This is a genomic window from Curvibacter sp. EU05-FHT14A10 (genome assembly GCF_058791075.1).
Genome location: NZ_JBYTDE010000027.1, coordinates 1 through 48,618 on the forward strand (window position 1 = coordinate 1; position 48,618 = coordinate 48,618).

Annotated in this window: 48 protein-coding genes, 3 tRNA genes and 1 pseudogene; 29 read left to right on the forward strand and 23 right to left on the reverse strand. The window is 64.3% G+C overall.

Going from position 1 to position 48,618, the window contains the following annotated elements:
- Positions 1-225 precede the first annotated feature (225 nt).
- The 6 genes from AC3WUT_RS28255 to AC3WUT_RS28280 form a co-directional block, all read right to left on the reverse strand.
- Positions 226-990 (reverse strand): class II glutamine amidotransferase, encoded by a 765-nt coding sequence (locus AC3WUT_RS28255; RefSeq protein ID WP_492350395.1) that lies wholly within the window; start codon positions 988-990, stop codon positions 226-228.
- A 3-nt stretch (positions 991-993) separates the two neighbouring features.
- Positions 994-2,493, reverse strand: a complete 1,500-nt coding sequence (locus AC3WUT_RS28260; RefSeq protein ID WP_492350396.1) for an MFS transporter — start codon at positions 2,491-2,493, stop codon at positions 994-996.
- 16 nt (positions 2,494-2,509) lie between these two features.
- Positions 2,510-2,701 carry a 4-oxalocrotonate tautomerase gene (locus AC3WUT_RS28265; RefSeq protein WP_492350397.1) on the reverse strand — a complete coding sequence of 64 codons (192 nt, stop codon included), beginning with the start codon at positions 2,699-2,701 and terminating at the stop codon, positions 2,510-2,512.
- A gap of 66 nt (positions 2,702-2,767) precedes the next feature.
- The gene (locus AC3WUT_RS28270; RefSeq protein WP_492350398.1) at positions 2,768-3,025 is read right to left on the reverse strand and encodes a cysteine-rich CWC family protein; all 258 of its coding nucleotides are present in this window, start codon (positions 3,023-3,025) and stop codon (positions 2,768-2,770) included.
- 111 nt (positions 3,026-3,136) lie between these two features.
- Positions 3,137-5,320: a malate synthase G gene (locus AC3WUT_RS28275; RefSeq protein WP_492350399.1), complete on the reverse strand. Its 2,184-nt coding sequence runs from the start codon at positions 5,318-5,320 to the stop codon at positions 3,137-3,139.
- 96 nt (positions 5,321-5,416) lie between these two features.
- Positions 5,417-6,133 (reverse strand): haloacid dehalogenase type II, encoded by a 717-nt coding sequence (locus tag AC3WUT_RS28280; RefSeq protein WP_492350400.1) that lies wholly within the window; start codon positions 6,131-6,133, stop codon positions 5,417-5,419.
- Positions 6,134-6,360: 227 nt separating this feature from the next.
- Between AC3WUT_RS28280 and AC3WUT_RS28285 the strand changes: the two genes are divergently transcribed.
- From AC3WUT_RS28285 to AC3WUT_RS28300, 4 genes are all read left to right on the forward strand, one after another.
- Complete coding sequence (locus AC3WUT_RS28285) at positions 6,361-7,281, forward strand: LysR family transcriptional regulator (protein ID WP_492350401.1); 921 nt, start codon at positions 6,361-6,363, stop codon at positions 7,279-7,281.
- A gap of 63 nt (positions 7,282-7,344) precedes the next feature.
- Complete coding sequence (locus AC3WUT_RS28290) at positions 7,345-7,791, forward strand: DUF2214 family protein (RefSeq protein WP_492350402.1); 447 nt, start codon at positions 7,345-7,347, stop codon at positions 7,789-7,791.
- 7 nt (positions 7,792-7,798) lie between these two features.
- Complete coding sequence (locus AC3WUT_RS28295; protein ID WP_492350403.1) at positions 7,799-8,614, forward strand: ChbG/HpnK family deacetylase; 816 nt, start codon at positions 7,799-7,801, stop codon at positions 8,612-8,614.
- A 30-nt stretch (positions 8,615-8,644) separates the two neighbouring features.
- Positions 8,645-10,189, forward strand: a complete 1,545-nt coding sequence (locus tag AC3WUT_RS28300; protein WP_492350404.1) for an ArnT family glycosyltransferase — start codon at positions 8,645-8,647, stop codon at positions 10,187-10,189.
- 16 nt (positions 10,190-10,205) lie between these two features.
- Here AC3WUT_RS28300 and AC3WUT_RS28305 read toward each other — a convergent pair whose 3' ends face one another.
- Complete coding sequence (locus AC3WUT_RS28305; RefSeq protein ID WP_492350405.1) at positions 10,206-11,174, reverse strand: glycosyltransferase family 2 protein; 969 nt, start codon at positions 11,172-11,174, stop codon at positions 10,206-10,208.
- 59 nt (positions 11,175-11,233) lie between these two features.
- Complete coding sequence (locus tag AC3WUT_RS28310) at positions 11,234-11,545, reverse strand: PsiF family protein (RefSeq protein ID WP_492350406.1); 312 nt, start codon at positions 11,543-11,545, stop codon at positions 11,234-11,236.
- 132 nt (positions 11,546-11,677) lie between these two features.
- Here AC3WUT_RS28310 and argS point away from each other — a divergent pair, with 132 nt between their 5' ends.
- From argS to AC3WUT_RS28355, 9 genes are all read left to right on the forward strand, one after another.
- Positions 11,678-13,351, forward strand: a complete 1,674-nt coding sequence (argS, locus tag AC3WUT_RS28315) for an arginine--tRNA ligase (RefSeq protein ID WP_492350407.1) — start codon at positions 11,678-11,680, stop codon at positions 13,349-13,351.
- Positions 13,352-13,359: 8 nt separating this feature from the next.
- A complete protein-coding gene (locus AC3WUT_RS28320; protein ID WP_492350408.1) occupies positions 13,360-14,094 on the forward strand; it encodes an SPOR domain-containing protein in 735 nt (244 codons plus the stop codon).
- 95 nt (positions 14,095-14,189) lie between these two features.
- Entirely contained in the window at positions 14,190-14,843 is a 654-nt protein-coding gene (locus AC3WUT_RS28325) for a thiol:disulfide interchange protein DsbA/DsbL (RefSeq protein ID WP_492350409.1), read from the forward strand.
- A 107-nt stretch (positions 14,844-14,950) separates the two neighbouring features.
- Entirely contained in the window at positions 14,951-15,595 is a 645-nt protein-coding gene (gene lptA / locus AC3WUT_RS28330) for a lipopolysaccharide transport periplasmic protein LptA (protein WP_492350410.1), read from the forward strand.
- Between the two features lie 23 nt (positions 15,596-15,618).
- Positions 15,619-16,362, forward strand: coding sequence for an LPS export ABC transporter ATP-binding protein (gene lptB, locus AC3WUT_RS28335; RefSeq protein WP_492350411.1), 744 nt, complete (start codon positions 15,619-15,621; stop codon positions 16,360-16,362).
- A 2-nt stretch (positions 16,363-16,364) separates the two neighbouring features.
- Entirely contained in the window at positions 16,365-17,948 is a 1,584-nt protein-coding gene (locus tag AC3WUT_RS28340; RefSeq protein ID WP_492350412.1) for an RNA polymerase factor sigma-54, read from the forward strand.
- Between the two features lie 64 nt (positions 17,949-18,012).
- Positions 18,013-19,296, forward strand: a complete 1,284-nt coding sequence (locus AC3WUT_RS28345) for a THUMP domain-containing class I SAM-dependent RNA methyltransferase (RefSeq protein ID WP_492350413.1) — start codon at positions 18,013-18,015, stop codon at positions 19,294-19,296.
- 1 nt (position 19,297) lies between these two features.
- The gene (locus AC3WUT_RS28350; protein WP_492350414.1) at positions 19,298-19,753 is read left to right on the forward strand and encodes a putative toxin-antitoxin system toxin component, PIN family; all 456 of its coding nucleotides are present in this window, start codon (positions 19,298-19,300) and stop codon (positions 19,751-19,753) included.
- A 328-nt stretch (positions 19,754-20,081) separates the two neighbouring features.
- Positions 20,082-20,900 (forward strand): Crp/Fnr family transcriptional regulator, encoded by an 819-nt coding sequence (locus tag AC3WUT_RS28355; RefSeq protein ID WP_492350415.1) that lies wholly within the window; start codon positions 20,082-20,084, stop codon positions 20,898-20,900.
- A gap of 67 nt (positions 20,901-20,967) precedes the next feature.
- On the opposite strand, the gene AC3WUT_RS28360 is transcribed toward AC3WUT_RS28355, so the two are convergent.
- On the reverse strand, positions 20,968-22,596 hold the full coding sequence (locus tag AC3WUT_RS28360) for an FMN-binding glutamate synthase family protein (RefSeq protein WP_492350416.1): 1,629 nt from the start codon (positions 22,594-22,596) through the stop codon (positions 20,968-20,970).
- A 169-nt stretch (positions 22,597-22,765) separates the two neighbouring features.
- On the opposite strand from AC3WUT_RS28360, the gene AC3WUT_RS28365 reads away from it, so the two are divergent.
- Entirely contained in the window at positions 22,766-23,629 is an 864-nt protein-coding gene (locus tag AC3WUT_RS28365) for a UPF0149 family protein (RefSeq protein WP_492350417.1), read from the forward strand.
- A 68-nt stretch (positions 23,630-23,697) separates the two neighbouring features.
- Here AC3WUT_RS28365 and AC3WUT_RS28370 read toward each other — a convergent pair whose 3' ends face one another.
- Both AC3WUT_RS28370 and AC3WUT_RS28375 read right to left on the reverse strand, forming a co-directional pair.
- Positions 23,698-24,180, reverse strand: a complete 483-nt coding sequence (locus tag AC3WUT_RS28370) for a nuclear transport factor 2 family protein (RefSeq protein WP_492350418.1) — start codon at positions 24,178-24,180, stop codon at positions 23,698-23,700.
- Between the two features lie 39 nt (positions 24,181-24,219).
- Positions 24,220-25,104: a LysR family transcriptional regulator gene (locus AC3WUT_RS28375; protein WP_492350419.1), complete on the reverse strand. Its 885-nt coding sequence runs from the start codon at positions 25,102-25,104 to the stop codon at positions 24,220-24,222.
- A 94-nt stretch (positions 25,105-25,198) separates the two neighbouring features.
- Between AC3WUT_RS28375 and AC3WUT_RS28380 the strand changes: the two genes are divergently transcribed.
- Entirely contained in the window at positions 25,199-26,203 is a 1,005-nt protein-coding gene (locus tag AC3WUT_RS28380; protein WP_492350420.1) for an NAD-dependent epimerase/dehydratase family protein, read from the forward strand.
- A 21-nt stretch (positions 26,204-26,224) separates the two neighbouring features.
- Here the strand turns inward: AC3WUT_RS28380 and AC3WUT_RS28385 are convergent, their stop codons facing one another.
- The 3 genes from AC3WUT_RS28385 to AC3WUT_RS28395 form a co-directional block, all read right to left on the reverse strand.
- Positions 26,225-26,743 carry a CinA family protein gene (locus AC3WUT_RS28385; protein WP_492350421.1) on the reverse strand — a complete coding sequence of 173 codons (519 nt, stop codon included), beginning with the start codon at positions 26,741-26,743 and terminating at the stop codon, positions 26,225-26,227.
- Positions 26,740-27,213, reverse strand: coding sequence for a phosphatidylglycerophosphatase A family protein (locus tag AC3WUT_RS28390; protein WP_492350441.1), 474 nt, complete (start codon positions 27,211-27,213; stop codon positions 26,740-26,742). Before AC3WUT_RS28390 ends, AC3WUT_RS28385 begins: the two co-directional genes overlap by 4 nt.
- 139 nt (positions 27,214-27,352) lie before the next feature.
- Positions 27,353-28,240 (reverse strand): LysR family transcriptional regulator, encoded by an 888-nt coding sequence (locus tag AC3WUT_RS28395; protein WP_492350422.1) that lies wholly within the window; start codon positions 28,238-28,240, stop codon positions 27,353-27,355.
- Positions 28,241-28,449: 209 nt separating this feature from the next.
- On the opposite strand from AC3WUT_RS28395, the gene AC3WUT_RS28400 reads away from it, so the two are divergent.
- Positions 28,450-28,842 (forward strand): tautomerase family protein, encoded by a 393-nt coding sequence (locus tag AC3WUT_RS28400; protein WP_492350423.1) that lies wholly within the window; start codon positions 28,450-28,452, stop codon positions 28,840-28,842.
- Positions 28,843-28,860: 18 nt separating this feature from the next.
- Here the strand turns inward: AC3WUT_RS28400 and thiL are convergent, their stop codons facing one another.
- From thiL to apaG, 4 genes are all read right to left on the reverse strand, one after another.
- Positions 28,861-29,850, reverse strand: a complete 990-nt coding sequence (thiL, locus tag AC3WUT_RS28405) for a thiamine-phosphate kinase (RefSeq protein WP_492350424.1) — start codon at positions 29,848-29,850, stop codon at positions 28,861-28,863.
- Between the two features lie 372 nt (positions 29,851-30,222).
- A complete protein-coding gene (locus AC3WUT_RS28410) occupies positions 30,223-31,287 on the reverse strand; it encodes a PAS domain-containing protein (RefSeq protein ID WP_492350425.1) in 1,065 nt (354 codons plus the stop codon).
- Positions 31,288-31,345: 58 nt separating this feature from the next.
- Positions 31,346-33,334, reverse strand: coding sequence for a site-specific recombinase (locus AC3WUT_RS28415; RefSeq protein WP_492350426.1), 1,989 nt, complete (start codon positions 33,332-33,334; stop codon positions 31,346-31,348).
- A gap of 38 nt (positions 33,335-33,372) precedes the next feature.
- On the reverse strand, positions 33,373-33,768 hold the full coding sequence (apaG, locus tag AC3WUT_RS28420) for a Co2+/Mg2+ efflux protein ApaG (protein WP_492350427.1): 396 nt from the start codon (positions 33,766-33,768) through the stop codon (positions 33,373-33,375).
- 145 nt (positions 33,769-33,913) lie between these two features.
- On the opposite strand from apaG, the gene rpe reads away from it, so the two are divergent.
- On the forward strand, positions 33,914-34,609 hold the full coding sequence (gene rpe, locus AC3WUT_RS28425) for a ribulose-phosphate 3-epimerase (protein WP_492350428.1): 696 nt from the start codon (positions 33,914-33,916) through the stop codon (positions 34,607-34,609).
- Between the two features lie 49 nt (positions 34,610-34,658).
- On the opposite strand, the gene AC3WUT_RS28430 is transcribed toward rpe, so the two are convergent.
- Together AC3WUT_RS28430 and AC3WUT_RS28435 are read right to left on the reverse strand one after the other, a co-directional pair.
- A complete protein-coding gene (locus tag AC3WUT_RS28430) occupies positions 34,659-35,456 on the reverse strand; it encodes a tetratricopeptide repeat protein (protein ID WP_492350429.1) in 798 nt (265 codons plus the stop codon).
- Complete coding sequence (locus AC3WUT_RS28435) at positions 35,453-37,468, reverse strand: bifunctional 2',3'-cyclic-nucleotide 2'-phosphodiesterase/3'-nucleotidase (RefSeq protein WP_492350442.1); 2,016 nt, start codon at positions 37,466-37,468, stop codon at positions 35,453-35,455. The genes AC3WUT_RS28430 and AC3WUT_RS28435 overlap by 4 nt, the downstream gene beginning before the upstream one ends.
- 191 nt (positions 37,469-37,659) lie before the next feature.
- On the opposite strand from AC3WUT_RS28435, the gene gph reads away from it, so the two are divergent.
- A complete protein-coding gene (gene gph, locus AC3WUT_RS28440) occupies positions 37,660-38,364 on the forward strand; it encodes a phosphoglycolate phosphatase (RefSeq protein WP_492350430.1) in 705 nt (234 codons plus the stop codon).
- A gap of 28 nt (positions 38,365-38,392) precedes the next feature.
- Here the strand turns inward: gph and AC3WUT_RS28445 are convergent, their stop codons facing one another.
- Together AC3WUT_RS28445 and AC3WUT_RS28450 are read right to left on the reverse strand one after the other, a co-directional pair.
- A complete protein-coding gene (locus tag AC3WUT_RS28445) occupies positions 38,393-40,189 on the reverse strand; it encodes a methyl-accepting chemotaxis protein (RefSeq protein WP_492350431.1) in 1,797 nt (598 codons plus the stop codon).
- Positions 40,190-40,273: 84 nt separating this feature from the next.
- Positions 40,274-40,861, reverse strand: a complete 588-nt coding sequence (locus AC3WUT_RS28450) for a chalcone isomerase family protein (protein WP_492350432.1) — start codon at positions 40,859-40,861, stop codon at positions 40,274-40,276.
- A gap of 376 nt (positions 40,862-41,237) precedes the next feature.
- On the opposite strand from AC3WUT_RS28450, the gene trpE reads away from it, so the two are divergent.
- The 7 genes from trpE to AC3WUT_RS28485 all read left to right on the forward strand — a co-directional run bounded on the left by trpE (position 41,238) and on the right by AC3WUT_RS28485 (position 46,855).
- Entirely contained in the window at positions 41,238-42,749 is a 1,512-nt protein-coding gene (trpE, locus tag AC3WUT_RS28455; protein WP_492350433.1) for an anthranilate synthase component I, read from the forward strand.
- Between the two features lie 5 nt (positions 42,750-42,754).
- Positions 42,755-43,336: an anthranilate synthase component II gene (locus AC3WUT_RS28460; RefSeq protein ID WP_492350434.1), complete on the forward strand. Its 582-nt coding sequence runs from the start codon at positions 42,755-42,757 to the stop codon at positions 43,334-43,336.
- 93 nt (positions 43,337-43,429) lie between these two features.
- A complete protein-coding gene (locus AC3WUT_RS28465) occupies positions 43,430-44,089 on the forward strand; it encodes a LysE family translocator (protein ID WP_492350435.1) in 660 nt (219 codons plus the stop codon).
- 33 nt (positions 44,090-44,122) lie between these two features.
- Positions 44,123-45,172 carry an anthranilate phosphoribosyltransferase gene (trpD, locus tag AC3WUT_RS28470; protein WP_492350436.1) on the forward strand — a complete coding sequence of 350 codons (1,050 nt, stop codon included), beginning with the start codon at positions 44,123-44,125 and terminating at the stop codon, positions 45,170-45,172.
- A gap of 10 nt (positions 45,173-45,182) precedes the next feature.
- Positions 45,183-45,320, forward strand: coding sequence for a hypothetical protein (locus AC3WUT_RS28475; RefSeq protein WP_492350437.1), 138 nt, complete (start codon positions 45,183-45,185; stop codon positions 45,318-45,320).
- Positions 45,313-46,101, forward strand: coding sequence for an indole-3-glycerol phosphate synthase TrpC (trpC, locus tag AC3WUT_RS28480; protein WP_492350438.1), 789 nt, complete (start codon positions 45,313-45,315; stop codon positions 46,099-46,101). Before AC3WUT_RS28475 ends, trpC begins: the two co-directional genes overlap by 8 nt.
- 19 nt (positions 46,102-46,120) lie before the next feature.
- The gene (locus AC3WUT_RS28485; RefSeq protein WP_492350439.1) at positions 46,121-46,855 is read left to right on the forward strand and encodes a uracil-DNA glycosylase; all 735 of its coding nucleotides are present in this window, start codon (positions 46,121-46,123) and stop codon (positions 46,853-46,855) included.
- A gap of 18 nt (positions 46,856-46,873) precedes the next feature.
- Here AC3WUT_RS28485 and AC3WUT_RS28490 read toward each other — a convergent pair whose 3' ends face one another.
- Entirely contained in the window at positions 46,874-47,923 is a 1,050-nt protein-coding gene (locus AC3WUT_RS28490; RefSeq protein ID WP_492350440.1) for a patatin-like phospholipase family protein, read from the reverse strand.
- A gap of 189 nt (positions 47,924-48,112) precedes the next feature.
- Here AC3WUT_RS28490 and AC3WUT_RS28495 point away from each other — a divergent pair.
- The 4 genes and pseudogenes from AC3WUT_RS28495 to AC3WUT_RS28510 all read left to right on the forward strand — a co-directional run.
- Positions 48,113-48,198: transfer RNA gene (locus tag AC3WUT_RS28495), tRNA-Tyr, on the forward strand.
- A 68-nt stretch (positions 48,199-48,266) separates the two neighbouring features.
- Positions 48,267-48,340, forward strand: a tRNA-Gly gene (locus AC3WUT_RS28500).
- A 50-nt stretch (positions 48,341-48,390) separates the two neighbouring features.
- A tRNA-Thr gene (locus AC3WUT_RS28505) sits at positions 48,391-48,465 on the forward strand.
- Positions 48,466-48,544: 79 nt separating this feature from the next.
- Positions 48,545-48,618 (forward strand): annotated as a pseudogene (locus AC3WUT_RS28510) (GTP-binding protein); the annotation flags it as partial.

The following is a 48,618-nucleotide window of genomic DNA, read 5'->3' on the forward strand; positions in this document are numbered from 1 at the left end:
TGCCCCTGTTGTAGTGGAAATATTCAAGCGGTTTCTAATGAAATCAAGCACTTGCCGCACTTCGTGTCGAACTCGGGGGCACCGTTTGCAATTCGGGCGCCCCTTCGAATGCAACGACAACTTCTGGAGCATTGCAGGCCCTTCGTCATCGTCTACTGATGCCTATCAGCCTCTTGATAATGCGCTTGGCAGTCATTCCTGACCCCGCGGAGCCTCAACAGCCCCTTAAGCTACGGCCAAACCCTCGACAAACACCTTCAGTTCTCCCTGATGGAACTCGACCCATGATTCGTCTCGGGTCAAGGGTTCTGTCACGATGATCGCCGCGCGGTCGTCGGGTGATGTGCAGGTCGTCCAATCAATGCTGATGTCGTCATCTGCCAGCGTGGATTGTCCGAAGGGCGCCGCACGCTCGAGGTAGTGCAGGCGAGTCGAGGCGTGAGCCCAGAGCGCCTCCCCGTTCGACAACAGGAAATTGAATGTGCCGTGTTTGGCAATTCGAGGCGCCAACTCACGCAAAGTGATGGTCAGTTCTTCCACAGAGGGGACGTTGGCGTGTGATTTGGCAAGTTCTTGCATGATCCAGCAGAAGGCCAACTCACTGTCCGTGCTCCCAACCGGACGAAAATGGCTGTGCAACCTGGGTGAGAAGTTCTTCAAGTCGCCGTTGTGGGCAAAAACCCAATACCTCCCCCATAGCTCTCGCACGAAAGGATGACAGTTCTGAAGATTCACCGCACCTTGCGTGGCTTTGCGTATATGAGCAATGACATTGCGACTTTTGATGGGGTAGCGTCGAATCAGTTGCGCGATGGCGGACTCTGCTGCGGGCTCGTGATCCACAAAGTGACGCAGCCCACGCCCTTCAAAAAATGCGATGCCCCATCCGTCAGAGTGATGATCAGTGCGTCCGCCTCGTTGAGAAAAACCTGAAAAGGAGAATGTCACGTCGGTCGGGACGTTGCAGTTCATGCCCAGCAATTGACACATGGATCATTGGTCCTTTGGAATCTTGTTGTTCATGGCATCGCGGCCTTCACGCAGTTGCCATGCGGCCGCCATGGCCAACATGCACAAAGCAGCCAGAAGCATAAAAACCTCATCGAAGGCCGCCACGCGGGCGGGGCTGGTGACAGGATTGCTCAACGAATCTCCGTGAGCTGCCAATCGCCATTCGAGCACGATGCCGCACAGACTGACACCGGCAGCACCACCCAGCATTCGCAAGAAATTGATGCTGCTCGCCCCTTGCGGAATCAGCGCCTTGGACAAGGGCCGCATGGCTCCCAGGTTCAATGAGGGGAGGATGAAGCCCAGTCCGATCCGCCCGAGGACGGCCAGCAGAGCAAGTTGCCACAGGGCGGATTCAAGGGTCAGCCCCATCATCAACGCAAAGGATGCGGCCAGTAGTGCCAACCCAACACTGACGAGCAAATAGGTTGGTTGCTTGTCTGCCATGCGTCCCACCACGGCAATGGTCGCCGCGAGCACAAAGCCGGCGGGCAGCAAGATCGTTCCAACGTGTGAGGCCGAAATATGAAGTGCCAATTGCATGTAGACAGGCAGCAGGTAGGTGGATCCGAATAAAGCGGTACCGTAGATCACCGCCACGATACTGCCCATGGCAAATTGCCTGTAACTGAACAGATGGAGGTTCATCAACGCCTCGCCCCCCTGTTTGGCGATGCGACGTTCCCACCAAATGAAAAGGAACAAGGACGCAAGGGCCGCCACCAACAGCATCGCTGCCTGCAAGCCTGACCCACCTCGTAAATCGACCAAGCCGTTGAGCAGGCACAAGGTGCCCACGCTGCCCAGCAGCAAGCCACGCCAGTCCAATCCCGCGCCATCGCGGTTGGCTGCCACGCCACCTGGTGCGGTGGTCGGTACGAAACGATGTGCCATCCACAAAGACGCCAGGCAGAAAGGCACGACCATGAAGAAAATGGAGCGCCACCCGAACAGGTCGACCAGAATCCCACCGATGCTGGGGCCGATCGCTGGTGCCAGCACCACCCCCATGCCGAAAATGCCGCTGGCACGCCCTTGCTCATGGGGCGCGAAGGCACGCAGGATGATGATGGCTGGGATCGGTTGAACAATGCCCGCTGCCAGGCCTTCCGCCACGCGGGCGCCCAACACCAATGGGTAGACCTGGGCAAAGCCACCGACAACGCCGCCCAGCAGAAGCAGTGCCACAGCACCTGAGTAAGTCCTTCGATAGCCATACCGGGCCAGCAACCAGGGGGTGGTCAGCATGGACACGGTCATCGCCACCATGAAGCCCGAACTCACCCATTGGGCCCGTTCTTGCCCCAATGAAAAATGGTGGCTCATCGCAGGAATCGCCACATTGACGATGGTGGACGACATGATGGACGCCATCGTGCCGATCATCACGGACAACAGCAGCAGCCAGCGGTAACGTTCCCCATAGCGTTCGCGCAAGGCCTGGGTATGCAGTTCGCCCGCATTCGCGAGAGGAGAAGACATCCGTGCTCCTGGTCGCTCAAGTACGGGCTTCAGACCACAGCTTGCCGCCGGTGGCCCAGTTGTCGCGCCGGACCTCTGTGATGATCACATCGACCGATTCCGTTGCCCCACCCAGAACCTCCCCACTCACGCGGGTGAGCTCTGCCACAAGCTTCTTTTTGTGTTCGATGGAACGGCCTTCCATCATTTCCACGTGATAAGTGGGCATCTTGCGACTCGCTAGGATTTCGAAAGAGTCAAATCATAGAAGGAATGCGCCACCCGGGTGATTCGGCTAAATCTGCTCTCCGTCATGTGCCACCGATGTGATGCGCTCGCCACCCATTGCTTGCGTGCCTTGTGCACATCGCGAGCAGATGCAGCGCAACCCTTGCTCATCGGCCGGCAGGCGCGCCAGCGCATCAGCCCCAATGGGGGTGCTCATGCACCAACAGGCAGAGGCATTGCCTTGGCAGGCACCGCATTCGTTCGGCTGACCGCACAAAGGGCACAGATCTGCGCGGAAGGGCTTGGGTGGCTGGCTCTCAGTCATATCACCGCATTGTGCGCTTCTGTGTGCCAGGCCTGGCAGGCGTGAGCGCCAAAAAAAGGGGGCACCCCAAGGTGCCCCGATCAAGATGCATGCCCCGTCAAGGGCAAGGGCTCAAGCTTTTGCTTTCACCTTGAGGCGCCAGGCATGCAGCAGCGGCTCGGTGTAGCCGCTGGGTTGCACCAGGCCCTTGAACACCAAGTCCAGAGCGGCCTGGAAAGCAGCGCCTTGCGGGTTGGCCACCAGGCTGATGTAAAGCGGATCGCCTGCGTTCTGGGCATCCACCACGGCGGCCATGCGTGCAAAGGTCTCGCGCACCTGGGCTTCCGTGACCACGCCATGCAGCAACCAATTGGCAATGTGCTGGCTGCTGATACGCAGGGTGGCACGGTCTTCCATCAGGCCCACGTTGTGGATGTCGGGTACCTTGGAGCAGCCGACGCCCTGGTCCACCCAGCGAACCACGTAGCCCAGAATGCCTTGCACGTTGTTGTCCAGCTCTTGCTGCTTGTCGGCTTCGCTCCAGTTGGCCTGGGCCGCCACCGGGATGGTCAGCAGGTCGTTCATCAGCGATTCGGGGTCTTGTCCCGATTGCTCGATGTCCGATTGCACCTGCGCCACGTTGATCTGCTGATAGTGCAGGGCATGCAGGGTGGCCGCAGTGGGCGAGGGCACCCAGGCCGTGTTGGCGCCCGCCTTGGGGTGGCCGACTTTTTGCTCCAGCATGGCAGCCATCAGATCCGGCATGGCCCACATGCCCTTGCCGATCTGGGCGCGACCACGCAGGCCACATTGCAGGCCGATCAGCACATTGCGGCGTTCGTAGGCGGCGATCCAGGCGCTGCCTTTGATGTCGCCCTTGCGCAGCATCGGGCCTGCGCGCATGGCCGTGTGCATCTCGTCACCTGTGCGGTCCAGGAAGCCGGTGTTGATGAACGCGACACGGCTGGCGGCGGCCGCAATGCAGGCTTTCAGATTGACGCTGGTGCGGCGCTCCTCGTCCATGATGCCCAGCTTCACGGTGCTGTCAGGCAGGCCCAGCAACTTCTCGACGCGGCTGAACAATTCGCTGGCGAAACCCACTTCTGTCGGGCCGTGCATCTTCGGCTTCACGATGTAGACGCTGCCGGTGCGGCTGTTTCGGATGCCATTGGCGCCATGGCCTTGCAGGTCGTGCAGCGCGATCGCCGTGGTCACCACGGCGTCCATGATGCCTTCCGGGATCTCCTGACCGTTGCCATACAGGATGGCCGGGTTGGTCATCAGGTGGCCCACATTGCGAAGGAACATCAGCGAACGGCCATGCAGGCGCACTTCACCGCCCTTCGCGCCGGTGTAGACGCGGTCCGGGTTCAGGCCGCGGGTGAAGCTCTTGCCGCCCTTGCTCACTTCCTCGGTCAGCGTGCCTTTCAGGATGCCCAGCCAGTTGCTATAGGCCAGCACCTTGTCGTCGGCGTCCACTGCGGCCACCGAGTCCTCCAGGTCAAGGATGGTAGACAGCGCCGCTTCCAGCACCACATCGCTGACGCCGGCCGCGTCGCTCTTGCCAATGGCCGTGTTGCGATTGATCTGGATGTCCAGATGGTTGCCGTTGCGTTTGAGCAGGATGGAACTGGGGTTGGCTGCGTCGCCTTGGTAGCCCACGAATTGCGCGGTGTCCTGCAACGGGCTGTCGCTGCCGGTGCTCAACTTGACCAGCAGTTGCCCATTCACCACCTGATAGGCCACGGCGTCCTTGTGGGAGCCGTTGGCCAGGGGGGCCGAGGTGTCCAGCACCTGGCGTGCAAAGGCAATCACCTTGGCGCCGCGCACCGGGTTGTAGCCCGAGCCCTTTTCGGCACCATCGGCTTCGGGAATGGCGTCGGTGCCATACAGCGCGTCATACAGGCTGCCCCAGCGTGCGTTGGCGGCGTTGAGTGCATAGCGTGCGTTGAGGATGGGCACCACCAGCTGAGGCCCTGCCTGCAGGGCCAGCTCAGCGTCCACGTTGGTGGTGGTGGCCTGCGCCTGCACGGGTTGTGCGGCCAGATAGCCGATCTTTTCCAGGAAGGCGCGGTAGGCCGGCATGTCGGTGATGGGGCCTGGGTGAGCCTGATGCCAGGAGTCCAGCTCGGTCTGCAGGCGGTCTCGTTCAGCCAACAGGGCCACATTCTTGGGGGCCAGATCGGCAACGATGGCGTCAAAGCCTTGCCAGAACGTTTCGCTGCTGACGCCGGTACCCGGCAGAACTTGTTCGTTGACGAAGTCGTAAAGCGTGGTGGCGACTTGCAGGCCGTGAACGTGGGTGCGTGCGGTCATGATGAGGTCCTTGAGTTGAAAGTGAAGTCAGGCAAATGAACAAAAAACAAAAATGAAGGTGCCATCGACCCCGGTGCATTCCGGGCAGGCGGGGCATCACCCCGACGGAAAAAAGGACAGCACGGCCTGAAGGTTGGTACCGGTCCGGCTGGGGGGCGGGCCAATCTGCTCCGGGGGCCGGTCATGCCGGTTCACCCACAGCGTGTTGTAGCCGAACCAGGTGGCCCCCAGAGCGTCCCAGCTGTTGCCACTGACAAACAGCGTGTCGCGCACGGCCACGCCGGTGGCCTTGGGGCCCAGGGCATAGGTGTCGGGGTGGGGCTTGTAGCGGCGTACCGCGTCCACACTGATGATGTGATCCAGCCAGTTTGCCAGCCCGGCGCTGCGCACGGCCACGGCCAGCATCTCGGGGTCGCCGTTGGAGAGGATGCCCGTGGTGATCCCCTGCGCCTTCAGTGCCTGCAGGACCTCCCGGTTCTCAGGAAAGGCGCTCAAGGCGCGATACTGGTTCATCAGTTGCAGTTCTTGTGCGTCGCTCAGCAGCAGGCCCAGTTGGGCTGCGGCATAGCGCAGCGACGCCTGGGTCAAGGCCCAGAAAGGCTGGTAGTGGCCACCACCATCGCTGGTCAGCAACTGGGTATATTCAATTTGCTTGTCGCGCCACAGCCGGCTCAGGGCATCCCCTTGGCCAGCAAACAGTTGTTCGGCCAGCAGGCTCACGCTGTAGACGTCAAACAAAGTGCCGAATGCGTCAAACAGCACCGCCTTGGGCGTGCCAAAGGCGGAGGCAGGTTGGGCGCGGCGTTTGTCCATGCCCAGACTTTATTCCACACTTGAGTAAACATTAATAACTTGAAAATAGATTTATTTGTGACAAATTAAGATGTAATCTGTGGGGCTGATGCGTTCCACGTCAGAGGCCTGCACATCCCCATCGAGCGAGCTTGTCTGGCATGCCGTGTCAAATTCGAATTAAATTTGAGGGTAATGAGGGTTTTTTCGCCTGAGATTTTGACTTTTTGTAACGTAATCTGAGGCCCATGGACAAACTCAAGCAGATGGAATCCTTTGTGTCGGTGGCCACCCGGGGCAGTCTGACCGCCGCGGCCAATGCCGAGGGAGTGGCGCCTGCCATCATGGGGCGCCGGTTGGACGCCCTGGAAGAGCGCCTGGGCGTGAAACTGCTCATGCGGACCACTCGCCGCATCACCCTCACCCACGAAGGCAGCGCCTTTCTGGAGGACTGCCAGCGTGTGCTGGCTGACGTGGCCAATGCCGAGGCCAGCGTCAGTGCCGGGGGCGTCAAGGCCAGCGGGCATTTGCGCATCACGGCGCCAGCGGGCTTCGGCCGCCGGCACGTCGCTCCCCTGGTGCCGCGCTTTCGCGCTCAGCATGCCGAGGTCACGATCTCCCTCAATCTCAGCGATCGAGTGGTCGATCTGGCGGGCGAGGGCTACGACTGTGCGGTTCGGGTGGGCGATCTGCCCGACTCCTCTCTTGTCAGCGTGCGAATGGCCGACAACCGGCGCTTGTGCGTGGCCACGCCTGAGTACTTGCAGCGCAACGGCACCCCGCAGCACCCCTCTGAACTCTCCCGCTTTGACTGCCTGACCTTGTCGAGTGATGCCTCACAGACCCGCGGCTGGGCCTTCCGATTGCCGAAGGACAGCGGCTTCGAGTTGGTGCACCTCAAGCCGGGCGGTCCCCTGGACTGTTCGGACGGGCAGGTTTTGCACGATTGGTGTCTGGCCGGCTACGGCGTGGCCTGGCGAAGCACCTGGGAGGTCGAAACCGAAATTGCCCAAGGCCGCCTGGTGACCTTGCTGGACGAGTTTGCTGCGCCGCCCAACGGTATTTACGCCGTCTTTCCACAACGCAAGCACCTGCCGCTGCGCGTCCGCCTTTGGATCGATTTCCTCAAGCACAATTACGGCCAGCCCGATTACTGGAAGGTGTCCTGACCTTTCCGCTGCCTGCCGCCCCCTGAGGCGTGGGCCGGCCCTGGGCTGGAGAAAGACCTTTCCATGACCCTCGAAGCCCTGCTGGCCAGCCTTCATCTGCTGGCCATCCTGACCCTGGTGGTGTTCCTGTCCAGCGAAGCCGCCCTGTGCCGCCCCGAATGGCTGAATGCCGCAGTGGTCGAACGCCTGCCCCGGCTGGATCTGATTTACGGGCTGGCCGCCGCGTTGGTGTTGATCACTGGCCTGGCCAGGGTGTTCCTGGGCATCAAGGGCGCGGCCTGGTATGCGCCGCAGCCCCTGCTGCATCTGAAGCTCGGGCTGTTTGCCCTGATGGGCCTGCTGTCCATTTCGCCCAGCCTCGCGTTCCGCCGGTGGCGCCGTGAATACCGCGCCACTGGGGCGCTGCCCGACGCGGCCGAAGTGCGCCGGGTGCGGCGTCTGGTGATGTGGCAGGCGCATCTGTTTCCCATCATCCCGGTGATTGCGGTGTTCTGGGCTCGGGGCTGGTGAGGCCACGATGAAGTCTGTCATCCTCTGTGCCGATGATTACGCCCTCAACGAGAGCGTGTCGCGCGGCATCGTGGCCCTGGTCGAGGCCGGTCGCCTCAGCGCCACCAGCGTCATGACGCTGTCTCCGCGCTGGGCCGCGGATGCCGCTGGGCTGGCCGCCTGGCGTGGCCGCATCGACGTTGGTCTGCACCTGGACTGGACCAGCGAATTCGCCCTGGCCGCCGGCCACGGTGCCCCGCTGGGGGCTTTGATGCGCCGCAGTTGCTGGCCCGGGCTGCCTGCTGCGCAGGTCCGCGCGGAGGTGCTGCGCCAACTGGACCGCTTTGAGCAACACTGGGGCGCCCCCCCCGACCATGTGGATGGCCATCAACATGTGCAGCAATTCCCTGGCCTTCGCCAGGCGGTGGTCGATGTCCTGGCTCAGCGTTATGCCACCGGCCCGCGTCCCTATTTGCGCATCTCGCGTCCGGTCGCCTGGCAAGGCGGGCTCAAGGGCCGTGTGATCGCCGGCATGGGCGCTGCCGCCCTGCAGCGCCTGGCCCGTGCCCGTGGCTTGGCCGTGGCGCCTTTTCTGTCGGGCATCGACGATTTCCAGTCCGATGTGGCCGGCTATGCCCAAAGCATGTCGCGCTGGCTGGCCGACGCCCCCGAAGCGTGTCTCATCATGTGCCACCCCGCGCGGGCGGCCGAGCCCGGGGACGAGATCGGGCCCGCTCGACTGCGCGAATGGACCTACCTGTCCGGTCCTGATTTCGCGGCTGCACTGCAGCAGGCCCAGGTGCAACTCGCGCGGGGTCAAACTCTTTTGGCGTCCGTGCCCTGAGCTCGGTGCCCCATCCTGCCGGAACCTACCGTGACTGAACGACAAAAATCCTGGGCCGGGCTGGCCTTTCTGTGGGGCTTGCTGCTGGTGCTGGCGGCCCTGCGCCCCCTGGCCGTGCCTGATGAGGGCCGCTATGGCGACATCGGGCGCTGGATGCTGCAAAGCGGTGACTGGATCATTCCGCGGCTCAACGGCATTCCCTTTTTCCACAAGCCGCCGCTGCTGCATTGGCTCAACGCCAGCCTGATGGCCGTGCTGGGCGTGCACGCCTGGGTGGCCCGCCTGGGGCCGGCCCTGCATGCCGGGCTGATGCTGCTGGTGATGTACCTGACGCTACGCCGCATCCCGGCGCTGCCTGGGCACAGCAGCGAGCGTTTGGCCCAGCGCGCCACCTGGGTGCTGGGCAGCAGCCTGGCTTTTCTGATCGGCGGGCAGTACATCAACCACGACATGCTGGTCGCCTGCTGGATCGGCGTCGCGATCTGGGCTTTTGCGATGGCCTTTGTGCAATCCAGTGAGCGTGTTCCAGATGCCTGGTTGGCCCGTGCAGGCTTTGTCGCCTGCGGCCTGGGGGTGCTGAGCAAGGGCTTGATCGGCCTGGTGTTGCCCGGACTGGTGTTGTTCATCTGGTTGTTCCAGACCCGGCAGTGGCACAAGGTGCTCCGATTGCCCTGGGTCAGCGGGCTGGCCTTGTTCGGGCTGATCGCCGTGCCCTGGTTTGTGCTGGCCGAGCGCCAGGCGCCGGGGCTGTTGGCCTACCTGTTCGGCGATCAGCAGTTCAACCGTTACACCGCCACCACATTCAACAACGGGCGCCCCTGGTGGTTCTACTTGGCAGGCCTGTTCCTGCTCATGTTTCCCTGGACCTTCCTGGTGCTCCCCCAGGTGCTGGCCTGGTTGCGGCGCCGGGCCTGGCCCTTGCCCGCAGGCCTGGGCCCCTGGGTGTCACTGGCCTGGATCTGGCTGGTGGCCATCATCGGATTTTTCTCGGTGCCACATTCCAAATTGATCGGCTATGCCCTGCCCGTGATGCCTCCTCTGGCGTTCCTGGCCGCCCTGGGCTTTGAGCAGACGCTGGCCCGGCGACCCCATGCCGGGCGGTACTTTGGGGGCTTGCTGGCTTTGGCGCTGTTGGTGGCGTGTGGGGTCGAAGTGGCCGCCGCCCGTTACACCGAGCGCCGGGGCAGCGCCGATGTGGCTGCCGTGCTGGCCTGCCAAATGGCGCCCGGTGACACCGTGCTGGCTGCGGGTGATTTTCCCTACGACCTGCCTTTCGTGGCGCGCCTGCCACGGGCCATGGTCGTGATCCAGGATTGGGCGCTGCAGCGCCGCGAGGCGGGTGACAACTGGCGCCGTGAGTTGTTTGAGGGGGCTGATTTCGATCAACAGGCCGCAGGCGTGCTCATGGGGCCGGAGGCCCTGGCACAAGCCACTCAGAAACCGGGTCAGTGGGTGGTGGCACCCCGAGGGTTCGAGATCACCGGCTTCACGACGGTCTTCGAAGGACAAGCCTGGGTTCTGTACCGCAGCCCGAGCACGGCGGCCGGTGAGGGCCTGGCTTCTTGCCGGCGCTGATCAGGCCAAGAAGTCCTCAGGCCTGAGGAGGCGGCAGCCCCTGGCCGTGGCGGGCCTTCATCAGGTAGGTGGGGCGGCGCTTCACCTCTTCGTAGATGCGCCCGATGTATTCGGCCAGAACGCCGATCGACAGGATCTGGATACCGCTGAGCAGCATCATGCCGGCGGCCAGGGTGGCGTAGCCCGGCACGTCGATGCCGTACACAAAATAGGACACCACCACCCACAGGCCGTAGCTGAGCGAGGCCAGCGAGATCAGCAGCCCGACCACCGCCAGAGTCCGCAAAGGCAAGGACGAGAACGCCACCAGGCCCGTCAGGGCCAGCGAGGCGGCGCTGCGCAGGCCGAAACTGCTTTGGCCATCAGTGCGCGGCAGGGGCTCGTACTCAAGGGCGGTGCTGTTGAAGCCCACCCAGGCATACAGGCCCTTCATGAAGCGGTTGCGCTCGGGGAGCGTCTTGATGGCTTCGACCACGGCCCGGTCCATGAGTCGAAAATCCCCGGCATTGGGCGGAATTTTCACCCGGTTGTTGTGGTTCACCAGGGTGTAGAACAAACCGGCCAGGTTGGCGTGCAGCCGGGTCTGGTCGTCGCGGGTCTTGCGCACGGCGTACACCACGTCCATGCCCTCGCGCCAGCGAAGCAGCATCTGGGCCATCAGCGACACCGGGTGCTGGCCATCCGAATCCATCAGGATCACCACTTCACCGCGGGCGGCTTCCATGCCGGCCGTCAGAGCGGCTTCCTTGCCAAAATTGCGCGACAGATCGATCAGCACCACTTCCGGGTGCTGGCGTGTCAATTCGATCGCGGCGGCGGCCGTCTGGTCACGGCTGCCGTCGTTCACGATCACCACCTCCACCTGGGGGGACAGGGCGCGCAAGGCCTCCAAGACCTGGGGCACAAAGCGGCCCAGGTTGCCGGCCTCGTTGTAGGCCGGCATCACGCAGGAAATGGACGGGGTGGTGGTGGCTCGATCAAGCATGGCCGCGATTATCGATCAGCGGCGTGGCGGTCGGCAGCCCCACGGGGGCGGCTCCGGGGTCAGGAGGCCTTTTTGGGCTTGCGCAGGCATTCGCTCATGTAGGCTTTGCGCTCGCTGCCCGGGCGGCCGGTGGCCTTGAAATCGGCACTGCAGCGCGACATCCGGTTTTGCGGCTTGGCCTGTGCACCATCGCCTGCTTCGGCGGCCTTGCCCTGGGCCAGCGCCACCTGGCCTGCCAGGCTCAGCGCCAGCCCGACGCCAAGGGCGCTGGCGCGCACCCAGGTGGCCCATCGGGTTCGAGTGGGTGACGGCGCAGCCGCTTGGAGGGCGGGGCGCAGAGCCGCACCTGTCATCGAGAACACTTTGAACATGTTGCAATCTCCCTTGGGCTGGTGGGATGCCGGCGGCTCCCAGACCCGAATTCGACGCTTAAACCACGCTCTTCTGGTCTCCATGCACCCAGGTGCCCGTGCCGTTCGGGCACCGCCCCGTAAAATCACGCCATGCTTTCTGTCAAACACGATTTGCTCGCTGCGCTGGCGGCCGAGCTCGAGAAACTTTCCCCCGGTGCTGGTCCCAAGGCGGTCTTCGAGTCGCCCAAGGTGGCGGCCCATGGCGATTTCGCCTGCACGGCGGCCATGCAGTTGGCCAAGCCCCTCAAGCTCAACCCGCGTCAGGTGGCTGAGTCCCTCAAGTCCGCCTTGATGGCCACCCCCGCCTGGGCGCAGTGGGTCGATGCCATCGAGATCGCGGGCCCGGGCTTTCTGAACGTCCGCCTCAAGCCTGCTGCCAAGCAGCAGGTGGTGCGCGAGGTGCTTGAGGCAGGAGATCAGTTTGGCTGGCAGGCGGCACGCAACGAGCGCGTGCTGGTCGAGTTTGTCTCGGCCAACCCGACCGGCCCCCTGCATGTGGGCCATGGACGCCAGGCGGCGCTGGGCGACGCCATCTGCAACCTGTTCCAGACCCAGGGCTGGGACGTCTGGCGCGAGTTCTATTACAACGATGCCGGCGTGCAGATCCAGACCCTGGCCAACAGCACCCAGTGCCGTGCCAAGGGCCTCAAGCCCGGTGATGCCGGCTGGCCCGAGTCGGCCTACAACGGCGACTACATTGGCGACATCGCCACCGACTTCCTGGCCGGCAAGACCGTCAAGTCGGACGACCGTGAGTTCACCGGCAGCGGTGATGCCGACGATCTGGACGGCATCCGCCAGTTCGCCGTGGCCTACCTGCGTCATGAGCAGGACCTGGATCTCAAGGCCTTCCAGGTGAAGTTTGACAACTATTACCTCGAGTCCAGCCTGTACACCAGCGGCCGGGTGGAGGCCGCGGTCAACAAACTGATCGCCGCGGGCAAAACCTACGAGCAAGACGGCGCGCTGTGGCTCAAGTCGACCGATTACGGGGACGACAAAGACCGCGTGATGCGCAAGTCCGACGGCACCTACACCTACTTCGTGCCCGATGTGGCCTACCACATCACCAAGTTTGAACGGGGCTTCGGCAAGGTGGTCAACATCCAGGGCACCGACCACCATGGCACGATTGCCCGGGTTCGCGCCGGTTTGCAGGCGGCTGACGTGGGCATTCCCCAGGGCTACCCCGACTACGTGCTGCACACCATGGTGCGGGTGATGCGTGGGGGTGAAGAAGTCAAGATCTCCAAGCGCGCTGGCAGCTACGTCACACTGCGCGACCTGATCGAATGGACCAGCAAGGATGCCGTCCGCTTTTTCCTGCTGTCACGCAAGCCGGACACCGAGTACATCTTCGACATCGACCTGGCCCTGGCGCAGAACAACGACAACCCGGTCTACTACGTGCAGTACGCTCACGCCCGCATCTGTTCGGTGCTGACCGCCTGGGGCGGCGATGCGGCCTCGCTGGCTGGCGTCGACCTGTCGCCGCTCCAAGGCCCCCAGGCCCAGGCGCTGATGCTGCAATTGGCCAAGTACCCCGACATGCTCACGGCGGCCGCGCAAGATTTTGCACCCCATGACGTGACTTTTTACCTGCGCGACCTGGCCGCCAGCTATCACAGCTACTACGATGCCGAGCGCATCCTGGTGGATGACGAGCCGGTCAAGCTGGCGCGTCTGGCGCTGGTCGCGGCCACGGCCCGGGTGCTGCACAATGGCCTGGCTGTGCTGGGCGTATCGGCACCTTCGAAAATGTGAGCGACAACATGAAAAGACAAGGCGGCGGGACCTTTCTGGGTCTGGTGCTCGGGTTGGTTCTGGGCTTGGGGGTGGCGTTGGCCGTGGCGGTCTATGTGACCAAGGTGCCGGTGCCCTTCCTGAACAAAGGCCAGACCCGTTCGGCCGACCAGGACGCCGCCGAGGCGCGCAAGAACAAGGACTGGGATCCCAACTCGCCGCTGTACGGCAAGAACCCGGCTCGCCAGTCTTCTGGCGGCGCCGTCGGGGCCGATGCATCCTCTGACGCCGCCAAGGCTGACGACAAGGCCACTCGGTCTGACAACCGGGCGGACGCCAAGCCCGACAGCAAGGCCGACGCAAAAGCAGATGCCAAGCCCGACAAGGCTGATGCACGCGCTGACAAGGCCGATCGCACGGATGTCAAACCCGTGACCAAGGGCAGCGACACCAAGGCCGCCACCTCATCGGACCCGCTCGGTGATCTGGCCAAGGCCAAGTCGGCCAGTGCCAGTTCGGGCGTCGATCCCTTTGATTACTACGTTCAGGCGGGGGCCTACCGCACCAACGAAGATGCCGAAACCCAGAAGGCCAAGCTGGCCATGATGGGTTGGGAGGCCCGTGTCACCGAACGCGAGCAGGCGGGCCGCACCGTGTTCCGGGTGCGGGTGGGGCCCTTCTCCAAGCGTGATGACGCCGAGCGAATCAAGGACAAACTCGACAATGCCGGACTCGACACCACCATGGTGCGGGTGCAGCGCTGAGCCCTGACGTCGCCGTCGTCCCGAATGAAATCGTGAACTTTTTGGTGTCCGTGCCTTCTGAGTGACGTGAACCCCCTTTTGAAAGAGGCTTTCTGATGAAACGTCGTGATTTTTCGCTGGCCCTGGCGGCCACTTCCACCGCCACCCTGGGCCTGCTGGGCAGTTCCCCGGCCCAGGCTCAGGCAGCCTTCAAGGCCGGCAAGGACTTTGTGGCCTTGAGCACGGCCGCCCCGGTGGACGCCCCGGCCGATCGCATCGAGGTGCTGGAGTTCTTCTCCTACAACTGTCCGCATTGCGCCCATTTCGAGCCCGAACTGGAAGCCTGGCTCAAGAAGCTCCCCAAAGATGTGGTCTTCCGCCGCCTGCCGGTGCCCTTCCTTGCTGACTTCGAACCCAAGCAGCGCATGTATTACGCGCTGGAAGCCATGGGCAAAGTCGATGAGTTGCAACTCAAGGCCTTCAACGCCATCCACACCGAGCACCTCAAGGTGGTAGGGGACGCCGCCATCATCGATTGGGTGGCCAAGCAAGGCGTGGACAAGGCCAAGTTCACTGAGTTCTTCAAGTCTTTCTCGGTCACGGGCAAGGCCACCCGCGCCAAGCAACTCGTGGACGCCTACAAGCTCGATGGCGTGCCTGCCATGGGGGTGGCGGGTCGCTTTGTCACCGACGGCACCATGGCCGGTGGCATGACCCGGGCTCTGCAGGTCACGGACTTCTTGATCGCAGAGGCACGCAAGTCGCGCTGATCGCTCAACGTTTGCCGAAGCAGCCCGCCTTGTGCGGGCTTTTTCTTGCCCCCGCCAGCGAACCGGCCACCTGCATCGGTACAATCGATTGCAAGAACCATGCCTTTATGAAACCTGCTTTTGTATCCTCATTGCTGATCGCCTTGGCCCTTGGGCTGGCCCCGTTGGCCTGGGCCGAGCGTGCTGACCGCAGCAAGCCCATGAACATCGAGTCGGACATCCTGCGCCACGATGATCTCAAGCAGGTGAGCGTGTTCACGGGCCGGGTGGTCATGACCAAAGGCACCATCATCATCCGCGGTGCCCGCCTGGATGTGCGCCAGGACGCCGAGGGCTACCAGTACGGGGTGGTGACGGCCGAGCCCGGCCTGCGCGCCTTTTTCCGGCAGAAGCGGGATGGCGGCGAGGAGTACATCGAAGGCGAGGGTGAGACCATCGAGTACGACGGTCGAGCCGACAACGTCAAGTTCATCAAGCGTGCCGAGTTGCGACGCTACCAGGGCACCACCCTCAATGATCAGGTCACGGGTGACGTGATCGTCTACGACAACATCACCGACGTCTTCAATGTGGATGGTGCCCGTCAGACGCGAAACGTGAGCCCCGCCACCCCATCGGGCAACCGCGTGCGGGCCATGCTGTCGCCACGCAATGCTGCAGCCCAGGAGGGGGCCCGCCCCGAACCTGCCAGCCCGGCCAACCCGACGCCGGCCCTGCGGCCCTCTGGCGCCCTGTCGGGGGACAAGCCTTGAGCGCTGTGGACCGGACAGAAGGTATGACCAGCCGACTGGAGGCACGCCACCTGCGCAAGGCCTATGGCAGTCGCAAGGTGGTCAAGGACGTCTCTCTCTCGGTGGACAAAGGTGAGGTGGTGGGCCTGCTGGGCCCCAACGGCGCCGGCAAGACCACCTCCTTCTACATGATCGTCGGGCTGGTGCGCTCCGATGCCGGCGAAATCCTCATGGATGGCCAGCAAGTGGGCCACATGCCCATCCATCGGCGCTCGCGCCTGGGCCTGAGCTACCTGCCCCAAGAGGCCTCGATCTTCCGCAAACTGTCGGTGGCCGAGAACGTGCAGGCAGTGCTGGAGCTGCAGCAGGACGAGGAAGGCCGCCCGCTGGGCAAGGCCATCATCGCTGAACGGCTGGACGCCTTGCTGCAAGACCTGCGGGTCGACCACCTGCGCGACTCCCCCGCGCTGGCTTTGTCGGGGGGTGAGCGGCGGCGGGTGGAAATCGCCCGGGCCCTGGCCACTCAGCCACGCTTCATCCTGCTGGATGAGCCCTTTGCCGGGATCGACCCGATCGCCGTGATCGAGATCCAGCGCATTGTCGGGTTTCTCAAGTCGCGCGGCATTGGTGTGTTGATCACCGATCACAACGTGCGCGAAACCCTGGGCATCTGCGACCACGCCTTCATCATCAGTGACGGTCATGTGCTGGCCAAGGGTACCCCGTCCGAGATCGTCGAGAACGCCGATGTCCGGCGCGTCTACCTCGGCGAGCACTTTCGAATGTGAGCATGAAACAGGGTTTATCGCTTCGCGTTTCGCAGCATCTGGCGCTCACGCCGCAATTGCAGCAATCGATCCGGCTGCTCCAGCTTTCCACGCTGGAGCTGAGCCAGGAAGTCGATCAGATGCTCGACGAAAACCCTTTTCTCGAGCTTTCCACCGAAGAAGCTCCGCGCGAGGAGTTCGGTTTGGCGCAGGCCGATGTACCGGCTCGCGACGAGGAGGCCTCGTCCTTCGATGAACTGCCGGCCACGGCGCCCAAGGAGCTGGCGTCGACCCCCGAAACCAGCACGGCAGAGGTCGAACCTGCGTCCAGTGCCCTCGAAGACGAGCCCACCTGGGACGGCGACGGCCAGGTCGAGATGGCGCCCGATGACAGCGAATGGGGCGGCGATGCGCCTCCCAGCCGCAACAACCTGGGCGAAGACGGCGAAGTGGATGCCACCGAGCTGGCGCGCAGCCAGGAGTCGCTGCAGCAGTTCCTGCATCGCCAGGCCCTGGCGCTGCGCCTGTCGCCCGAAGATTCGGCGGCGCTGCGCTTTCTGATCGAATCGCTCAACGACGACGGCTACCTTGAAGACCCGCTGGAAGACCTGGCCCGTGGCCTGGCGGGCGACGATCTGGAGCAGGTGGAAGAGCTGGTGCACCACTTCACCGTGGCGCTGCGTCTGCTGCAAAGCCTGGAGCCGGTGGGGGTCGGTGCCCGCGACCTGCGCGAATGCCTGAGCTTGCAACTGCGTCAGCTCCAGTCCGATGAAGGGGGTGTCGATGACATCCTGCCTGACACCCTCGACGTGGCCATCAAGCTGTGCGGACAGCCCCTGGAGCTGCTGGCCCGGCGCGACATCAAGCGCCTGCAGCAACTGTGCGGTGAAAGCGATGAGCGCATCCGTGCCGCGCTCAGCCTGCTGACCCGGCTGGAGCCCAAGCCGGGCCGCCGCTTTGTCGACGTCGAACGCAACATCATCGTGCCCGATGTCATCGTCACCAAGATCGGGCGCGGGGCCCAGGTGCGCTTTCGGGTGCAGCTCAATGCCGATGTCATGCCCCGCCTCAAGGTGCACGACATCTATGCCAGTGCCCTGCGCTCGCACAAGGGCGAAGGTCATGCGGCGCTGCAGCAGCGACTGCAGGAGGCACGCTGGTTCATCAAGAACATCCAGCAGCGCTTCGACACCATCTTGCGGGTGTCCAACGCCATCGTGGAGCGACAGAAGAACTTCTTCGTGCATGGCGAACTGGCCATGCGCCCCTTGGTCCTGCGAGAGATCGCGGATGAACTGGGCCTGCATGAGTCCACCATCAGCCGCGTCACCACCGCCAAGTACATGGGCACGCCGTTCGGCACCTTCGAGCTGAAGTACTTCTTCGGCTCGGCACTGGGCACCGAGACCGGCGGCAACGCCTCCAGCACGGCGGTGCGGGCGCTGATCAAGCAATTCGTGGCCTCCGAGAGCACGAAAAAGCCTTTGTCCGATAACCAGATTTCTGAAATGCTCAAGGAGCAGGGCATTGAATGTGCGCGCCGCACCGTGGCCAAATACCGCGAGGCGCTGCGCATCGCCCCTGCCAACCTGAGAAAAGCCCTCTGACCCTGTCTTGCGCACGGCGCGGCGCCTGGGTCAGCGTTCGTCGGTCGTGCCGGAGTGAATCACCGTGAACCAATTGCAACTTTTCATGCCCTGCGCCGCTGGCGTCGAGGGCTTTCTGGCCGACGAGGTCCATCGCATCACAGGGCTCACCGGGGAGGATCTGCTGACCGGCCGGGGTGGGGTGCTGGCGCGTGCCTCCTGGCGAGACGCCATGAAGCTCAACCTGCACAGCCGTCTGACCCAGCGTGTGCTCGTGCAGTTGTCCCACACCGGCTACCGCAGCGAGCGGGATCTGTACGAGGCCGCCAGCAACGTGGCCTGGGAAATCTGGTTCACCACCCGGCAAACCTTCAAGATTGAAATCACGGCCCAGCACAGCCCGCTGACCAGCCTCAACTTTGCGGCGCTCAAGGTCAAGGACGCGATCGCCGATCGTTTTCGCCACAAAACCGGGGTGCGCCCCGATGTGAACACCCAGTGGCCCGATGTGCGCATCTACGTCCACCTGACCACCGACACCGCCACCCTGTACATCGACACCTCGGGCGAGCCTTTGTTCAAGCGCGGCTGGCGCGAAGACAAGGGCGATGCGCCGCTGAAAGAAACCCTGGCCGCGGCCATGATCGCCGCCAGCGGCTGGGACCCGCTGGGCGACGCCCCGCTGCCCTTGTACGACCCCTGCTGCGGCAGCGGCACCATCGCCATCGAGGCGGCCCAGATGGCCTGCAACATGGCCGCGGGTGCCCAGCGTCGCTTCGGTTTTGAGAAACTGCTGCCTTTCCAGTCGCATGTCTGGAACGCCTTGCTGGGAGAGGCCCGGGCCGCCGAGCGGGCACCCACCGTGCCTGTGTTTGGCAGTGACGTGGCCTTCCGCATGGTCGACTTCGCCCAGCGCAATGCCGAACGCGCTGGTGTCGCCCATGCTGTGCAGTTGCGCGGGGGCGATGCCTTGCAGCGCATGCCGCCTTGCGAACAACCCGGTGTGATGCTGCTCAACCCCCCCTACGGCGAGCGCATCGAGGCCGCTGGTGTGGCTGGGCAACGCGCCAGCCAGCGGGCGCCGCGCGGCGGTCGCGAAACCGCCCAGACCGAAGATGGTGGCGAGTTCTTCGTGCAATTGGCGAGCCATTGGAAGAAAAACTACGCCGGCTGGCAGGCCTGGATGCTCACCCCCGACCTCAAGCTGCCTGGCCGCATGCGCCTCAAGGAGTCGCGCCGGGTGCCCATGTGGAACGGACCCATCGAATGCCGGCTGTTCCGCTTCGACCTGGTTCGCGGCAGTGTCCGCGACAAGCCGACCCGCCCCGAGGCCGACGGCCCCGCGGGCGATGCGCCACAAGGGGCCTGAGGTGGATGACCCTTGCACGCCGGCGGCAGGCCGGGTAGTGCTGGACACCAACATCGTGCTGGACCTGTTTGTGTTTGCCGATCCGGCCACCACCTCGGTGCGTGCCGGCCTGGAAGCCGGCACCTTGCACTGGCATGCCACAGCCGCCATGCGCGACGAACTGGCCCGCGTGTTGGCCTACCCCCAGATCGTGCGCCGCCTGGATTTCTACACCCGCACGGCCGAGCAGGTGCTGGCTGCGTTTGATCGCCATGCGCAGGTGAGCGCGGTACCCGCCAAGGCGCCCTGGACCTGCAAGGACGCCGATGATCAAAAGTTCATCGACCTGGCGGTGGCCCTGAGCCACTGCACCTTGTTGAGCAAAGACCAGGCCGTGCTCTGCATGCGGCGTCGGCTGGCGACTGCCGATGTGATCGTCAGCACCGCCTGGGCTGAGGCCGGCGTCGCCGGAGCCTGAACAGACGCGCCGTGAGCGGCGTTTTGCAGCACGCCATCACAGTTCTTACGTGTTCACTGTGCAAGGTTGAACATTCATTCAAGGTCGTTGCCCAGGCCTTTCTCATGATCAGGTTTCTGGTGTGTTGTGGGCCTCCCCTGCACGGTAGCGAACCGCCCGCTGACGCACCGACTCCGTCCCGATGCGCAGTGCATCGCGCGGTCACCGAGTTGCTGAAGGCTGCGAATGAATCACAACACCTCACCCTGTCTTGCGGCAGGCAGTGCCCAGCCCTCCGGGGTCTCTTCGTCTGAGTTGCCGACGGGCGGTTTGCCGCCCCATCAACGCCATGTTTGACGTGACCCAACGCATGCGTGATTTCACGCTTCAGGTCTATTCGAGCATGGGGGTGAGCGCCTCTGCCGCATTCGAGGCAGGCAAGCAAAGCCGTGTCATTTCCCGCAAGGCGGGCGACCTGATCTGGCGCACCGGGGCGCCCATCACCCATTGGCACCACATCATTGAAGGCATGGTGGCCGAGCAGGTCACCATGGACCAGGGCTTGAGCTACCCGCTGACCCTGCACAGCCGCAACAGCTGTTTCGCCAAGCACGATCTGCTGGGTGACGGCAAGGCGCAGGTCGACTACCTGGCCGTCACCGATGTGGAGCTTCTGACCCTGCCGGCCTCGGCCTATCTGGCCCTGGTGCGCAGCGATGCCGGCTTTGCGCAGCATCTGCTGGGCGAGTTGTCCTCCCAGATCCGTCAGCAGAACAACCAGCTGATCGTCAACAAATGCAGCAATTCGGCGCTGCGGGTGATCGGTGGCCTGGCCCTGTGCGCCGAGGGCCTGTGCTTGGCGGCCGAGACCTCGGTATCCCCCTCTCCACCCCAGGAGGACAGCCTCATGCTGCCCTTGTCACAGCAGATGATTGCGCGCTTGTGCGGGGTGTCCCGAACCTTGTTCTCCGAGTACATCGGGCAACTGGAGCAGGGCAACTGGGTGCGGCTGCAGTACCGCGGCGTTGAGTTGCAACACCTGAGTGCCTGGCGCGGCGTCTTTGTTCGCCTGCACAGCCACCAGGTCTGGCGGCGCAACCCGCCGGTGGAGGCCTTGCTGAGCCTGCTGGCCGAGTGCGCCGCCGATCGGACCCCGCGTTACGCCTGACACCCCGTGCACCGGCCAGCGTGAGCGTCTGGCCGGTGCCCTCGGGGGCGGTGCAGGGCGCTGGCGCTCAGGCCTTCTGTGAGGGCGGTGAAAAACTGTTGGCCGTCGCCAGGGGCCAGTACTCGCGGAACAGGTTCGGCAGGCCATCGAGTGGGCCCAGCAAGGCCCCGGTGGGCACCTGCATCACCAACTGGCTCAGCAGGCGCACCTCGGTGTCCGACACGCGGCGAACGATGTGGTGTGCGGTGATGTCGTTCGGATGGTGCAGGCCTGCGGCCTGGATCAACTCTTTCAGGGCGTGCAAGGTGCTGTGGTGCAGGTTCTTCACCCGGGTGGCCTTGTCGGGCACCACCAAGGCCTGCTGGCGCAGCGGGTCCTGGGTGGCCACACCGGTGGGGCATTGGCCCGAATGGCAGGTTTGGGCCTGGATGCAGCCCAGCGCCATCATGAAGCCCCGTGCCGAGTTGCACCAGTCGGCCCCCAGCGCCATCATGCGGGCCACGTCGAACGCCGTGACCACCTTGCCCGCGCAGCCCAGGCGGATGCGATCGCGCAGCTTCACGCCCTTGAGCGTGTTGTGCACCAGCAGAAGGCCTTCCTGCAAGGGGGTACCGACGTGGTCGCTGAATTCCACCGGGGCTGCGCCCGTGCCACCTTCGGCCCCGTCCACCACGATGAAGTCGGGGGTGATGCCGGTCTCCAGCATGGCCTTCACCATGGCAAACCATTCCCAGGGATGCCCGATGCACAGCTTGAACCCCGTGGGCTTGCCGCCGCTGAGCTCACGCAGGCGGGCAATGAAATGCATCATCTCGACAGGCGTCGAGAACGCCGTGTGGGCCGACGGTGAGATGCAGGCCTCGCCCTGTGGCACGCCCCGAGCCTCGGCGATCTCTGCCGTGACCTTCGGGCCGGGCAACACGCCGCCATGGCCCGGCTTGGCGCCTTGGCTCATCTTCAGTTCAATCATGCGCACCTGAGGGCTGCGCGCGTTCTCGGCAAAGCGTTCGGCATCGAAGCTGCCATCAGGATGGCGGCACCCGAAGTAGCCCGAGCCGATCTCCCAGATCAGGTCCCCGCCATGGACGCGGTGGTGTTGTGAAATGGAGCCTTCGCCCGTGTCGTGGGCAAAACCACCCTGCTGGGCCCCGAGGTTGAGCGCCCGGATCGCGTGGGCGGACAGGGCCCCAAAACTCATGGCCGAGATGTTGAAGACACTGGCGCTGTAGGGCTGGGCCGTGTCGGCCCCGATGGTGACGCGAAAGTCGTGGCTGGGCAGCTGGGTGGGAGCCACCGAGTGGTTGATCCACTCGTAGCCGCGCTGGCCCACGTCGAGCAGGGTGCCGAACGGCCGGTTGTCGGGATCGCCCTTGGCGCGCTGGTACACCAGGGTGCGTTGGGCGCGGGAGAAGGGGCTGGCCTCGTTGTCACTCTCGATGAAATATTGGCGAATCTCGGGCCGGATGTACTCCAGCACAAAGCGCAGGTGGCCGATCACGGGGTAATTGCGCAGCACCGAGTGGCGCTTCTGCAGCAGGTCATACACCCCCAGAGCGACCAAGGCGCCTGACAGCACCGCCCACTCCGGTGCCAGGGCCTGCTGTTGCCCCGCCCACAGGCTCAGGGCCAGGGCACCTGCACAGAGGGCGAAGGCGGTGTAGCGCACGGGATAGATGGCGTTGAGCTGCTTCAGCATGGGGGCTCCAGGAAGGGGTTGACGCGTGTCCGAAGGGCGAGGCCGGTAAACTGCTGTACCACCGCAGCGCTTCGCCCATGACCTGTGGCCGACCGATCATACGATCCACGGCCGGTGGTCAGGGTCTTGCCTGCTCCGTTCATCCTGACGCGTTTTGACGCCCCCCGACATGTCTTCTGATCCCCAAGCCGATACCGCCATCGAAGTCGCCGCCTCGCCCGTGCCTGTCTACCCCGTCGCCGGCGAGCGCCTGCCCCCCGAGGCCTTTGATGAACTCGACGCCATCCTGGACGACCTGCGCAGCCGCGAGGACGAGATTCCCCAGTGGGAGTTCTGCGAAGGCTTCATGGCCGCGGTGATCTGCAATCGCCGCCCCCTGCCACCGGCCGAGTACCTGCCCATGCTGCTGGGCGATGGCATCACCGCCGAAGACACCGATGCCGACGGTATTCCGGCCCTGTCGGCTTTCGCCGATGCGGCTCAACAGGCCCGTTTCATCAGTTTGTGGCAGGCGCGCTGGCACGAAGTGCAGACGGCTCTGGACACCAAGGTGGACAGCCTGGGCGACGAGCGTTGCTATGAGCCCGAGGTGATGGACATGCGCGGCGCCATGGCCACCTTGTCGGAAGAAGAACTGGCCGAACTGGGTGACCAGGAAGTGCCTTCCTTCGGCCAGATCTGGGCACTGGGCTTCATGTTCGCCGTGGAAAACTGGCCTGAGGAATGGGCCGCTCCCCGCGACAAGGAGGCCGCCGATTGGCTGGACGATGCCCTCAACCGCATCGTTGCCCTGACCGAAGACGACACCGGCAAGCCCGAGCTGTCGATGTTTGCCGAAGATGGCCCGCCCAGCCTGAGCCAGGCCCGTCTCGATGCCTTCGGGGATGCCATCTGGGCGGTGTATGACCTGCGCCAACTCTGGAAGAGCTTCGGTCCGCGGGTGGAAACCATCCGCAAGGAAGCCGGCCCGGGCCGCAACGACCCCTGCCCCTGTGGCAGCGGCAAGAAGTTCAAGAAGTGCCACGGGGCCTGAGGGCGCCCTGAAGCGCCCCCGCTGTCGGGGCCGCTTCAGAGTGCTGGCTTGCCGCACCCGGCCCAGTTTCAGCCCAGGAACTTCTTCAGGTTGGCTGCGGCCGTGCTGCGCACCTTGCGTTTCAACGAGGGCGACCATCCCAGCAGCAGGCCGGGCAGTCCCAGGGCCTGGCGCGCCCAGCGCCAGAACCCGAAGCGATCGCGGTGGCCGGCGATCAAGCCCTCCGGCGTGAAGGTGAAGCGCGCGTCGATGATGTTGTGCACCGAGCGGCCGGTGGCGCTGAACACGTAGTGCGCCTCCCAATGGGCCTGGCCGCCTCGGTCATCCGCCTGGATGTTGCTGAATTCGACTCGCCATGCCCCGGGTGGGCTTTTTTGGGCGGCGCTGCACAGCATGCGCCACATGCCTGCAATCTGGGCCTGGCCCTGCAAGGAAAACGCCTCGTCGTCAAAGCGCGCATCGGGTGCGTAGCACTGCGCCATGGTGGCGTGATCAAGCTGGCTGAAAGCCGTGTAGAAGCGCTGCAGCGTCTCGGCGTTGCGGTGGGTCATGGTGCGTTTTCCTGTGGGTGGTCCCCGGCGCAGGCGGCTTCAGAGCTGCCCAGGCATTTCGGCGGCCAGGAAATCGTACACCGTCCGGATGCGGCGGCTGGTACGGATCTCTTGGTGAACGGCCAGCCACATGGGCAGTGCCGGAATCGGTAATTGCGGTAGCACCCGCCGAACCCGCTCATCCTGGCGCAGCAGGTACTGCGCCGTGAAGCCGATGCCCAGCCCCGCGCGCACGGCCTCCCAGGTGGCAATCAGGTCGTCGGTGCGGAACGCAAAATGGGCGGGCGTCACCGGGTGGCCCATGGCCGCAAAGCCCTTGAGCAGCAGGTCGTGCCGGTCGCTGCCGATCAATTCGTGGCCGAGCAAGTCGATGGGGTCGACCGGCGTGCCACGCCGTTGCAGGTAGCTGTTGCTGGCGCAGGCACACAGCGGTACCTCGCCAATCAACTGGGCCACCAGGCTGCCCTGGTCGGGGCGCACCATGCGCAGTGCGATGTCGGCTTCGCGCCGCAACAGGTTGGACACCTCGTTGCTGGACACCAGTTCCACCTGGATCCCGGGGTGTTGCAAGCGCAGGCGGGCCAACACCGGCGGCAACAGGTAGCAGGCCACCGGCTGGCTGGCAGTGATCCGAACGGTCCCCGAGATCAACTCGTCAGTGCGTGAGGCGGCCCGTGCCAGTTGGTGGGCCCCGGTCTCCATCAACCTCGCGGACTCTGCCAGCTCCAAGGCCGCTTCGGTCGGGCGCAGGCCGCGCCCGGTGCGCTCGAACAACAGCACCCCCAACTGCGCCTCCAGCTCGGCAATGTGCCGCCCCAGTGTCGGCTGGCTGGCCTGCAAGGCCCGTGCGGCACCCAGCAGACTGCCGTGCTCCAGGGCCGCGAGAAAGGATCGCACCAGGCTCCAGTCGAATGAGGTATTCAAAATTGAATTGCTGTTATGAAACGATAGGCAATTGTGTGATCTTCCATGGTTTTCAACAATCGCTCCATTCCCTCATCGATTCTGGAGCACTCACATGACCTGCACATCCACCGTTCTCATCCTGGGCGCCCGTGGGCGTCTGGGTCTGGCCGCGGCCCGCGCCTTTGCCCAGGCCGGTTGGCGTGTCCGCGCTCAGATCCGGCCCGGCGCCACGGCGCCTGCCGTGCCGGGGGTTGAATGGCTGGCCCACGATCTGCAAGACACCGCAGGCCTGGTCGCTGCAGCCCGTGGTGCCCGGGTGGTGGTCCATGCCCTGAACCCGGCCTACACCGTGGCCGCCTGGCGCGAGCAGGCGCCGGGCCTGATGGCTGCGGCGCTGGCGTTGGCGACGGCCTTGGGCGCCACGCTCATGCTGCCTGGCAATGTCTACAACTATGGCGAAGACATGCCTGGGGTGCTGCAAGAGAGCACGCCGCAGCATGCCCGGCATGAACTGGGGCGAATCCGCGTGGCCCTGGAGCAGCAGATGGCCCAGGCGGTCGAGGACTCAGGTGGCGCCATGCGGGCCGTGGTGCTGCGGGCCGGCAATTTCTTCGGTGCCAGCGAAGGCACCTTTCTGGACAAAATGGTGGCCCCGCAACTGCCGCGGGGCAAGGCGTCCTGGATGGGTGACCTCGATGTGAGCACGCCTTGGGCCTACCTGCCCGATCTGGCGCGGACACTGGTGATGTTGGCCGAACGAAGCGATCTGGCGGCCTTCGAGACCTTTCACTTTGCCGGGCACCAGGTCACGGCTCGCCAGTGGCTGGCGGTGCTTGGCCAGGTGGCGCTGGAGCAGGGCTGGCTGCAGCCTGGGCAGGCGCTGACAGTGCGCCGCGTGCCGGTGTGGTTCTTCCGCCTGTTCGGCCTGGTCTCGCCCACCCTGGCCACGATCGCCCAGACCGGCTACCTGTTCAGCACCCCGCACCGACTGGACAACACCCGCCTGGTGCAAAGGCTGGGGGCGGAGCCCCGCACGCCCTTTGAGCTGGCCGTGCGCCAATCGCTGCAGGCGATGCGCCTGCCCCTGGCCTCGGGGCCCGAAGTCCTGGCGGCCTGAGGCCGGAGGGCTGCCGGCGCCTCAGCCCTTGTTGCTGCCCAGCAGGTCCAGCAGTCGTTGCAGGGCGTGGGCGACGGTCGACAGGCGCACCGCCGCTCGATCGCCGTCAAAGCGCTGTACTTCGCTGTGGGTCTGGCCGCCCACTGAAAAGCCGAACCACACCGTGCCCACCGGCTTGGCCGCGCTGCCGCCACTGGGGCCTGCCACGCCGGTCACGGCCACCGACACCTGGGCTCGGGCCTGGGTCTGGGCATGACGCAGGGCCCCTTCGGCCATGGCTCGGGCCACGGGCTCGCTGACGGCCCCGTGCTGGGCGATCAGCTCGGCCGGGACGCCCAGCAGCTCGGTCTTGGCCTCGTTCGAGTAGCTCACCAGCCCACGCTCGAACCAGTCGCTGGATCCCGCCAGCTCGGTGCAGGCCGCCGCGATCAGGCCACCGGTACAGCTTTCTGCGGTGGCCAGCTTCAGGCCTTGCTGGCGCAAGGCTTGGGCCAGTGCGGTGGTCGCAACCCTGTGGTCGAAAGTGATCGGCTGTGTCATGCGAAAAACCTCCAGAGGGCGATGACCAGCAAGGTGCAGAACGCTGCCACCAGGTCATCAAACAGGATGCCAAAGCCCCCTTTGGGGCCAAAGCCGTGCCACAAGTTGTCTGCCCAGCCGACAGGGCCGGGCTTGGCCGCATCAAAGAAGCGAAACAGGGCAAAGGCCACCAACTGCCCACCCAGGCTCGCCGGCATGACCAACCAAAGGATCAGCCAGAAGGCCACCACCTCGTCCCACACGATGTTGCCCGGGTCCAGGGTGTTGAGGTGGCGCGCCGTGACGGTGCAGGCCCACCAGCCCACGGCGATGGACACGGCGATCAGGGCGCCGATCTGCCCCGGCGTGAGCCAGAGCTGCAGCAGCAGGTAGGCCGCCCAGGCCCACAGCGTGCCCACCGTGCCGGGGGCCACCGGGCTCAGGCCAGAGCCCAGGCCCAGCGCGATGATGTGGGCCGGGTGCGACCACATGAAGCGCGCCGTGGGGCGCACTGCGGGGCGGGTGGTGGGGGAGGGGCCGGGCTCTGGCCAGGTCGGTTCGTTGGGGTGAGATGGGTTCATGGGGCAATGCAGCGAAGGGGCATGGGGGCCAGTGACGTTGGTGCCATTCTCAGGGCTTGGGCGGCAGCAGGGCCTGGAACCACTGGCTCCAGTAGTCCAGGCAGGCCTGGATCTTGGGCAGGTGGTGGCGCTGGGGCATCAGCAGCGCATAGATGGGGAAATCCTGCACATCCACCCAGTCTTCCAGCACGGGCCGCAGCCTGCCCTGCGCCACCAGCGGGGCCGCAATCAGGGTGTTGCAGCGGCAGATGCCCAGGTCATTGAGCACCATGGTCATCATGATGCCGGTGGAGTTGGCTCGGTAGTGGCCCTGCACCGGTCGCTCGATCGCCATGCCATCGAGGATGAAGGGCCAGCGGTTCAGGTGCTGGGCCGCGCTGTTGGTGATCAGGCGATGGCTCAGGAGTTCATCGGGGTGGCTGGGGGCGCCAAAGCGGGCCAGGTAGGCCGGGCTGGCGTACAGCGCCCGCCCGTGGTGGCCGATCTGGCGCGCCATCATCGATTCGGTGTGTGGCGCGCCGCTGCGTAGCGTCAGGTCCACGCCCTCCAGCGCCATGTCGATCAGGCGGTCGTCCGAATGCAGCTCGATCTGCAGCCTCGGGTGGCGCTCATACAGGCCGGCCAGGCTGGGCACGATGATGAAATGGCCCAGCGCCGGGCTCACCGCCACCTGCACGGTGCCGCTGACCTCGCGGGTCTGGTGGGCAAATTCGGCCTCCAGTTCTTCGAGCGTGCCGGTGATGCGCTGACAGTAACCCAGGAAGGTCTGCCCCTCGGCGGTGAGCGACAGCCCTTGGGTGGAGCGCTGCACCAGTCGCACACCGCACTGCTTTTCGATGCGGCTGAGCGAGCGCGAGACCTGGCTGACCGGCACGTTGCGTTCGCGCGCCACGGCCGACAGCGTGCCGCGGGTTGCCACGCGCACGAACAGGGCCATGTCATCAAAGTCCAAGTCTTTCACAGCGCCGATGTTAGCCGGGGCTTGGGCATGCCCGTGCCGTGCCGGCAGACGCCGTGCGTGTTGCAGGGTTTGCAAAACCGGTTTGCCCGGGCTGCTGTTTCGCTGGCACCTCGGGTTCTCTAAAGTCAGACCTCAAATTCACCCGCATCCGCGCATCCGCGCGCCAGCGCCGAAAGAGACAAGCCATGACTTCCCTGCACCTTCAGGTCGCGCCCTTGCAAAACCCCGAGCGTTACCCCTTGTTGGCCCAGGCCTTGACCGATCTGGCCGAGCGTTGGCTGGGTGCGACGCGGGAGACGGTCGTGGTGCTGATCGACGACCTGCCCGCTGCGCGTTGGTATGTCGCCGGGCAGCCGGTGGACCGGCCTGCCGCCCAGTTGCACCTCTGCCTGCCTGCCGGCCAGGCGAGTGAAGGGCAGCAGGCCGAATTCATCGCTCACGCATTGAGGTCGCTGCAGCGCCAACTGGGCCGCGGCGAGGCGCTGGCGGTGGGCAGCGGCGTGATCGTGCGCGAGGTGCCGCCTCAGCACTGGGGGCGCTGCGAGGCCACGGCGCCCCAGGCCCAAGGCGTGGCCTGATGTCCAGGGCAGGGCGCTTCACTTGAAGTGGTCGAAGCTCTCGTCGCGGCGTTCCATCAACTGGCCACGGGCATCCAGCAGGCGCAGCCCGGGCTGTTTCTCGATGCGCCCGATGCGGGTCACCGGCGTCTGGCTTTGGCGGCTGGCCGCCTGCACCGCTTCGCGGGCTGCGGCGGGGGCGGTGAAGACCAGTTCGTAGTCATCGCCGCCCGCCAGCACCAGCCCCAGAACGGTGTCGTCGTCCAGATTGAGGTGCTGCGGGCCTGAACGGGCCGCCAGCAGGCTCAGCACACGCTCGGCGTCCATGCTGGCGCCGACGCCGGAGCGGCGCAGGATGTGGCCCAGGTCACCGACCAGCCCATCGCTGATGTCGGCTGCGGCCGAGGCAATCCCGCGCAGGGACTGGCCCAGAGCCACCCGGGGGGTGGGGCTTTCCATGCGGGCGCGGGCCGCCTCGAACGCTGGTCCGGGCAGGCTTTGCGTGCCTCGGAACACCTCGAGTGCCAATCGAGCGTCGCCCAGCGTGCCGCTGACATACAGATCGTCGCCAGGGCGTGCGCCGCTGCGCAGCAGGGCCTGGCTGCGACCGTCGACCACTGGCACCTCACCCATCACCGTGATGCAGATGTTCAACGGACCCTGGGTGGTGTCACCACCGATCAACTCGCAGCCGTGCGCATCGGCCAGGGCCAGCAGGCCCTGGGCAAAAGGCGCCAGCCAGCGGGCGTCGGCGCGCGGCAGGGCCAGGGCCAGGGTGAAGGCCACCGGGGTGGCGCCACAGGCCGCCAGGTCGCTCAGGTTGACGGCCAGCGCCTTGTGGCCCAGGCGCGCGGGGTCGACTGTGGACAGAAAGTGCCGGCCTTCGACCAGCATGTCGCTGGAGATGGCCAAGTGCGTGCCCGGCGAAGCCTGCAGCAGTGCGCAGTCATCGCCCACGCCTAGCCGTACGGGGCCGCCCGCGCGGGGCGCGCGGGTGAAAAAACGGGCAATCAGATCAAATTCACCCATGCGGATTCCTCAAGAAGCCGCAAGCATAAGGGCTGGCCAGACCCCTGGACGCGTGTCCGGTGCGCTTCATACCCTATTTGCGGGATGGTCAACTGTGTGGATTTTTTTTAGCATTCCGTCCATGGTTGAACAATCGTTCAGCCGTCTGTCAGCTGTCACACCGCAAGGTCGCTGCCAGGGAGGAAAGAAGAGTTTCAGGGTCAGGAAGACGCGCTTCCCGCAGGAATGGGATGAGCAAGGGATGGGAGCCTCGAGAGGCGCGTCTTTCCTGGCATCGGAAACCACAGGCTCGGCCCCGGGGCTTGGCGCAAGCCAGGTCCCGGCGGCCCGTGTCCTCATCTTGACGGTGCGCTGCCTGCGCCCGTTTTCAAATTACCGGATCGACATCACGCGCCGCACCAGATCGACCTGGCGGTGCAGGGCCTGCTTGTTGAGGGCACTCTTCACCTGGCTGCGCACGGTGTGGATGGACAGATGCGTCATCTGCGCAATGCGCTTGAGGGGGTGGCCTTCGGTGAGCAGCATGGCCACCCGGGCTTCGGCCGGGGTGAGCTTGAGCGATGAGCAGATCTTGGACATCTGGTCGCTGCGATCGAGCAGGCTGGCGATCGAGGCCTGGGGGGCTTCGGGCCACAGTTGTTCGGCGGCCATCACCCGCTCTGTCACGTTCTCGACCTGCGACATCACCGACTCCACGCGACCCTGCGGGTCGAGCAGGGCCGAGTTGAACCACACCGTGTGCAGGGCAGATCCGTCGGCCCGCTGGAACGTCAATTCAGAGCGGTTCTGCAGTTCCTGGCCGCTTTGCAGCCGGCCCAGGGCCTCGCTCAAAGGGGTGTTGTCCCAGCGGGTGGGTAGCACCTTGGGGAGTTGGCGTCCGCGCACCTCGTCCGGGGTCCAGGCAAACCACTGGCTGGCGCGGCTGGAGCAATGCAGCAGGCGCAGGCTGGCATCCATCTCCAGCACGGCCAGGGGGCTGTTTTCCATGTGGGACGCCACGCGTTGATTGGCGGCCCGCAGGGCGTCGGCCGTGATCTTGAGCTCGTGCACGCGCAACGCGATGCTGACGAAACCCAGCACCTGCCCCTCATCGTCCAGCCAGGGACTCAGGCTGACGTTGTGCCATTCGGCCTCGCCCGCCGGGTTGGATATCTGGCGCTGGTAATGCACGGTTTCGCCGCTCAGCACCCGGTCAATGTGACCTTGAATCTGGTCGAGCGCCTCGGCCCCGTACAGGTCGGCCAGCATGAGGCCGGTGGCTTCGGCGGGCGTGCGCTGGAACCAGCGCGCAAAGCTGGCGTTCACATAGACGACACGCAGCGTGTTGTCCACCACAGACATGGGTGCATTCAGCGCGTGGGTGACCAGCGTATCGACCTGATCGGCACGCAGTCGCAAGGCGTTGGAGCGGGTGGGCGTATGGGGTTGAGCGGACATGAGGCTGGGCACAGCGTGACAGTTTCTGTGCCAACGCTATTGTGCCTTTGACGTTTGGTTACACCGGCCAGAAAAAGCTGCCCGGCGCGCTGCGCAAACGGGCGCGTATGGCCTGGTTGATGCGCTGGCGCTCCACCTGGCCCACGTTGTGGGCACGCAGTGCCAGCCGGAAGGCGAGGTAGAAGCTGACCGCCAGGTTCAGGGGCCCGATGGCGCACAGACCCGCAATCGCCCACCAGAACTCGGCGTGGCGCAGGGCCTCCAGCCCCAGGGTGGCCGCTGCAGCGCTGACTTGGCCGGTGGACAGGGTGACGTGGCGCACCTCCAGGCCCAGCCCGAAAAAAGCGGCGAAAGCTGGGATCAAGCCCAGCATCATGCCCAGCGAGATGTTGGCGGCCAGACCAGAGATGTTGCGACGCAACCACTGGCCCCAGCGACGCGCGCGCAACGGCCCCAGCCAGCGGGTGAATCGGGGGTTGTAGGTCAGGGCCGAGTCCAGCCGGTGCAGCACGAACCAGTTTTCGACCCAGCCCGCGATGATGCTGGAGGCAAACAGCAGCACCCCCGTGAAGGCGGCGAACAGGGCGGTGGGCCCGAACAGGCTCAGGTCGTGCAAGGTGTGGTGGGCATGTTCGGCGTCCACCATGGGGCCCAGGCCGGCGGCATGCAGACCGACACAGATCAGCAGCACACCCGGAACCACCAGGCCCAGGTTGCCCACGATGGCGGCAAACTGTGAGCGCAGCAGGTGGGCCACTTCATCGACGAAGCGCTCGATGGCATCGGGTGCGCTCATGTCCTTGAGCTTGGCGGCCATGGCCGGTGCGGTGACGGCGGGTTGTTTGGTGGCCACGGTCCAGTGCATCAGCATCACCAGCACGAACGAGGCGGCGTAGTTCAGGCCTGCCGCAAAACCGCTCCAGAAGGCCGACAGGCCCAGCCCGTAGATGGCAAATTTGGCCCAGGTGGTGAGGGCCAGCACCGAGCCGCCACCGGCGGCGGCGCGCAGCATCTCCCGGTATTCGGTGGCGTTGCGGGTGATGTAGTGCTCACCGCTTTCGGCGCTTCGTTCGGCCACCTTGGCCGCCGTGAGCTGCGAACTGGCGGCAATCAGGGCTCGGATGCTGCGACCGTCTTCGTTCACTTGCACCAGGCGGGCCAGCAGCTGGGCCAGATCGGCCGAGGGGGTTTGGCTTTGCAGGCAACTCAGCAGATCGCGGATGCGCAGCACGCGCTCGCGCAACTGGCGCAGGCGGAACACGATGCCCACTGAGATGCCATGCTCTTCCAGGTGGGTGTAAACGGTCTGGGCCGCGCGCCGGCAGGCCTCCAACTGCTGGCGCAGCACATCGGCGGCCTGCAGTGCCGCTTCGCTGCGTGGCCCTTGCTGCAGCACGGCTTGGCGCAGGCGTTCGAAATGGGCGGGCAGCTCATGGAAGGGGCGCTCGTTCTGTGCCTGGTCCGACATGCGCTGGCGGATCTCGGAGGCAAAGCCCGTGGCGCTGACCTGGCCCACGCTGTAGGTCAGGGCATCCAGCAGCAGCAAGGTGCCATTGGCCAGTGGCGCCCCCTTTGGGTCATCGGCGGCCGGGGGGGCGGGAAACAGCAGGCGCTGCACGCGCACCAGGGTCTCGGGGTCGATGGCGCGCAGCCACTCGGCATCAAAGGTGGTGGGGGCCAGCAACTCGAACAGTTCGCCCAGATCGGTGGTCTCGGGGGTCTGTGGCAGCAGCTTCTTGCGCAAGCGGTTGCCCAGCTCGCTCATGAAGGCCGGTCTCGGGGCAAAACCATGATCGGCCAGCAAGGAGGTGGCATCCACCGCGCCCAGGAAGTTGACCCACCACAGTTGCCACTCGGTCTGCCACGTGGGGCGCAGCTGGATCGCATCGAGCATCAGCCGAAGGCGTGCCACCGCGGCTGGCGCATCGTCTGCCCGACCCCGTATCCATTGCAGCAGGCTCATCAGCCACAGGTGGCGTTGCACCAACGATGCGTGCGGGTTGAGGGCGTCGAGGATCTGGGGCAGGTCGGGGGGTGTTTGATTCATGTGAACGTGGTGAAGCCGAGGCGTGGCACCGAATGAACTCAGTGCAACACGCGAGCCGGCGCGTGGGCGCTGGAGTGGGCCTCCAGCAGAAACAGCGGGATCGGTACGTCAAAGCGTTCGCCGTCCTCCGCCACGAAAAAATAACTGCCGTTCATGGTTCCGCTGGGGGTGCGCAGGCGGCAGCCACTGGTGTACTGGAAGGCCTCACCCGGTTTGAGCAGTGGTTGCTTGCCCACCACCCCCAGGCCTTTGACTTCTTCGCAGTGGCCCGTGGCGTCATGAATCTGCCAGTGGCGCGAGATCAACTGGGCCGGCACGTCGCCGGTGTTGGTGACCGTCACGGTGTAGGCAAAGGCGTGCACGGACTGCTCCGCATTGGACTGGTCCGGCAGGTGTTGAGGCTCGACGTGAACGTTAATTCGATAACTGGGCATGGTGGATGGACAAACAGTAAGAAGGCTGTCGGACTGTGAAGTTCCCGCATTCTGTCATTCGTGACGCGCTTGTGCAGTCTTTGGCATTTTTTCCAGCATTGCCCTCGTTGGCGCCAGGGCCGGCGCTGCTGCGACAATTGGCGCCATGAAGACCTCCGCTCCTACCCCCTACCGCATCGCCCCCTCCATCCTGTCGGCCGACTTCGCACGGCTGGGAGATGAGGTCCGTCAGGTGATCGCCGACGGCGCCGACTGGATCCACTTTGACGTGATGGACAACCATTACGTGCCCAACCTGACCTTCGGGCCCATGATCTGCCAGGCCCTCAAGCCCCATGCGCGCACGCCCGAAGGCGTGGCCGTGCCCATCGACGTGCACTTGATGGTGCAACCCGTGGACGCCCTGGCCGCCGCGTTTGCCGAAGCCGGTGCCGACTACATCAGCTTTCACCCCGATGCCTCGGGGCATGTGCATCGCAGCATCCAGGCCATCAAATCGCAAGGCGTGAAGGCCGGGCTGGTGTTCAACCCGGCGCAAACGCTGGACGTGCTGGACTGGGTGATCGAAGACCTGGATCTGATCCTCATCATGAGCGTCAACCCGGGCTTTGGTGGCCAGAGCTTCATTGACTCGGCATTGCGCAAGATCGAAGACGTGCGCCGCCGCATCGAGGCCAGCGGCAAGGACATTCGCCTCGAAGTGGACGGCGGCATCAAGGTCGACAACATTGCCCGGGTGGCCGCCGCCGGGGCTGACACCTTCGTGGCAGGCAGCGCCATTTTCGGCAAGCCTGATTACCGCGCCGTCATCGACGCCATGCGGGTTCAACTGGCGGGCTGAGCCTCAGGGGGGCCTGCGTCCTGGGTATCTGACCCGCAGGCGGCCCCGTTCATGGCGCTTCCGGCCGGTGCTTCAGCGCGTGCTGGGCCTCACGCCAACGCTCGGCCTCGACATCGGCTTGGCGATGCAAGCCCAGTTCTGCATGGGTTTGCGCCAGCAGCAGTTGCAGATTGGCCTCCGGGTGATCCTGCTCGGCAGCGCGCTCAAACCATGCCCGGGCTTGGTCCGGGTCGGCTTTCACACCCTGACCATGGAGCAGCATCTGCCCGAGCAGAAACTGGGAATCGGCCCAGCCTGCCTCAGCGGCCCGACGCATCCACCGGGCCGCAGCCTGCGGGTGCGCCGGGGTTTGGGCGCTGCCGTTTTTCAGGATCAAGGCAATGTAGTGGGCCGCCGCATCCTGCCCCTGATCGGCCGCCTGGTGCAGCCAGGGCAGCGCGCGGTCGGCGTCGGCGGGCAGGCCGGCCGCACCTTTGAACCACAGCTTGCCCAGTTGCAAGGCGGCCGTGGCGTCTCCGGCCTCGGCGGCGCGCTGCAGCCAGTCGCGCCCTTCGGCGACCAGGCGGGCGTCTCCGCGTTGCACGAGCACCCGGCCCAACAGGGGCATGGCGGGCTTCAACCCATTGCGCGCCAATGTACGCAAAACGCTGGTGGCCTGTTCGTCGCGTGCCTGGGCCTGGGCCCCCCACTGGATCAACTCGGCCTCTGACGGGGGCGCATCGATCTGTTGGTGCAGGCCCCAGACCCCCCAGGCGGCCAGCAGCAGAGGCAGTCCGGCCACCAGCCAGACCCGCCGCGACGAAGTGGGCGCCGGGGAGGGGGCCGGCAGAGTCAGTGCGGCGTTCATTGGCTCAGATCGATGGCGTAGTCAGCCAGGTTCTTGCCGCTGCCGTCATCGTTGTTGATCATGTTGATGCCGTTCAAACCAGCAGCGGTGGCCAGGGCCAGCTTGCCTGGGGCCGACTTGAAGGTGACCCGGCCGGCCGTGCTGACTTGGGTGAAACGCCAGCTGCGGTCACGGCCATTGCTGGCTCGGGTGAGGGTCTTGGTGGCCTTGATGTAGTTGATCAGCACATCGCGGTTGGCATCCGGCGACGCGTAGATCGTCTTGCTGCCATCCAGGCCCGGAAAGTTGCCGCCGCCGCTGGCGCGGTAGTTGTTGGTGGCCACGATGAAATAAGCCGCCGGGTCGATGGCCTTGCCTTTGTAGCTGAGGTTCTTGATGCGGCTGCCCTGGGCCTGGGTCACGTCGATCTCGTAACGGATGTCGGGCGAGGTGAACATGTCGAAGTTGTAGCCAGGGTAGCTGCTGACCAAGGCCTGGTCGGTGCTCAGGGTCGGGTCGATGCGGTTGAAGCGGGTGGCTGCTGTTTCGAGCCAGGCCTTGATGTCGCTGCCTTGCACCCGCACGGCGTACACGGTGTTGGGGTACAGGTACAGGTCGGCCGCATTGTTGATGGCCACGTTCCCGCTGGCCACATCGGTGAAATCACTGCCGCCGGCAAAGCCGCTTTTGAAAGGCGCGCTGACCGACAACACCGGCAGCGAGGCGTACTGCGGCAGGTTGGCCGCGATGTAGGCCGCCACGTACGACGCCTGGGCCTGGTTCACCACCTCGATGGCGCCTGGGTCTCCCACGTCGGCGAAGTAGGACGCCATGTTGAAGTCAGTGCTTCCGATCGGCGTCTTGACGTACTGAATGGTTGCGGCGTGTTCGCTGGCAATCGCGCTGGCCACGGCGGGGTCGACCGCCACATAGCTCTTGTCTGCGTTCTGGGTGCTGCGGGCTTCGACGGTGGTGCCGGTGGTGTCGACGGTCCACTTGCTGCCGTTGTGCACCAATTGCAGTTTGATCACGCCCAGGTGCTTGCCCCAGAAGTTGGCCATCACGGTGGGGACGCCATTGACGGTGCCCTTGACCTTGTCCACCCCGGGCAGGTTGAACTGGGCCACGGTGCTGGTGGCGTTCGGGAAGATCTGATGCGAGTGGCCGATCAGCATGGCGTCGATGCCTGGCACCTTGGACAGGTGCCAGTTGCCGTTCTCCATGGTCGGGTCGTAGCTGCTGTTGTCCAGGCCGCCGTGCGAGATGGCCACAACCAGGTCGGCGCCTTTGCTGCGCATCTCGGGCACGTATTTCTGGGCGGTTTCCACCAGCCCTTCGGTGTACACCTTGCCGTCCAGCCAGCGCTTGTCCCAGGACAGGATGGTGGGGGGGGTGAATCCGATGATGCCGATGTTGACCGGGACCTGCACCGTGCTGCCATCGGGGGCGGTGGCCCTCAGCGTCTTGGTGATGATCTGGTACGGGCTGAACAGAGGGGCCTTGGTCTTGGCGCTGTACACATTGGCCAGCACCTGCGGGAAGTTCGGACCCGCACAGCGTGTGGCGCCATTGGTCACGCCGTCGACCTGGAAGGCGCTGCCGGTGACCTGGTTCAGATAGGGCAGGCCGTAATTGAACTCGTGGTTGCCGATGCCGCCGCCGTCGTATTGGCTCTGATTCATGACCTTGTAGATGGCCAACGACTGGTTGCAGCCCACCGGGTTGATCAAGGCCTGGTAGTCGGACAGTGCCGTGCCCTGGATGGTGTCTCCGTTGTCCAGCAGCACGGTGTTGGCAAATTCGGCACGCGCTTTGTTGATCAGGGTGGCCACGCGTTCATAGCCGAGCGAGGTGTCCTCGGCCAGCTTGAAGTAGTCGTAGCTCATCACGTTGGTGTGCAGGTCGGTGGTCTCCAGCAGGGCCAGGCTGGCCTTGGTGTTGGCCGCCACCACGGGGCCACCGCTGGAGCCGCCGCAGGCGACCAGCGCCAGGGCCGTTGCGCTCAGCAGGCCTGCGGTGCAGGCACGGCGCATCGAATGAACAACAGGTTTTGACATCTCGCATCCCTCCGGGTTTTGTATCCAGTGCGTAAAGAGCTGGACTGTGGTCGGTCTGCGTGACATGGCTTTGACGGGCAGATGACACGAGCGCGAGAGCGGGCTGCTGGGCCGGGCCTGTCGCACAATCGCTGTTTTGCTTGCGCCTGTGTGGGCGCCTTGATGCCGTGTCTTCTTCCTCCTTTCTTCTTTCAACGCCGTTTGAAGCCGCCATCCTGGATCTGGATGGCACCTTGGTGAACACCCTGGGCGACTTTGCCGAGGCCCTCAACCGCATGCTGGATGAGTTGCGCTTGCCCTCCATCGAGCCGCAACGCATCGAGCACATGGTGGGCAAAGGGTCAGAGCACTTGCTGCGCACTGTGTTGGCGCATGTGCTGGGTGGAGGGGCGACGGAACCCGGCGCGGTCGAGGCGCTGTACCCCGCCGCCTGGAGCAGCTACCAGCGGCACTACCTGGCCATCAACGGCGGCTACTCCAGCGTCTACCCCGGCGTTCTGGCGGGCCTGGAGGATCTGCAGGCACGGGGCTGGCGCCTGGCGTGCCTGACCAACAAGCCTTTGTCTTTTGCACAGCCCTTGCTGCAGGCCAAGGGCCTGGAGGGCTACTTCAGCGAAGTGTTTGGTGGCGACTCTTTTGAGCGCAAGAAGCCGCACCCTCTGCCACTGCAGAAAACCTGTGCCGCCCTGCGCAGCGAGCCTGGCCGCACCTTGATGGTGGGCGATTCCAGCAACGACGCTCAGGCTGCGCGCGCTGCGGCTTGCCCGGTGGTGCTGGTGACCTATGGCTACAACCACGGCGAGCCCATCCGGGCGGTGGACGCCGATGGTTTTGTGGATTCGCTGGATCAGTTAAGCCTTCTGTTGGGCTGACGCACACTGCGCGGTGCCCGCCCTCGGCTCAGAAACTGGTCCAGTCTTCGTCGCTGGCGGTGGTTGCGGCCTTGGCCGTTGTGGCGGGTTCGCTGGCCGTCGCCTTGGTGCTGTTGGGGGCTTTGGCGCTGCTTGGAGCGGGCGCCGCCGGGCTGGCCGTCCCGGCCCCGGTGCGACGGTCCGAGTCGGGTTGTTGGCGGCGCTCCTGGCCCAGGTAGGGGGTGCTGGGTGGCAAGGCCGACCGGGTGGCTCTGGGGGTATTGACCTCGATGGACCGGCTCTGGCTGGCGTTGAGTTTGAACACGGCCACCGCATCCACGAGCAAGCTGGCCTGGTTGCGCAGACTGGCGGCGGCTGCCGCCGACTGCTCGACCAGGGCCGCGTTTTGCTGAGTGGCCTGGTCCATCTGCGTCACCGCCTCGCCCACCTGGGCCACGCCCGAGCTTTGCTCCGAGCTGGCGGCGCTGATTTCGCCCACGATGTCGGTCACCCGGCGGATGGCAGAGACCACTTCGGTCATGGTGGTACCCGCCCGGTCTACCAGATGGCTGCCTTGCTCCACCCGCTCGACACTGGCGCCGATCAGGCCCTTGATCTCTTTGGCCGCTTCAGCGCTGCGTTGGGCCAGGCTGCGCACTTCGCTGGCCACCACGGCAAAGCCTCGTCCCTGCTCACCGGCACGTGCTGCCTCCACCGCTGCATTCAAGGCCAGGATGTTGGTCTGGAAGGCAATGCCGTCAATCACGCCAATGATGTCTGAAATTTTGCGCGAGCTCTCGTTGATGCCTTTCATGGTGTCGACCACCTCGGCCACCACTTCGCCACCCTGCGTGGCGACGGTGGAGGCGTTCACCGCCAGTTGATTGGCTGCTCGGGCGTTGTCGGCGTTCTGGCGCACGGTGGAGCCCAGTTCCTCCATGGAGGCCGCGGTTTGCTCCAGGGCCGAGGCCTGGTGTTCTGTGCGTGCCGACAGGTCGTGGTTGCCTTGGGCGATTTCGGCACTGGCCGTGGCCACACCCTCTGCGTTGCGGCGCACATCCGCCACCAGGGCGGCCAGCCGGCCTTGCATGTCGGCGAGGGCCCGCAGCAATTGGCCGGTTTCGTCTTGGGCCCCCGTGGGGATCTGGATGGACAGGTCGCCATGGGCAATCGCGGTGGCCGCCGCCACGGCCTCTTGCACGGGGCGGGTGATGGAGCGTGTGGCGGTCCAGGCCATGAAGGCGCCCAGCACCACGGCCAGGGCCGCGGCCGCCATCAGCAGGAGGCGGCTGGTTTGGGCCAGAGCGGCATTGCGCTCCTGCCCTTGAGCCAGTTGACTGGCCATGCGCTTGCGCAGGCTGTCCAGTTTGGCCAGGTAACCATCGGCCATCGGGTGCAGCTGCGAATCGATCATGCCGTTGATGTCTTCGCCCATCGACTGCAGCTTGGCCAGTTCGACCCGCTTGTTGCGGTAAGCCTCCCGCACCTGGCGGATTTCGGCCAGTTGGGCCTTGCCGTCGTCGTCCTTTAGCAGTTCTTCGAGCCGCTTGATCTTGCCGGCCGTACCGCTGGAGGTGGTTTCAATGTCCTTTTTGAGGCGTTCAATGTAGGTGCTGTCCACGGCGCGCAGCTGGGCTTCAGTACGGGCCCAATTGATGCGGATGTCGGAGGCCCAGTCGTCGACCAGGGTCTGCTGCTCCAATTCGATCGTGGCGACATGCTCGCCCGCTTGTTGCAGCACCGAGATGCGCTGCACGCCAAAGCCGGCCACCAGCAAGGTGATCAGCAAGATGGTGGCAAAAGCGATGGCCAGGCGGGAGCCGATTCTGAGGTTGTTGTAGTTCATGGTCTGACAGCTGTAACGGGCGAAGGGACGGGCAAAAGGAAAGGCAATGGGGCCAACAATGGGATGGATGAAGGCCGGTCGAGGTCAGGACGGCTTGCCCAACAGCGCGTCCTTGAGCTTCCAATCGGCTGGGTTGGGGCCCAGCCAGATGCGCAACAAGGCGTTGAAAAAGGCGGCTTCCTTGAATGGCGTGCCCTGGACCTTGCCGCGCACGGTGAGGGTGGCGCCGCTGTCGGGCAGCCAATCGACGGTGAAGGTGTCGCCGGCAGCCAGCTTCTTCTGCTCGCCAAAGATCTCGCCCATGCGGATCAATCCAGGAATCAGATGGGACATTTCGCCCTTGGGGGCGTTGTCCTCCACGCCCCGGGTGAAGAGCTTACCCAATTCGTTGGCATCGATTTCACGCAGCATGGTGATGCTGATGCGCTTGGCGCCAGGCGCGGCCAGCACGTCTTCGGGGCTGCTTGCCTTGCGTTCCAGGTACAAGCCCATGGCATACACCTTGAAGACCGCCTTGTAGCGGGCCCCTGCGCCGTTCAGGCTGAGCTTGCGCCCTTGCAATTCGATGGGGTCGTCGAAGCTGACGCCCTGCACCGTGGTGGGGGCGGCCTGCACAAGCAGCGGCCAGGTCAGGCAGGCGCTGAGGGCGATGGTGCGGAATCGGAGGCTCATGGGTGTTGTTGACGGAAGATCGGCCCGGATCGATGGGCTTGATCGTTGAGTTTGCAGTCTCCTCGGGTGGGTCGGTTTGACGCAACAGGGTTTTCGATGGGGCCGCGCGTCGCCTGAGCGACTGGCGCGCCAGAGTGGCTGGCAGGTTTGCTACACTCTGGCGACATGTTCATTCACCGCACGTTCATCACAGGTTGCAGCGACCGGGGAGCTTGGCCCTGGCGCAAGCCATTTCACGTGCACCACTGACCAAGCATGTCCGGGCAGCGCCGGCATGCGCCCGGGGGCCCCATTTGTCGGGGCCCGTTGAGATGATGAATGAACGCGGCACCTTTCCTTAGAACTGCGGTGCCGCCAGAGCTGGAGGCTCATTGCCGTGATCACCGAACTTGAATTCAAGAGCCTTGCCTTGCAGGGCTTCAATCGCATCCCTCTGATTGCAGAGGCGTTTGCTGACCTGGAAACCCCTTTGTCCCTGTACCTGAAGCTGGCCCATGCCCGTGATGGTGGCCGCTACAGCTTTTTGCTGGAGTCAGTGGTAGGGGGGGAGCGTTTTGGCCGCTACAGCTTCATTGGCCTGCCCGCACGCACCCTGTTGCGTGCCAGCGGCTTTGGCGATGAAGCCAAGACCGAAGTGGTTCGCGATGGGGTGGTCATCGAGACTGACCAGGGCAATCCGCTGGATTTCATCGCGGCGTATCAGAAGCGCTTCAAGGTGGCCCTGCGTCCTGGATTGCCCCGCTTTTGCGGTGGCTTGGCGGGGTATTTTGGCTACGACGCAGTGCGCTACGTCGAGAAAAAGCTTGAGAAGACCTGCCCCCCCGACACCCTGGGCACGCCCGACATCCTGTTGCTGCAATGCGAAGAGTTGGCCGTGATCGACAACCTGTCGGGCAAGCTGTACCTCATTGTCTATGCCGACCCGGCCACACCCGAGGCCTTTGCCAATGCCAAAAAGCGCCTGCGCGACCTGAAAGATCAACTCAAGTACTCCGTCAGCGCCCCGGTGGTGAAGGCCACCCAGGGCTACCCTGCCGAGCGTGACTTTGCCAAGGCCGACTACCTGGTGGCCGTGGAGAAGGCGAAGGAGCTGATTGCTGCCGGTGATTTCATGCAGGTGCAGGTGGGGCAACGCATCAAGAAGCGCTACACCGAAAGCCCCTTGTCCTTGTACCGGGCGCTGCGTTCGCTCAATCCCTCGCCTTACATGTACTACTACCACTTTGGGGATTTCCATGTGGTGGGGGCGTCGCCTGAGATCCTGGTGCGCCAGGAGCGCGTTGACATCGATGGCCGCGAAGAGCAGAAGATCACCATCCGGCCCCTGGCCGGCACGCGCCCACGGGGTGCCACGCCCGAGAAGGACAAGGCTGCCGAGGTCGAACTCATCAACGATCCCAAGGAGCGTGCGGAGCACGTGATGCTGATCGACCTGGCCCGCAACGACATCGGCCGCATCGCCAAGATTGGTTCGGTCAAGGTGACGGAGGCCTTCGTGGTGGAGCGTTACAGCCACGTGATGCACATCGTGAGCAACGTCGAAGGCACGTTGAACGACGGCATGGGCGCCATCGACGTATTGAAGGCGACCTTTCCGGCAGGCACTCTCACGGGGGCACCCAAGGTGCACGCGATGGAGCTGATCGATCAACTTGAGCCCACCAAGCGTGGCTTGTACGGTGGCGCCTGCGGCTACATCAGCTATGCGGGCGACATGGACGTGGCCATCGCCATCCGCACCGGCCTGATCAAGGACCAGACGCTGTATGTGCAGGCCGCCGCTGGCGTGGTGGCCGATTCGGTGCCTGAGATGGAGTGGAGAGAAACAGAACACAAGGCCCGCGCACTGTTGCGAGCGGCCGAACTCGTTGAAGAAGGCCTGGAGTGAACGCCATGACGAACAAGATCAAGCTCCTCATGGTGGACAACTACGATTCGTTCACCTTCAACATCGTCCAGTATTTTGGCGAATTGGGTGCCGAGGTCGAGGTGTTCCGCAACGACGAAATCACCCTTGAGGGCATTGCTGCCCGTGCACCCGATCGCCTGGTGATTTCCCCGGGCCCTTGCTCGCCCGCGGAGGCCGGTATCTCGGTGGCGGCCATCCAGCATTTCGCTGGCAAGCTGCCGATTCTCGGGGTGTGTCTGGGGCATCAGGCCATCGGGGCTGCCTTTGGCGGCCGGATCATCCGGGCACAGCAGCTCATGCATGGCAAGACCAGTGTGATCACCACCACGCAAGAAGGTGTTTTTGCGGGCTTGCCCGAGCAGTTCACGGTGAATCGCTACCACTCGCTGGCGATCGAGCGCAGCACCTGCCCGGCAGACCTCAAGGTGACCGCCTGGACAGATGACGGCGAGATCATGGGCGTGCGTCACCAGTCACTGGACATCGAGGGCGTGCAGTTCCACCCTGAGTCGATTCTGACCGAGCATGGGCACGCCATGCTCAAGAACTTCCTGGTGCGCTCATGAGGTCCGCGGTGCAGGCCCGGCGGCCCGATCGGCTGGTTCCGGCAGGGCTGCCGGTGCGCCATCGCGTTCAAAGTTGAAACGGGAGCCGTGACCATGCCGGATGCCCATCACCTGCTGTTGTTTGTGCTGGCTGGCTGGTTGCTGAACCTCACGCCAGGGCCCGATGTGTTGTACATCGTCTCCCATGCCCTGCGCTCCGGCGTGCGCGCCGGGGTGGTTGCCGGCTTGGGGATCACCGCGGGTTGTTTCGTTCACATCGCGGCCGCTTCCGTGGGCGTCGGCGCCTTGTTGGCCACGTCGGCCACGGCTTTCACGGTGCTCAAGTGGCTGGGGGCCGGTTATCTGGTTTGGATGGGGCTTCGCATGTTGCTCGCCCGTGCTTCGGATGCGAGTCTGGTGCCTGACGCCGAGTTGATGCCATCCGGGCCCGCCACTCAGAGCCTGAAGCGGGTCTTCGTGGGGGGCTTCTGGACCAATGTGCTCAACCCCAAGGTGGCGATTTTCTTTCTCGCCTTTGTGCCTCAATTCATCGCGCCGGGGACCGACAACAAGGCGCTGGCGTTTGTGTTGCTCGGGGTGTTGTTCAACCTCAACGCCATTCCGGTCAATTTGGGCTGGGCGCTGGCCGCCGCCTGGATGGCCCGTCGCCTTGGCGCAGTGCAGCGCGGCTTGCATTGGCTGGATCGCGTGGCTGGGGCGATGTTCATCGGCTTCGGCCTCAAGCTGGCTTTTTCGGATCGTCCCGCGCCTTGAGCGCGAAACGTCATGACCTCTCAGGAGATTTCCATGCCTATCACCCCTCAGGAAGCGCTTCAGCGCACCATTGAGCACCGCGAGATTTTTCACGACGAAATGCTCGACCTCATGCGTGCCATCATGCGCGGCGAGTTGTCGTCGGTGATGACGGCGGCCCTCATCACCGGGCTGCGTGTCAAGAAAGAGACCATTGGCGAGATCACTGCGGCCGCACAGGTCATGCGGGAGTTTTCAACCAAGGTGCATGTGGCCGACAAGACGCACTTGGTGGACATCGTCGGGACCGGGGGGGATGGCTCGCACACGTTCAACATCAGCACCTGCTCGATGTTTGTGGCTGCCGCCGCTGGGGCCAAGGTGAGCAAGCACGGCGGGCGCAGTGTGTCGAGCAAATCGGGCAGTGCCGATGTGCTGGAGGCGCTGGGCGTCAATATCAACCTCACGCCCGAGGCGATTGCCCGCTGCATCCAGCAAACCGGCATTGGCTTCATGTTCGCCCCCAACCATCATCCCGCCATGAAGAATGTGGCGGCCGTGCGCAAGGAACTGGGGGTGCGCACCATCTTCAACATCCTCGGGCCGCTGACCAACCCGGCTGAAGCGCCCAATATTCTGATGGGGGTGTTCCATCCTGATCTGGTGGGCATCCAGGTGCGCGCTTTGCAGCGCCTGGGGGCCGAACATGCCGTGGTGGTCTACGGACGCGATGGCATGGACGAGGTCAGCCTGGGGGCTGCCACGTTGGTGGGCGAGCTCAAGGACGGCGAGGTGCGTGAGTACGAGATCCATCCCGAAGACTTCGGCTTGCCCATGGCCAGTAACCGTGCCCTGAAAGTCGACACGCCGGAGCAGTCCCGTGAATTGCTCTTGGCCGTGCTGGACAACAGCCCGGATCCAGCGGTGCGAGCGGCCCGCGATATCGTGTTGCTCAACGCCGGTGTGGCACTGTATGCCGCCAACGTGGTGCCTTCGATGACCGAGGGGGTGCAGCGTGCCCGTGCTGCCTTGGAATCGGGCGCTGCGCGCACCCGGCTGAACGAGCTGGTGGCCATGGCCAAGGCCCTCACGCCTGCACTTTGAGGCCCCTGCCATGAGCCTGTGGCAAGACCCCGGTACTTGGATCGCATTCGGTGTTTCGGCACTTTTTGTAGGTGTCGGTTGGGGCTTGCACCGGGTGTTCCTGAAAATTTTGAAAAACGGCTCTCAGAGCCCGCAAGAACATGAGTGATATTTTGAACAAGATCGTGGCCGTCAAGCGTGAGGAGGTGGCGGCCGGCCTCAAGAAAGTGTCCTTGGCGGCGATGCGCACCGACGCCGAGAGCCGTGTGCTGACGCGGGACTTCATTGGCGCGATGCGCGCCAAGGTGGCTGCCGGTCAGGCTGCGGTGATTGCCGAGATCAAGAAGGCCAGCCCGTCCAAAGGCGTGCTGCGGGCTGACTTCATCCCGGCTGATATTGCGCAGAGCTACGCCGAACATGGCGCGGCCTGTCTGTCGGTGTTGACGGACAAGCAGTTTTTCCAAGGCAGCGTGGACTACCTCAAACAGGCCCGAGCCTCCTGTGCGCTGCCGGTGCTGCGCAAGGATTTCATGATTGATCCCTACCAGGTCTACGAGGCCCGTGTGATGGGTGCCGACTGCATCCTGCTGATTGCCGCCTGTCTGGACGACGCCCAGATGGCCGATCTGGAGGCCGTGGCTCGTAGCCTGGACATGGCGGTGCTGGTCGAAGTGCACGATCGCCCGGAACTGGAGCGAGCCTTGCGCCTCAAAACACCGCTGGTGGGCATCAACAATCGCAACCTTCGCACTTTTGAGGTCAGTCTGGACACCACGCTGGGCATGTTGGCTGACGTGCCGGCAGACCGATTGCTGGTGACTGAGTCGGGCATCCTTGGGCCGGCGGACGTCCAGCGCATGCGCGAGGCGCAAGTGCATGCCTTCCTGGTCGGTGAGGCCTTCATGCGTGCCAAGGATCCCGGCGAGGCACTGGCTCATTTGTTTGCCTGACTTGCATTCGGAGGACGGAATGTCGGAATCGATCGATGCAGCCCAACTGCCCGTGCCAGACCAACTGGGCTCGGCCGATCCGGCTGATTGGCCCGTGGCAGGCGGGTGGCAGGCGCTGGTGGATGAGTTTTTTGCGGCGCCATCAGGCGTGCAATTGCTGGACTTTCTTCAGCAGCGGCTGCACGCGGGTGCCACGGTGTTTCCTCCTCAGCCATTGCGGGCACTCCTGCTGACACCGCCCGAGGCGGTGCGTGTCGTCATCTTGGGGCAGGATCCCTACCATGGACGTGGCCAGGCGGAGGGCTTGGCCTTCTCGGTGGCGCCTGGTGTGCCATTGCCGCCGTCGCTGCGCAATATCTTCAAGGAATTGCAGCGTGATCTTGGGACCCCTTTCCCGGCGTTTCCCACGCCGGGTGGCAGTCTGGTTCGTTGGGCGCAGCAAGGGGTGTTGTTGCTCAACACCTGCCTCACGGTGGAGGAAGGGCAGCCCGCCAGCCATGCCGGTCGTGGCTGGGAACTGTTGACCGATGCGGTGATTCGGCATGTGGCCCAGGGTCCCCGCCCCGTGGTCTTCATGCTGTGGGGCGCCCATGCGCAAAGCAAGCGCCCCATGATCGATGCGTCGCGCCATCTGGTTCTTCTGTCCAATCACCCGTCGCCCTTGTCTGCGCTGCGTCCGCCTGCACCTTTCATCGGTTGCGGGCATTTCTCACAGGCCCGGGCCTGGCGCGATCAGCAAACAAGCATGGGCTGATACTCGGCGGCCTGCTGCTCAGGATTTGGGCAGACGCAGCGTTGTGCGCACGCCCACATCCTCGGTGTGGCGCTTCAGCCAGTGCCTTGCCGCGTCTCGCCCCATCTCGAAGAGGTGCTCGATCATGTTGCCGTCAGCGGCCACCTTGCTGGAGGCGGGGAGTTCTTCCAGGGATTGACCACCATCGATGCGATGCAGGCGAATGCGGCGGTAGTCTTCACCTTCCTGCATCCGTCCACGTTCGATCAGGTGGTTGATGAATTCAACGTTTCGCATCTGGTCGAGCAGGCTGGCGTTGAAGGTCAGCTCGTTCACCCGGTCCAGGATGTCCTGTTGTGAGTGCGGCGTTTCGTGGCGCTGCAGTGGATTGATCTGCACGACCAGAATGTCTTGGGCATCGCATTGCTTGATCAGCGGAACCAGGGGTGGATTGCTGGAGTAGCCACCATCCCAGAACGGCTCACCATCGATCTCGACCGTCCTAAACACCATGGGCAGGCAAGTTGATGCCATGACGGCTTGCAAATCGAGTTGCCGGCCAGAAAAGACCTTGGCCAGCCCCGTGCGCACGTGGGTGGCCGAGACAAACACGCGCGGAGAATGCAGCCGTGCCATCCCTTCGAAGTCGATGTGGGCCGCCAGCAGCTTGCGCAACGGATTGATATCCATCGGATTCATCTGCGACGGCGACATCCAGGGGGCCATGGCACTTTGCAGCATGTGTCCACCCATGCCCGTGTTGAGCATCATGTGCATCACGCTCTGTGTCAGGGCTCCGACGCTGCCCAGCGATACCACGCCTTCCCAAATCAGCCGCAATGTCTTTCGGGCAGAGGTTCTGATCGCCGCGCGCTCTCCGTTGCCGGGGGCGTGACCCAGGTAGCCCTGGGCCAGCGCCACCGCATTGATGGCACCGGCGCTCGCGCCGCTGATGCCATCGAAATCGAAGTGCTCATCTTCAAGAAGGGCATCAAGGACACCCCAGGTGAAGGCGCCATGTGCCCCTCCGCCCTGTAGGGCAAGACTCAGACGTTTGGGCGACTCCGTGGGAGTGGGAAAGGTGTACATTCAGCCATCCTGACATGATTTGTGCAGTGCAGCATAAAAAGTTGAGGGCAATTGAAGAAATTTGTCCAAAAAGCCCAAAACGGATCAAAAAATAACTCATAATCGTGGTCTCGCAGGTTCTTAGGGACATGCGGCTCGAACAAGAAAGTAAAACGGCCTAAAAAACTGTGTTATAGTTCGAGATTCGCTGGAGGGGTGCCCGAGTGGCTAAAGGGGGCAGACTGTAAATCTGTTGGCTTACGCCTACGCTGGTTCGAATCCAGCCTCCTCCACCAGCGAGTGAATTGATGTGAGTGGCGATCAAAAGCGCCGGTAGTGTCGGGAGTGATCCTGTCATTGTTTGGCGGGAGTAGTTCAATGGTAGAACCCTAGCCTTCCAAGCTAATGACGCGGGTTCGATTCCCGTCTCCCGCTCCAGCATCGGTTTGCTTGAATAGTTTTTTTGAAGTGCCTGGTGGCCTTCAGATGCCCATGTGGCTCAGTGGTAGAGCACTCCCTTGGTAAGGGAGAGGTCGCGGGTCCGATTCCCGCCATGGGCACCACGTTCTTCGGCGCCCCCTGTCAGGGGGCGCTTTGACCCTTGTTGTGTTGATTTAGGTATTTTTTTTCGGAGTCGAAAAAATGGCAAAAGGCAAGTTTGAACGTACCAAGCCGCACGTGAACGTCGGCACCATCGGTCACGTTGACCACGGCAA

Excerpts from the sequence above, each read along its gene's own strand:
- AC3WUT_RS28260 (WP_492350396.1), bottom strand. The coding sequence starts at position 2,493 with ATGTCTTCTCCTCTCGCGAATGCGGGCGAACTGCATACCCAGGCCTTG.
- lptB (WP_492350411.1), top strand. The coding sequence starts at position 15,619 with ATGACCAGCCGACTGGAGGCACGCCACCTGCGCAAGGCCTATGGCAGT.
- AC3WUT_RS28265 (WP_492350397.1), bottom strand. The coding sequence starts at position 2,701 with ATGCCCACTTATCACGTGGAAATGATGGAAGGCCGTTCCATCGAACAC.
- AC3WUT_RS28485 (WP_492350439.1), top strand. The coding sequence starts at position 46,121 with ATGTCGGAATCGATCGATGCAGCCCAACTGCCCGTGCCAGACCAACTG.
- AC3WUT_RS28410 (WP_492350425.1), bottom strand. The coding sequence starts at position 31,287 with ATGTCCGCTCAACCCCATACGCCCACCCGCTCCAACGCCTTGCGACTG.
- AC3WUT_RS28465 (WP_492350435.1), top strand. The coding sequence starts at position 43,430 with ATGCCGGATGCCCATCACCTGCTGTTGTTTGTGCTGGCTGGCTGGTTG.
- AC3WUT_RS28445 (WP_492350431.1), bottom strand. The coding sequence starts at position 40,189 with ATGAACTACAACAACCTCAGAATCGGCTCCCGCCTGGCCATCGCTTTT.
- lptA (WP_492350410.1), top strand. The coding sequence starts at position 14,951 with ATGAAACCTGCTTTTGTATCCTCATTGCTGATCGCCTTGGCCCTTGGG.
- AC3WUT_RS28430 (WP_492350429.1), bottom strand. The coding sequence starts at position 35,456 with ATGAACGCCGCACTGACTCTGCCGGCCCCCTCCCCGGCGCCCACTTCG.
- AC3WUT_RS28270 (WP_492350398.1), bottom strand. The coding sequence starts at position 3,025 with ATGACTGAGAGCCAGCCACCCAAGCCCTTCCGCGCAGATCTGTGCCCT.
- AC3WUT_RS28255 (WP_492350395.1), bottom strand. The coding sequence starts at position 990 with ATGTGTCAATTGCTGGGCATGAACTGCAACGTCCCGACCGACGTGACA.
- AC3WUT_RS28390 (WP_492350441.1), bottom strand. The coding sequence starts at position 27,213 with ATGTGGTCGCACCCGGCCCACATCATCGCGCTGGGCCTGGGCTCTGGC.
- AC3WUT_RS28285 (WP_492350401.1), top strand. The coding sequence starts at position 6,361 with ATGGACAAACTCAAGCAGATGGAATCCTTTGTGTCGGTGGCCACCCGG.
- AC3WUT_RS28385 (WP_492350421.1), bottom strand. The coding sequence starts at position 26,743 with ATGACACAGCCGATCACTTTCGACCACAGGGTTGCGACCACCGCACTG.
- rpe (WP_492350428.1), top strand. The coding sequence starts at position 33,914 with ATGAAGACCTCCGCTCCTACCCCCTACCGCATCGCCCCCTCCATCCTG.
- AC3WUT_RS28475 (WP_492350437.1), top strand. The coding sequence starts at position 45,183 with ATGAGCCTGTGGCAAGACCCCGGTACTTGGATCGCATTCGGTGTTTCG.
- AC3WUT_RS28310 (WP_492350406.1), bottom strand. The coding sequence starts at position 11,545 with ATGTTCAAAGTGTTCTCGATGACAGGTGCGGCTCTGCGCCCCGCCCTC.
- AC3WUT_RS28460 (WP_492350434.1), top strand. The coding sequence starts at position 42,755 with ATGACGAACAAGATCAAGCTCCTCATGGTGGACAACTACGATTCGTTC.
- AC3WUT_RS28365 (WP_492350417.1), top strand. The coding sequence starts at position 22,766 with ATGTCTTCTGATCCCCAAGCCGATACCGCCATCGAAGTCGCCGCCTCG.
- AC3WUT_RS28280 (WP_492350400.1), bottom strand. The coding sequence starts at position 6,133 with ATGGACAAACGCCGCGCCCAACCTGCCTCCGCCTTTGGCACGCCCAAG.
- AC3WUT_RS28435 (WP_492350442.1), bottom strand. The coding sequence starts at position 37,468 with ATGCGCCGTGCCTGCACCGCAGGCCTGCTGAGCGCAACGGCCCTGGCG.
- AC3WUT_RS28450 (WP_492350432.1), bottom strand. The coding sequence starts at position 40,861 with ATGAGCCTCCGATTCCGCACCATCGCCCTCAGCGCCTGCCTGACCTGG.
- trpC (WP_492350438.1), top strand. The coding sequence starts at position 45,313 with ATGAGTGATATTTTGAACAAGATCGTGGCCGTCAAGCGTGAGGAGGTG.
- AC3WUT_RS28370 (WP_492350418.1), bottom strand. The coding sequence starts at position 24,180 with ATGACCCACCGCAACGCCGAGACGCTGCAGCGCTTCTACACGGCTTTC.
- trpD (WP_492350436.1), top strand. The coding sequence starts at position 44,123 with ATGCCTATCACCCCTCAGGAAGCGCTTCAGCGCACCATTGAGCACCGC.
- AC3WUT_RS28320 (WP_492350408.1), top strand. The coding sequence starts at position 13,360 with ATGAAAAGACAAGGCGGCGGGACCTTTCTGGGTCTGGTGCTCGGGTTG.
- AC3WUT_RS28490 (WP_492350440.1), bottom strand. The coding sequence starts at position 47,923 with ATGTACACCTTTCCCACTCCCACGGAGTCGCCCAAACGTCTGAGTCTT.
- AC3WUT_RS28325 (WP_492350409.1), top strand. The coding sequence starts at position 14,190 with ATGAAACGTCGTGATTTTTCGCTGGCCCTGGCGGCCACTTCCACCGCC.
- AC3WUT_RS28275 (WP_492350399.1), bottom strand. The coding sequence starts at position 5,320 with ATGACCGCACGCACCCACGTTCACGGCCTGCAAGTCGCCACCACGCTT.
- AC3WUT_RS28305 (WP_492350405.1), bottom strand. The coding sequence starts at position 11,174 with ATGCTTGATCGAGCCACCACCACCCCGTCCATTTCCTGCGTGATGCCG.
- argS (WP_492350407.1), top strand. The coding sequence starts at position 11,678 with ATGCTTTCTGTCAAACACGATTTGCTCGCTGCGCTGGCGGCCGAGCTC.
- AC3WUT_RS28290 (WP_492350402.1), top strand. The coding sequence starts at position 7,345 with ATGACCCTCGAAGCCCTGCTGGCCAGCCTTCATCTGCTGGCCATCCTG.
- AC3WUT_RS28400 (WP_492350423.1), top strand. The coding sequence starts at position 28,450 with ATGACTTCCCTGCACCTTCAGGTCGCGCCCTTGCAAAACCCCGAGCGT.
- AC3WUT_RS28355 (WP_492350415.1), top strand. The coding sequence starts at position 20,082 with ATGTTTGACGTGACCCAACGCATGCGTGATTTCACGCTTCAGGTCTAT.
- apaG (WP_492350427.1), bottom strand. The coding sequence starts at position 33,768 with ATGCCCAGTTATCGAATTAACGTTCACGTCGAGCCTCAACACCTGCCG.
- AC3WUT_RS28360 (WP_492350416.1), bottom strand. The coding sequence starts at position 22,596 with ATGCTGAAGCAGCTCAACGCCATCTATCCCGTGCGCTACACCGCCTTC.
- thiL (WP_492350424.1), bottom strand. The coding sequence starts at position 29,850 with ATGGGTGAATTTGATCTGATTGCCCGTTTTTTCACCCGCGCGCCCCGC.
- AC3WUT_RS28395 (WP_492350422.1), bottom strand. The coding sequence starts at position 28,240 with ATGGCCCTGTTCGTGCGCGTGGCAACCCGCGGCACGCTGTCGGCCGTG.
- AC3WUT_RS28380 (WP_492350420.1), top strand. The coding sequence starts at position 25,199 with ATGACCTGCACATCCACCGTTCTCATCCTGGGCGCCCGTGGGCGTCTG.
- AC3WUT_RS28415 (WP_492350426.1), bottom strand. The coding sequence starts at position 33,334 with ATGAATCAAACACCCCCCGACCTGCCCCAGATCCTCGACGCCCTCAAC.
- AC3WUT_RS28295 (WP_492350403.1), top strand. The coding sequence starts at position 7,799 with ATGAAGTCTGTCATCCTCTGTGCCGATGATTACGCCCTCAACGAGAGC.
- AC3WUT_RS28340 (WP_492350412.1), top strand. The coding sequence starts at position 16,365 with ATGAAACAGGGTTTATCGCTTCGCGTTTCGCAGCATCTGGCGCTCACG.